Below are 41,732 nucleotides of genomic sequence, written 5' to 3'. Positions count from 1 at the left end.
TTGGGGGCGGGCGCCGGGGGGGGTGGGGGGGGGGGGGGGGGGGGGTCCGGCGTCCCCCGCCCGCCGCCGTTCACTGGCCCTGGACGGGCAGTTCCTTCAGCTGGATGTTGCGGAAGGAGACCTGGTCGTCGGCGCCGTGGTTCTGCAGGCCGATGTAGCCGTCGGTCAGGCTCCGCTCGGGGTCCTTGTTGGTGAAGTCGTTGATCTTGACTCCGTTGAGGAACACCTGGAGGCGTTCGCCCTGGACCTTGATCTCGTAGGAGTTCCACTGGCCGGGGGGCCGCAGGACCTGGTCACGGGCCTTGATGTTCGCCGACTTGAACGAGTAGACGGATCCCGTGGTGCGGTCGGGGGCGTCGGTGGCGTCGATCTGGATCTCGTAGCCCTTGTTCACGGCGGACCAGGGGTCGTCGGAGGCGGGGAAGCCCACGAAGATCCCGGAGTTGTCGTCGCCCCGCATCTTCCAGTCGAGCTTGAGGGAGTACGACTTCAGCTCCTTGGCCTGGTACCAGAGCAGGCCCATGCCGCCCTCGGTCTCCAGGGTGCCGTCCTTGACGTGGAACGTGCCGGGCCCGGCCTGCTTCCAGCCGTCCAGGGTCCGGCCGTTGAAGATCTTCCGGTAGTCCTTGCTCGGCTTGCAGTCCGCCTTGACCTGGCCGGTGGCGTACTGCAGGCCGCCGAGCAGGTGGGCGCGGAAGGCCTCGTCCGCGTAGGACTCCTTGGTGTGGCCGCCGCCGGTGTAGAAGGACCGGCCGCCGCCGTAGCTCTGGCACCAGGCGATCGGGTGGTCGCCCTTCATGGTGCCGCCCTGGTAGGTGGTCTCGTCCAGGGTGGCGAGGACCTTGGCCTTCTCCCGCGGGTTGGTGCGGTAGTTGTACCACTCGTCGGTGCGCTCCCAGGCGTCGTCCAGGTGCGCGGTCGAGGGGTGGTCGTGGTCCTCGACGCGGACGGTGGCCTTCTGGATGGCCGGGTGGGACTGGAAGTAGGCGCCGACGAGTCCGCCGTAGAACTCCCAGTCGTACTCGGTGTCGGCGGCCGCGTGGATGCCCATGTAGCCCCCGCCGCCGGCGACGTAGTCCTCGAAGGCCTTCTGCTGCTCGGCGTTCAGCACATCGCCGGTGGTGGACAGGAAGGCCACGGCGTCGTACTTGGCGAGGTTGGTCGTGGTGAACTGCCGTGCTTCCTCGGTGGCGTCGACGGTGATGCCGGCCGGGCCGCCGAGTTCCTTCAGGGCGGTGATGCCCGCCGGGATGGAGTCGTGCCGGAAGCCGGCGGTCTTGGAGAAGACCAGGACCTTCTTGCCGCCCTTGAACGGTTCCTTGGAGAACTCGAAGTCGTCGACGTCGTACAGCGCGCCGTCGCCGCCCTTGAACACCAGGTAGATGTCGGTGGTCTTCTTCGGCAGTGACCGCAGCGGTACGTCGACGTTCTGGAAGGTCTCCCAGCCGCCGGTGGGCGGGATGTACGCCGAGCCGTGCAGCGGTCCCTCGGGAGAGCCGGTGCGCAGTTCGACGAAGCCGCCCGCGCCGCCGGAGGAGGCCCGCACGGTCATCTTCCTCTCACCGTTGAACCGGTAGGGGGAGAAGGAGATCCAGTCGCCGTCGTTGATTTCGCCGACGGTCTTGCCGCCGTTGGCGCCGGTCTTGGTGATGACGGAGACGCCCGACTGGGTGGTGAAGTGCTCTCCCTGGCGGTGCAGCGGCTGGAGCACGGTGCGGGCGGTGCCGGTCAGGGCCTCCTGGCCGTTCGCCCCGCCGTCGGTGTAGCTCGCGCCGACGACGCCGTAGATGTTGGCGTTGGGGTCGTGGCCGCCGTCGCCGGGGGGCGGTGTCAGGGTGCCCTCGCAGCCCATCTCACTGGTCAGTTCGTGGGCGTGGGAGTCGTGGCCGAGGCTGTAGGTGACCTTGACCTTGGAGCAGTCGACGGTCTCCTCGGGGTCGGTGACCTTCACCTTGAACGGGACGGGCTTGCCGAATGCGGCCATGCTGCCGTTGCCCGGGGTCTCGATCGTCACCTTCGGCTCGGTGTTGCCGACGACGATCCGGACGCTGGCGTTGCCGGTGTTGCCCTCGGGGTCCTTGGCGGTGAAGGTGGCGCTGTAGGTGCCGACCTTCTTGTAGGTGTGGGTGGGGGTGAGGCCCTCGCCCTTGGTGCCGTCGCCGAAGTCCCAGCTGTAGGTGAGGCCCGTGGAGTCGGCGTCCTTGGCGGAGGCGGTGAACTTGACCTTCAGGCCGGCCGCCCCGGATGTCCGGTCGGCGCTGACCTCGGCGATCGGGGAGAAGCCGTCCTCGGCGTTCTCGATGCGGTACAGCGCGGAGTCCTTGTCGCCCTGGAACCAGGAGAGGCCGTAGTCGAGGACGTAGAGGGCGCCGTCGGGGCCGAACTCCATGTCCATGATCTGGGTGCCGGTCCAGGGGAAGTCGTTGATCTTCGCGACGGAGCCGTCCGCGTTCTGCTCGATCCGCTTGATCCAGCGGCGCCCGAACTCACCGGCGAAGAAGTCGCCGTCGTAGGCCTCGGGGAACTTCACGCTGGAGTTCAGCTCGGGGTCGTAGCGGTAGACCGGGCCGCCCATCGGGGACTCGGAGCCGCTGCCGAACTCGGGCACGGAGCCGCCGTCGTACGGGATCCAGGCGGCCTGCGCGGGCGGCAGGTCGGTGAGGCCCGTGTTGTGCGGCGAGGTGTTCTTCGGGGCGTCGCAGTCGAAGGTCTCGCCGGACTCCTTGGTGGCGAAGTCGTAGTCGACGTACGGGTCGTTGGCGCCGGTGCAGAAGGGCCAGCCGAAGTTGGCGGCCTTGGTGACCTTGGCGAACTCGACCTGACCGCCCGGGCCGCGCTTGGGGTCGGCGGCGCCGGCGTCGGGGCCGTAGTCGCCCACGTAGACGGTGCCGGTCTTGTCGTCGACGCTCATGCGGAACGGGTTGCGGAAGCCCATCGCGTAGATCTCGGGGCGGGTCTTCTCGGTGCCCGGCGCGAAGAGGTTGCCCTCCGGGACGGTGTAGGAGCCGTCCTCGGCGACCTTGATGCGCAGGATCTTGCCGCGCAGGTCGTTGGTGTTGCCGGCGCTGCGGCGGGCGTCGAAGGCCGGGTTGCGGTTCGGCCGGTCGTCGATCGGGGTGTAGCCGTCGGAGGCGAAGGGGTTGGTGTCGTCGCCGGTCGACAGGTAGAGGTTGCCGTCCGCGTCGAAGTCGATGTCGCCGCCGACGTGGCAGCAGGTGCCCCGGGAGGCCGCGACGTCCAGGACCTTCTTCTCGCTGGACAGGTTCAGTGTGCCGTTGGGGTTGAGGACGAAGCGCGAGAGGCGGTTGACGCCGTCGAACTTCTTGAAGTCGTCGGCGGTTCCGGTCTCCGGGGCGTCGCCCGCCGGGGTGTCGAGCGGCGGGGCGTAGTACAGGTAGATCGCCCGGTTGTTCTTGAAGTCCGGGTCGATGCCGACGCCCTGGAGGCCTTCCTCGTCGTGGCTGTACACGTCGAGCTTGCCGGCGACCTTGGTGACGCCGCCCTGGTCGGTGAGGCGCAGCGTGCCGTCGCGTGAGGTGTGCAGGACGCTGCGGTCCGGGAGGACGGCGAGCGACATGGGCTCGCCCGTCTCGGGTTCGCCCTTGGCGAGCGGCACCTGCTGGAACTGGCCCTCGGCGGCCGCCGGTTCGTCGTGCTCCGGGTGCCCGGGGTGGGCGCCGGCGACGGTGGCGGGGGTTCCGACGGCGAGAAGCAGGCCGGTGAACAGGGCGACAGTGGTGCGTAGTCCGGTACGCCTGGGGATGCGGGTGCTTCTGGATCCGGTTCTGTGCACGAAGTCCCTCCGGGAACGGGGTGGGGCCGTACGGGATGGGTGCGAAGCGTGCGGTGCGGGCGCCGGGGTGCGCCGTCACCCCGGAGGCGGGCGTGCCTCGAGCAGGTCAAGGCAGGTCGGAGTGGTGAACCCGTGGTTCAGCTGTTGAAGGCGGCGTCGAAGGACGCGCTGGGTGGTTCGAAGTCGAAGGCCTTGAGCCGGGTCAGGGCCTCGGGCGCCCCCTGGAGCCGGTCCATGCCGGCGTCCTCCCATTCGACGGAGACGGGGCCCGTGTAGTCGATGGAGCGCAGCATGCGGAAGACGTCCTCCCAGGGCACGTCTCCGTGTCCGGCGGAGACGAAGTCCCAGCCGCGCCGCGGGTCGCCCCAGGGCAGGTGGGAGCCGAGCCGGCCGTTGCGGCCGTCGAGGCGCTTGCGGGCCTCCTTGCAGTCGACGTGGTAGATCCGGTCGCGGAAGTCCCAGAGGAAGCCGACCGGGTCGAGGTCCTGCCAGACGAAGTGCGAGGGGTCGAAGTTGAGGCCGAAGGCGGGACGCCGGCCGACGGCTTCCAGGGCCCGCTGCGTGGTCCAGTAGTCGTAGGCGATCTCGCTGGGATGGACCTCGTGGGCGAACCGCACGCCCTCGGTGTCGAAGACGTCCAGGATCGGGTTCCAGCGGTCGGCGAAGTCCTGGTAGCCGCGTTCGATCATCGACTCGGGCGCGGGCGGGAACATGGCGACCAGGTGCCAGATGGCGGAGCCGGTGAACCCGATGACGGTGTTCACGCCGAAGGCGGCCGCGGCCCGGGCGGTGTCCTTCATGCGTTCGGCGGCCCGCTGCCGGACACCCTCCGGGTCTCCGTCGCCCCACACGTCGCCCGGCAGGATGGCCAGGTGGCGTTCGTCGATGATGGCGTCGCAGACGGCCTGCCCGACCAGGTGGTTGGAGACGGCCCAGCACGTGAGTCCGTACTTGTCGAGCAGGGCCCGGCGGCCGTCCAGGTACGACGGGTCGGCCAGTGCCTTGTCGACTTCGAAGTGGTCCCCCCAGCAGGCGAGTTCGAGGCCGTCGTAGCCGAAGTCGCGGGCCAGGCGGCAGACCTCCTCCAGGGGCAGGTCCGCCCACTGGCCGGTGAAGAGCGTGAAGGTGCGGGGCATCGGTACAGGCCCTCCTCAGACCGCGATCGGCGTGTAGACGGAGTTCTTCTCGGCGCTCTCCTCGACCGCCGCGAGCACGCGCTGCACCTGCAGCCCGTCGGCGAAGGAGGGTTCGGGGCGGCGTCCCTCGGCGATGGCGTGCACGAGGTCGCGGGCCTGGTGGACGAAGGTGTGCTCGTAGCCGAGGCCGTGGCCCGGCGGCCACCAGGCCTCCAGATAGGGGTGGTCGGGTTCGGTGACGAGGATCCGCCGGAACCCTGCCTCCGCACCGGGCTCGGTGGCGTCGTGGAAGGACAGTTCGTTGAGCCGCTCCAGGTCGAAGGCGAGCGAGCCGCGTTCCCCGTTGAGTTCGATGCGCAAGGCGTTCTTGCGGCCGGTGGCGTAGCGGGTGGCCTCGAAGGAGGCGAGGGCACCGGAGGGGAAGCGGGCCGTGAAGAGGGCGGCGTCGTCGACGGTGACCTGCCCGGTGCCGGCGGAGGTGACGGCGGACAGGCCGCTCGTGGCGCCGGTGGGCAGGGGCCGCTCCCGGACGAAGGTCTCCGTCAGCGCGGAGACACCGGCCAGCGGCTCCCCCACCAGATACTGCGCGAGGTCGACGATGTGCGCGCCCAGGTCGCCGAGCGAGCCGGAGCCGGCCTGCTCCTTGCGCAGCCGCCAGGTCAGCGGGAAGCGGGGGTCGACCAGCCAGTCCTGGAGGTACGTCACGCGCACGTGCCGCAGCCTGCCCAGCCGGCCCTCGGCGACCATGCGGCGGGCCTGGGCGGTGGCGGGCACCCGGCGGTAGTTGAAGCCGACCATCGCCACCTGGCCTCGTGTGTGGGCCTGCTCGGCCGCCAGCGCCATCGAGGTGGCCTCCTCGACGGTGTTGGCCAGCGGCTTCTCGCACAGGACGTGCTTGCCCGCGGCCAGGGCGGCCAGGGCGATCTCGGCGTGGCTGTCGCCGGGGGTGCAGATGTCGACGAGGTCGACGTCGTCCCGTTCGACGAGGGCCCGCCAGTCGGTCTCGGTGGACTCCCAGCCGTGCCGGTCGGCCGCGGCCCGGACGGCGGTGGCGTCCCGGCCGCAGATCACGGCCTGCACGGGGTTCAGCGGCAGGTCGAAGACGCGGCCCGCGGTGCGCCAGCCCTGGGAGTGGGCGGCGCCCATGAAGGCGTAGCCCACCATCCCCACACGCAGGGGTGGCTTGCCTTTCTCGGTCCCTTCCGACTGCTGCTGCGGCTGTCCCATACGGGTGTCCTCCTCGTCCTGGTCGGGGTGGCGCACGTGGGGGGTGCGGGGCGGCTCACTTGAAGCCGGTGGACATGTACTGGTCGACGTTGGTCTTGTCGACGACGGCCGAGTAGAGGGTGAGCGACGAGGGGATCTCGAACTCGGCGAGGCCCCCGATGCCCTTGCCCTGGCCGAGGGCGCGGGCCAGGTCGATCGCGGAGGCGGCCATGGTCGGCGGGTACAGCACGGTCGCCTTGAGCACGCCGTCGTCCTGCTTGATGGCCTGGAACGCGGAGAGCGCACCGGCGCCACCGACCATGAGGAAGTCGTCGCGCCCGGCCTGCTCGATGGCGCGCAGCGCACCCACGCCCTGGTCGTCGTCGTGGTTCCACAGCGCGTCGAACTTCGACTGGGCCTGGAGCAGCTGGGCCATCTTGGCCTGGCCGGACTCGACGGTGAACTCGGCGGCCTGCCGGGCGACCTTCTTGATGTTGGGGTAGTTCTTCAGGGCGTCGTCGAAGCCCTGGGTGCGCTGTTTGGTGAGCTCCAGGTTGTCCAGGCCCGCCAGTTCGATGACGCGGGCCCCGGACTTGCCCTTGAGTTTCTCGCCGATGTAGTGCCCGGCGTTGAGGCCCATGCCGTAGTTGTCGCCGCCGATCCAGCAGCGGTAGGCCTGCGGGGAGTTGAAGATGCGGTCGAGGTTGACGACCGGGATGCCGGCACGCATCGCCTTCAGGCCGACCTGGGTGAGGGCCTTGCCGTCGGCGGGCAGCACGACCAGGACGTCGACCTTCTTGTTGATGAGGGTCTCGATCTGGCCGATCTGCTGGGCGGTGTCGTTGGAGCCCTCGGTGATCTCCAGGGTGACGTCGGAGTACTTCTCGGCGCGGCTCTTGGCGTTGTCGTTGATGGCGTTGAGCCAGCCGTGGTCGGCCTGTGGTCCGGCGAAGCCGATGGTGACCTGCTTGCCGGGCTTGTCGTCGGCGGCCGGCCGGCCGTTGCCGGCCGGTTCGTCCTCGGATGCGGACGGCTCGTTGCTCGTGCACCCCGTGAGGAGGGCACCGGCGGAGACGGCGGCGGCTCCGAAGAGCAGCCCTCTGCGGCTCGCGAACGGTGTGTGCTCTGGCATGGCGGTGAACCCTTTCCCTCAGGTCGTGCTCGCGGTACGGCGCTGGACCAGCACGGCGGCGACGATGATCGCGCCCTTGGCGATCTGCTGGACGTCGCTCTGCAGGTTGTTCAGGGCGAAGATGTTGGTGATGGTGAAGAAGATCAGGACGCCGAGCACGGAGCCGGTGATGGTGCCCCGGCCGCCGGTGAGCAGGGTGCCGCCGATGATCGCGGCGGCGATGGCGTCGAGTTCGTAGAGGTTGCCGTTGGTGTTCTGGCCGGAGCCGGACAGGACGATGAGCAGGAAGGCGGCGATGCCGCAGCACAGCCCCGACAGCAGGTAGAGGTAGAGCCGCTGGCGGCGCACGTGGATGCCGGCGAGCCGGGCGGCCTCCGGGTTGCCTCCGACGGCGACCGTGCGGCGGCCGAAGGTGGTGCGGTTGAGCACCAGCCAGCCGATGACCGTCACGACGGCGAACACCAGGACCAGGGGCGGGATGCCGAGGACGTAGGCGTCGCGCTCCCCCAGGTCGAGGACGGACGGCACCGTGACGATCTGCGTCTTGCCGTCGGTGATCTGCAGGGCGAGGCCGCGGGCGGAGGCCAGCATGGCGAGGGTGGCGATGAACGGCACCATCGAGCCGTAGGCGATGAGCACGCCGTTGACCAGGCCGCAGCCGACGCCGACGACGATCGCCGTGAAGAGGATGCCGGCGAAGCCGTACTCCTGGGTGGCGACGGTGGTCGCCCACACCGAGGCGAGGGCGACGATCGCGCCGACCGACAGGTCGATGCCGCCGGAGACGATGACGAAGGTCATGCCGACGGTGACGACGCCGACCACGGAGGCCTGGGTGAGGACCAGTTGCAGGTTGCGGGTGTCGAGGAACTCGTCGGGCTTGGTGATGCCGCCGACGACGATCAGTGCGGCGAGCACGCCGAGCAGGGAGAGGGTGCGCAGGTCGGCGCGGGCCACGAGGCCGCGCCAGGCCGGGGGCCGGTCCTCGGGCACCTTCGCGGTGCTGTCCCGCGGCGGGGAGACGGGCTGCGTCATGACGCCGGGCTTCCTTCCATGACCAGGTCGAGTACGCGGTGTTCGTCGAGTTCGCGCGCGGGTGCCGTGTGGACGACACGGCCCTCGCGCAGCACCAGCACACGGTCGGCGAGGCCGAGCACCTCGGGCACCTCGCTGGAGACCAGCAGCACGGCGAGGCCCTCGTCGGCGAGCCGGCGGATGACCGCGTAGAGCTCGGCGCGGGCGCCCACGTCGACGCCGCGGGTGGGTTCGTCGAGCAGCAGTACCTTGCAGCCGCGCAGCAGCCAGCGGGCCAGGACGGCCTTCTGCTGGTTGCCGCCGGACAGGGTGCGCACGGGCACGGCCGGGTTGTCGGGCCGCAGCGACAGCTCACGGGTGGCGGCCCGGGCGGCTCCGAGTTCGGCGCCCCGGTCGATCCAGCCGCCGCGCGCGAAGCGGGACATGGAGGAGACCGACACGTTGCGGGTGACGGACTCCAGCATCAGCAGGGCCTGAGCCTTGCGTTCCTCGGGGGCGAGGCCGAGTCCGGCCCGGACGGCGGCCCGTACGCTGCCCGGCTTCAGGGCCCGGCCCCCGACCCGTACCTGACCGGCCGTCGGTTTGCGGGCGCCGTAGACGGTTTCGAGGATCTCGGAGCGGCCCGAGCCGACCAGTCCGGCGAGGCCGACGATCTCGCCCGGCCGGACCTCCAGGTCGAGCGGCTCGAACTCCCCTTGCCTGGACAGTCCCCGGACGGTCAGCACGGGTTCGCCGGGCGGCGGGGAGAGGGGGCGGTCGGGGAAGACGTACTCGACGTTGCGGCCGGTCATCAGGGCGACGACCTCGCGCGTCGGGGTCGATTTCGCCGGGAGTCCGTTCGCCACGGCCCGTCCGTCCTTCAGGACGGTCACCCGGTCGCCGATGCGGCGGATCTCCTCCAGGCGGTGGGAGATGTAGACGACGGCGACTCCGGCGGCGGTCAGGTCGCCGACGATGCGGAAGAGGTTGTCGACCTCGTCCGGGTCGAGGGCCGCGGACGGCTCGTCCATCACGATGAGCCGCACGTCGTGGGAGAGCGCCCGCGCCATGGACACGATCTGCTGCTGGGCCGCCGACAGCCGTCCCACGAGCCGTGCGGGATCGATCTCGGCATGACCGAGTCGCTTCAGCAGCGCGGCCGTCGACGCCCTGGCCGTCCTGCCGCGCACGACGAAGCCCGCGGTGGTCGGCTCGTGCCCGAGGTGGACGTTCTCGGCGACCGACAGGTGCTCCACCAGGTCGAGTTCCTGGTAGATGGTGGCGATGCCGAGCCGCATGGCGTTGATCGGCGAGCGGAGGGTGACCTCCTCGCCGCGCCAGCGGATGCTTCCGGTGTCGGGCTGGTGGGCACCGGCCAGCACCTTGATGAGGGTGGACTTGCCGGCGCCGTTCTGGCCGAGGAGGCAGTGCACCTCACCGGCCTGGACGTCGAGGTCGACGCCGTCGAGGGCCCGGACTCCGGGGAACGACTTGGTGATGCCGGACATGCTGAGCAGCGGTGGTTCTGGTGCCATGCGGATTCCCCTTGGCGGGCGTGCGGGCCGGTTTCAGGGCAGGGCAGAGCAGGGCGCTGTGCTGAGGGAGCCGTGCTGTCGGACGGACTACGCGGGTGAGAACAGGTGGTCGCTGATGAGCCGGACCGCGCCGATCACGCCGGCGGTGGGGCCCAACTCCCCGAGGACGATGGGGAGGTTGCCGGTCGCCAGGGGCAGCGACTGGCGGTAGACCTGGGTGCGGATCGCGGCGAGCAGGGTGTGGCCGAGGCCGGTCACCCCGCCGCCGATCACCACCAGGCCCGGGTTGAAGAAGCTGACCAGGCCGGCGATGACCTGGCCGGTGCGGTTGCCGCCCTCGCGGATCAGGTCGAGGGCGGTGGCGTCACCGGCCGCGGCCGCGGCGGCGACGTCCACGGCGGTGAGCGTGCCGTTGGTGTCCAGCCGCGAGGCCAGTTCGGCGGAGAGCCCCTGCTGGGCGGCCTCCCTGGCGTCGCGGGCCAGGGCGGCTCCACTGAAGTGGGCCTCCAGGCAGCCCCGGTTGCCGCAGGCGCAGGGGCGGCCGTCGGGGACGGCCTGGATGTGTCCGATGTCGCCTGCGCTGCCCGTCGTGCCGCGGTAGACCTCACCGCCGACGACGATGCCGCAGCCGATACCGGTGCCGATCTTGACGCAGAGGAAGTCGGCGACGGTGCGGGCGACGCCCGCGTGCTGCTCCCCCATCGCCATCAGGTTCACGTCGTTGTCGACCATGACCGGGCAGCCGAGTTCCTGGCTGAGCGCCTCCCGCACGGGGAAGCCGTCCCAGCCGGGCATGATCGGCGGTGCCACCGGGATGCCCTCGGGGAAGCGGACCGGGCCGGGGACGCCGATGCCGGCGCCGTCGAACCCCTCCGCGAGCCCGGAGGCTCTCAGCTTCGCGGCCATGGCCAGGACCTGCTCGAAGACCGCGACGGGCCCTTCGCGCACGTCCATGGGCTGGTTGAGGTGCCCGAGGGTCTCCAGCTCGGCGTTGGTGACGGCGACGTCGACCGAGGTCGCGCCGATGTCGACGCCGAGGAAGCGCAGTTCGGGGTTGAGGCGGATGTTGTGGGATCGGCGGCCACCGCGCGAGGCGGCGAGTCCGTCGGCCACGACCAGCCCGGTCTCCAGCAGCCGGTCCACCTCCACGGCCAGCTTGGACCGCGAGAGGTCGACCCGGTCGCCCAGCTGGGCACGGGAGTGGGGGCCGCCGTCGCGCAACAGCTTGAGCAGTCGGGCCTGGTGGGCGTTTCCGGGTCGTGCGGTCATACGTCTCACGAGCCCCTCCCCGCCTCGATCGGCCTGTGCGCGCCGGTTTTCCGCCACCTCGGTGGCTTGCTTTCGGAGGGAACGTAGCAGTGGCTGCCGGGAGTGGGAAGAAGTCGCGCAGGAATTGCCCCGCACTTTCTCCACTCAGTGGACAAAGCAGCGGCGACGCATGCCCTGCCCCACAGGACGGGGCAGGGCAGGGCGAGTTGCGGTACCACGGGCACGCAGGTGCGCCACGAACTCGCACGTGCGCCACGGACTCGCAGGTGCGCCACGGGCTTGCAGGGGCGCCACCTCGCAGTGCGCCACGAACTCGCAGGGGCACCACGGGCTCGCAGGTGCGCCAGGGCCCGCAGGGGCGCCACGGACTCGCAGGGGCGCCACCTCGCAGTGCGCCACGAACTCGCAGGGGCACCACGGGCTCGCAGGTGCGTCAGGGCCCGCAGGGGCGCTACGGGCTCGTAGGAGCGCTACCGGCTCGTTGGGGCGTGCGGCCCCTGGGGGCGCTACTGGCTGCCAGGTGCGCTACGCGCCCGAACGCGCGTGGTACGAGCGGCGCGTGTGCTCGGTGTGTTCGCGCATCAGCCGGGTCGCGCGCTGTTCGTCCCGGTCGGTGACCGCGGCGATCAGTTCGCGGTGCTCGATCCAGGACTGGTGACCGCGTCGGCGGGCCACGGGCGTGTAGTACCAGCGCACGCGCCGGTCGACCTGGGCGGCGAGTTCGGCCAGGACCGCGTTGCCGGCGAGCTCCATGATCTTGGCGTGGAAACGGGCGTTCATGGCGACGGCCCCGTCCACGTCGTCGGCGTCGACGGCCTTCTCGCCCTCCGCGCACAGCGCTTCCAGGGCGGCGATGCCCGCGCTGTCGGCGTTGGCCGCGGCGAGCCGGGCCGCCTCGGCCTCCAGGAGCGTACGGACCGTGAGGAGCTGGTCGGCCTCCTCCTCCGTCGGCTCGTGCACGAACGCGCCCTGGGCGGGCCGCAGATCGACCCACCCCTCGGTGTTGAGCCGCTGCAGCGCCTCGCGCACCGGCTGCCGGGAAACGCCGAGGTGCCCGGCGAGTTCGCTCTCGACGAGATGCTGGCCGGGCTGGAGCGCACGGGTGGTGATGAGTTCGAGCAGTGCCTCGTAGACACGGTCGCGCAGCGGACCCGGGCGTTCCAGCTTGGGTACCGCCCCCTGGGGCAGGCCTGTCGACAGCATCGCGGTCCCCCTCCTCGGCAGGGCCGTGCACAGCGCGGCCCGAGCCGGTGTCGCCGCAGAGTCAGTATTGATTGTCTTTCGTCTACAGTCTACGGCGCACAAGGGCCAGGCTTCGGGCGAGTTGAGCGCGTCACACCACCGGGGACCGGACCGGCTCAGGGGCAGCGGACGACCTGGCCCGCGTACGACAGGTTCCCGCCGAAGCCGAACAGCAGCACCGGGTCGCCCGTGGTGAGCGCGCCCTGCTCGACCAGCTTCGAGAACGCCAGCGGGATGCTCGCGGCCGAGGTGTTGCCGGACTCGGTGACATCGCGTGCGACGACCGCGTTGACGGCGCCGATCTTCTCCGCGAGGGGCTCGATGATGCGCAGGTTCGCCTGGTGCAGGACGACCCCGGCGAGGTCGGCCGGCTCCAGCCCGGCCCGTGCGCAGGCCCGGCGCGCGATGGGCGGGAGTTGCGTGGTGGCCCAGCGGTACACGCTCTGGCCCTCCTGGGCGAAGCGCGGCGGAGTGCCCTCGATGCGCACCGCGTTGCCCATCTCGGGCACCGAGCCCCACAGCACCGGCCCGATGGCCGGCTCGTCCGCGGCCTCCACCACCGCGGCGCCGGCTCCGTCACCGACGAGCACACACGTGGTGCGGTCGCTCCAGTCGGTCACCTCGGACATCTTGTCGGCCCCGATGACCAGCACCCGGCTCGCGCCCCCCGCGCGGACGGCGTGGTCGGCGGTGGCCAGGGCGTGGGTGAAGCCGGCGCACACGACGTTGAGGTCCATGGTCGCGGCCTGCGGGATGCCCAGGCGGGCCGCCACCCGGGCGGCCATGTTGGGCGAGCGGTCGACGGCGGTGGAGGTCGCGACCAGGATCAGGTCGATGTCCGCGGGAGCCAGCCCGGCCCCGGCGAGCGCCTTGGCGGCGGCGTGGCCGGCCAGCTCGTCGACCGGCTCGTCGGGTCCGGCGATGTGCCGCGTGCGGATGCCCACCCGGCTCCGGATCCACTCGTCACTGGTGTCGACCCGGCCCGCCAGGTCCTCGTTGGTGAGCACCTTGGCGGGCTGGTAGTGGCCGACGGCGGCGATGCGCGAGCCGTTCATTGGGTGGATCCCCCTCGTTGCCTTGGGTAGCGGATCCACCAGTCTGATCAGTGACTCACGGGTACGACGGCAGCCAAGGCGACAGGAAACCGGCGCTCGGGTTGTCAGCTTCGGTCAGGAGCTCGGACGCCCGGACACCTGTCGAACGCCCACCCGGCGCACCGGCGCCCCGCCGGGCGGGCAGCTCCGGCCCTACCCGGTGAACAGCTGTGTCGCCTTGCGGACGAGCTCGTACAGCCCGTAGGCGAGCGGTAGGCCCACCCACGCCCAGGCGAGGGCGATCAGCCACCGCCGGTCCGGGCTAGGCGGACTCTGACTGCTGTCGCTCGACATGGGCTGCCTCCTTCGGGGCGGGGACGTGGTGGCGGGGGTCGACGGGACGGACCAGTTCGTTGGCGACGAAGCCGACGACGAGCAGGCCGATCATGATGGCGAACGACAGCCCGTACAGGGACGCGCCGTGCCGGCCCGCCTCCTCCTGCCGGTCGGCGATCCAGTTCACGATCAGCGGGCCGAGCACCCCGGCCGTGGACCAGGCGGTGAGCAGCCGCCCGTGGATGGCACCCACCTGGTACGTACCGAACAAATCCTTCAGATAGGCGGGAACCGTGGCGAATCCACCGCCGTAGAAGGAGAGGATGACCAGGGCGCACAGGACGAACAGCGGGGTGGAGGAGTCGCCGAACAGGGCGAGGAGGGCGTACATCAGGGCGCCGACGCCCAGGTAGACGCGGTAGATGTTCTTGCGGCCGATGAGGTCGGACGTCGAGGACCAGCCGATGCGATCCGCCATGTTCGCCGCCGACAGCAGCGCGACGAATCCGGCGGCGGCCGTCACCGACACCGGTGTGGAGGTGTCCGCGAAGAAGTCCGTGATCATCGGCGCGGCCTTCTCCAGGATGCCGATGCCCGCGGTGACGTTCATGCAGAGCACGATCCACAGCAGCCAGAACTGCGGTGTACGGAGGGCCTGTTTCGCTGAGACCTGCGGGCCGGCCAGGACACCGGGACCGCTCTCGGCGGGCTTGTCGCTGCGGGGCACCCGCACCAGCAGCACGCCCAGCAGCATGAACACGGCGTACGACAGCCCGTGCACCAGGAAGGCGAGGGCGATGCCGGAGCTGTCGCCGCCGAAGGCCTCCAGCATCCGGGCCGACCAGGGTGAGGCGATGAGCGCGCCGCCGCCGAAGCCCATGATGGCGATGCCGGTGGCCATGCCGGGCCGGTCCGGGAACCACTTGATCAGGGTGGAGACGGGCGAGATGTAGCCGATGCCGAGACCGATGCCGCCGACGAAGCCGTAGCCGAGGACGATCAGCCAGTACTGCTCCACGAACGCGCCCAGCGCGGAGAGCAGGAAGCCGGAGGAGAAGCAGAGCAGGGCGACGGTCATCGCCCAGCGGGGACCGTTGCGCTCCACGAGGGTGCCGCCGAACGCGGCGGACAGGCCCAGCATGACGATGCCCAGCTGGAAGGGCAGCGCGCTCTGCGTGCCACTGAGGCCGAGGGCGGACTCCAGGGGCGGCTTGAACACGCTCCAGGCGTAGGCCTGGCCGATGGAGAGATGTACGGAGAGAGCGGCGGGCGGAACGAGCCATCGGCTCCAGCCCGGGGGCGCGACGGGGGGACTCATGAACCCCGGACGGTAGGGATCTGCACGGGAGTTGGAAAGACGGGCCGTCGACCGAATGCGGTGAACGGTATCCGGCCTGCGCCGAACGGTCGGCGCGCGCACCCTTGCCCACCCAACCTCCATACTGTAGACAATATTTCGTCGACACGTTCCGGTCAGAGCCGGTCCCACTCCCCCCACCTCCGCGGTATCCCTCAAACCGAACGGAGTGTTCCCGTGAAAGTCGCAGTTCTCGGCGCCGGTGCCATCGGTGCCTACGTCGGCGCCGCGCTCCACCGCGCGGGTGCCGAGGTGCATCTCATCGCCCGTGGACCGCATCTGGCGGCCATGAGGCGGCACGGAGTCCGGGTGCGCAGTCCACGCGGTGACTTCACCGCGCACCCCCACGCCACCGACGATCCGGCCGAAGTCGGCCCGGTCGACCATGTGTTCCTGGGCCTGAAGGCCCACGCGTACGCGGCGTGCGGGCCGCTGATCGCGCCCTTGCTGCACGAGACGACGTCGGTCGTCGCGGCCCAGAACGGCATCCCCTGGTGGTACTTCCACCGGCACGGCGGCCCGTACGACGGCCGTCGTGTCGAGAGTGTCGACCCGGGCGGCGCGGTCAGTGCGGTGCTCGCGCCGGAACGGGCTGTCGGCTGTGTCGTCTACGCGGCGACCGAACTCGAAGGGCCGGGCGTCGTACGTCACTTGGAGGGCACACGGTTCTCCATCGGCGAGCCGGACCGCAGCCGCTCCGCGCGCTGCCTCGCGTTCAGCGAGGCCATGCAGGCGGGCGGGCTGAAGTGCCCGGTCGAGCCGGACCTGCGCGGCGACATCTGGGTCAAGCTGCTGGGCAACATCTCCTTCAACCCGATCAGCGCCCTGGCCCGCGCGACCATGCGGCAGATGTGCCTGCACGGCGGCACCCGCAGGGTCATCGAGATCATGATGACCGAGACACTGGCGGTGGCCGAGGCCCTCGGCTGCGAGGTCGGAGTCTCCGTCGAGCGCCGGCTCGCGGGCGCCGAGCGGGTCGGCGACCACCGCACCTCCACCCTCCAGGACCTGGAGCGCGGCAAGCCGCTCGAACTCGACGTGCTGCTCGCGGCGGTCGTCGAACTGGCGGAGATCACCGGCGTGGAGGTGCCCACCCTGCGCACCGTGCACGCCATCTCGGACCTGCTCGCGCTGAGGAGCGCCGCATGAGGAAACGCGACCGGACCCCCACGACCTACACCCGGCTCACCCACCCGCTCGTCCGGGACTCCCGCGACGAGCCGTTCCGGCAGGCCACCTGGGAGGAGGCCCTGGACCGGGCCGCCCGCGGCCTCGGGCGCAACCGCGGCGCCTTCGGGATGTTCAGCTGCGCCCGTGCCACCAACGAGATGAACTACGTGGCGCAGAAGTTCGCCCGGGTCGTCATGGGCACCAACAACGTCGACTCCTGCAACCGCACCTGCCACGCCCCGAGCGTGGCGGGGCTGTCGGCGGCGTTCGGCTCGGGCGGCGGGACGTCGTCGTACGAGGAGATCGAGCACACCGACGTCATCGTGATGTGGGGCTCCAACGCCCGGTTCGCGCACCCGATCTTCTTCCAGCACGTGCTGAAGGGGATCAGGAACGGCGCCCGGATGTACGCGGTCGATCCGCGCCGGACGTCGACCGCCGAGTGGGCGGAGAGCTGGATGGGGCTCAACGTCGGCACGGACATCCCGATGGCGCACGCGATCGGCCGCGAGATCATTCACGCGGGACTCGCCAACCAGGCGTTCATCGAGCGGGCCACCACCGGCTTCGAGGAGTACCGGGCCCTGGTCGAGCCGTGGACGCTGTCGCTCGCCGAGAAGGTGACGGGCGTACCGGCCGCGGCGATCCGGGAGCTGGCGCACGCCTACGCCCGCGCCGAGCGCGCCCAGTTGTGCTGGACCCTCGGCATTACCGAGCACCACAACGGCACCGACAACGTCCGCGCCCTGATCAACCTCTCGCTGCTCACCGGGCACGTCGGCCGCTACGGCTCGGGCCTGCAGCCGCTGCGCGGGCAGAACAATGTGCAGGGCGGCGGCGACATGGGCGCGATCCCCAACCGGCTGCCCGGCTTCCAGGACATCCTCGACCCGGACACCCGGCTGAAGTTCGAGTCGGCCTGGGACACCGTCATCCAGCCGCACTACGGCCTGAACCTCACCGAGATGTTCGAGGCCATGGAGGACGGCACGCTGAGGGCCGTCTACTGCATCGGCGAGAACCCGGCGCAGTCCGAGGCGGACAGCGAGCAGGCCGTGCGGCGGCTGGGGGCCCTGGACTTCCTGGTCGTGCAGGACATCTTCCTGACGAAGACGGCCCAGCTCGCGGACGTCGTCCTGCCGGCCACCGCCGGCTGGGCGGAGACGGACGGCACGACCACCAACAGCGAGCGGCGGGTCCAACGCGTCCGCAAGGCCGTCACCCCGCCCGGCGAGGCCCGCGAGGACATCGACATCCTCTGCGACCTCGCGGCCCGGCTCGGGCACGACTGGAAGTACGCCGACGCCGAGACGGTGTGGAACGAACTGCGGTCCGTCTCGCCCGACCACCACGGCATGACCTACGAGCGCCTGGAGGAGCACCAGGGCATCCAGTGGCCCTGCCCGAGCACGGACGGGCTCGAATCGACCTATCTGCACGGCCGGTTGTGGGAGACCGACCCCGCCCGGCGGGGCCCGCTCGCGCCGTTCGGGATCGTGCAGCACGACCCGCCCGTGGACATCACCGACGAGCACTACCCGATCCGGCTCACCACCGGGCGGCGGCTCGACTCGTACAACACCGGTGTGCAGAGCGGTGGTTACGCCTCGCCGCTGCGGCGCGGCGAGTTCGTCGAGCTGTCCCCGGAGGACGCCGAGCGCTACGGGGTCGTGGTCGGCGAGCACGTCCAGGTGACGTCGCGGCGCGGGTCGGTGACCGCGCCCGTGTGGGTGGACACCGCGCTGCGGCCGGGGCTCGCCTTCATGACCATGCACTTCCCCGACGAGGTGGACACCAACGCCCTGACGATCGAGGCGAACTGCCCGATCGCGGGGACGGCGGAGTTCAAGGCGTCGGCGATCCGGATCGAGAAGCTGCCCATCGCGACCATCGTGGGGTGAGAGCACGTGGACCTGCACTTCGGTGACAGCAAACCGACGGACGAGGAACGGGCGGCCGTCGACGCCCTGCTCGGGCCCGCGGAGTCCTCCTGGGAGGGGGCCGACCGCGACGAGATGCGAGCCGCCGATCTGCGGTGGGCGCGGGGCGGACGCGAGGCCCGGGACCGCCGTGACCTGTTGCTGCCGGGGCTGCACGCGATCAACGACCGGATCGGCTGGATCAGCGAGGGCGCCCTCGGCTACCTGTGCCGGCGGCTGACGGTGCCGCCGGCGGAGGCCTACGGGGTCGCCACCTTCTACGCCATGTTCTCGGTCGAGCCGCGTCCGGCGACCGTGCTCCACGTGTGCACGGACCTGGCGTGCGCGGCGGCCGGGGCGCCGGAGCTGTGCGCCGGGATCGAGGCGCGACTGGGTCTCGGCAGCGGGGTGAGCGTCGAGCGCAGCCCGTGCCTCGGCCTGTGCGAACGGGCCCCGGCCGCGCTCGCCATCAGGGCCGGAGATCCGGTGCGTACAGCGGTCTCGGCGCCGGCGACCGTCGGGGAGGCCGTGCTCGCCGCGAGCGCGCCGGACTCCGCACCGCAGGAGCCACCGGCCGCGTCGGCGGTGCCCCAGGCAGGGCAGGACGGCCTGATGCTGCTGCGCCGCGTGGGAGTGGTCGACCCGTCGTCCCTCGACGACTACCGCGCCCACGGCGGCTACACCGCCCTGCGCCGGGCCTTCGAGTTGGGTCCCGCCGGGGTCATCCGCGAGGTCACCGACTCGGGCCTGCTCGGGCGCGGCGGCGCCGCCTTCCCCACCGGCCGCAAATGGCAGGCCCCGGCGTCGCAGCCCGACCATCCGCATTACCTCGTCTGCAACGCCGACGAGTCGGAGCCGGGCACCTTCAAGGACCGGGTGCTGATGGAGGGCGACCCGTACGCGCTCGTCGAGGCGATGACGATCGCCGGGTACGCGACCGGCGCGCACCAGGGCTATCTGTATCTGCGCGGCGAGTACCCGCGCGCCCTGCACCGGCTGGAGCACGCGATCACGCAGACCCGGGCGCGCGGACTGCTCGGCGACGACGTCCTCGGGCAGGGCTACGCCTTCGACATCGCGATCCGGCGCGGCGCGGGCGCCTACATCTGCGGTGAGGAGACGGCCCTGTTCAACTCCATCGAGGGCTACCGGGGCGAGCCGCGCTCCAAGCCGCCGTTCCCGGTGGAGAAGGGCCTGTTCGGCAAGCCTACGGTCGAGAACAACGTCGAGACGCTGGTCAACGTGTTGCCGATCCTGACCATGGGCGCCCCGGCGTACGCGGCGATCGGCACCGGGCGGTCCACCGGTCCGAAGCTGTTCTGCGTCTCCGGGAGCGTGGACCGGCCCGGCGTCTACGAGGTGCCGTTCGGCGCGACGCTGGGCGAGGTGCTCATGCTCGCCGGGGTGCGCGAGCGACTGCGCGCCGTGCTGCTGGGCGGGGCCGCGGGCGGCTTCGTCCGGGCCGACGAGACGGACGTCCCGCTCACCTTCGAAGGCACCCGGGAGGCGGGCACGACGCTCGGCTCGGGTGTCGTCATGGCGTTCGACGACAGCGTGCCCCTGCCCCGGCTGCTGCTGCGCATCGCGGAGTTCTTCCGCGACGAGTCGTGCGGGCAGTGCGTGCCCTGCCGGGTCGGGACGGTGCGGCAGGAGGAGGCGCTGCACCGGATCGTGGAGCGCACGGGCGCCGACGCCGCCGGGGACATCGCGCTGCTGCGGGAGGTCGGCCGCACCCTGCGGGACGCCTCGATCTGCGGTCTGGGACAGACCGCGTGGAACGCCGTGGAATCCGCCATCGACCGTCTGGGGGCGTACGAATGACCGTCACACCGCTGGGGACCCCGCGCCGCATGCTGGAGTTCACCCTCGACGGCGAGGAGGCCAGGGTCCCCGAGGGCTCGACGATCCTGGACGCGTGCCGGGCCGCGGGGAAGGACGTCCCGACCCTGTGCGAGGGCGACACCCTGCGCCCGAAGAACGCCTGCCGGGTCTGTGTCGTCGAGGTCGAGGGGGCGAGGACGCTCGTCCCGGCCTGCTCCCGCAAGGCGGAGCCGGGCATGGAGGTCCGCACGGACACCGAGCGCACCCGGCACAGCCGCAAGGTCGTCCTGGAACTGCTCGCGTCCTCGGTCGATCTGTCGACGACCCCGAAGGTCGCCGGGTGGCTCAAGGAGTACGAAGCGAAGCCGGACCGCTTCGGCCCGGACGCGGCCCGCCTCGGCGAGGAGCCGAGGATCGACAACGACCTGTACGTCCGCGACTACGACAAGTGCATCCTCTGCTACAAGTGCGTCGACGCGTGCGGCGAGCAGTGGCAGAACTCCTTCGCGATCTCGGTCGCCGGGCGCGGTTTCGACGCCCGGATCGCCGTGGAGCACGACGCGCCGCTGACCGACTCGGCATGCGTGTACTGCGGGAACTGCATCGAGGTGTGTCCCACGGGCGCGCTGTCCTTCAAGTCCGAGTTCGACATGCGTGCGGCGGGTACCTGGGACGAGGCACGGCAGAAGGAGACGACCACGGTGTGCGCGTACTGCGGAGTGGGCTGCAACCTGACGCTGCACGTGCAGGACAATGAGATCGTGAAGGTCACCTCACCGCACGACAACCCGGTGACCCACGGCAATCTCTGCATCAAGGGCCGCTTCGGCTACCAGCACGTACAGAACCGGGACTGATCAGGACATGGGACGAGTCACGGAACGACGCAAGGTGCTCCGCATCCGGGACGGGGTGGTCTCCAGCCGCCCGGACACGCTCGTCGCCGAGGAGCCGATGGAGATCCGGCTGAACGGCAGGCCCCTGGCGATCACCATGCGCACCCCGGGCGACGACTTCGCGCTGGCGGCGGGCTTCCTGGTGAGCGAGGGGGTGCTGGGCGGGCAGGACGACCTGCAGAACATCGTCTACTGCGCCGGGGCGACGGCCGACGGTTCGAACACCTACAACGTGGTCGACGTGAAGACGGCCCCGGGCGTGGTGGTCCCCGACATCACGCTGGAGCGCAACGTCTACACCACGTCCTCCTGCGGGCTGTGCGGCAAGGCGTCGCTGGACGCGGTGCGCACCACGACCCGGTGGCCCGTCGCCGACACTCCCCCGGTCCGGATCTCCCCCGAGTTGCTCGCGAGCCTCCCCGACCGGCTGCGCGCGGCCCAGCGGGTCTTCGACCGGACCGGGGGCCTGCACGCGGCGGCCCTGTTCTCGGAAGAGGGCGAGCTGCTGGACGTCCGGGAGGACGTGGGCCGGCACAACGCGGTCGACAAGCTGGTCGGCCGCGCCCTGCAGAACGGGGAGCTGCCGCTGTCGCGGACGGTCCTGCTCGTGTCGGGCCGGGCCTCCTTCGAGCTGGCGCAGAAGGCCGTGATGGCGGGGATTCCGGTCCTGGCGGCCGTGTCGGCGCCGTCCTCGCTGGCGGTGGACCTGGCCACCGAGTCGGGCCTGACGCTGGTGGGCTTCCTGCGGGGCAGTTCCATGAACGTGTACGCGGGTGAGGACCGGATCGCTGTGCGGGCCGCGGCCGCCCAGGGCTGAGCAGGTCCCTCCCGCGACACGGCGGCGGGGCCCCGGCCGGCGGGGAGCGCCCCCTGCGCCGCAGGGGCCCCGTCTCGGCCTGCCCAGGCCATGTTGTTCGGGTGAGTCGGTCGCTGGTCGCTGCCCGCGCGGTGCGTCACCGGTGCAGGGACTCGGCGACTGCCGGGTCCTCGAGCACGGTGACGCACCAGGCGAAGTGCTCGTCACCGCCGCCCGGCGCGAAGGCGTCGCTCGTGGCCATCGCGTAGGCGGCCCGGTACAGCAGGAGGTCGTCGACCGCGTAGCCGAACTCCTCGGCGAACCGCGTGGTGAGCTGCCGGGTGATCTCCGTCGCGTGCTCGGTGCCCGCCGGGAAGATGGCCGCGGCCACGGCGGCGTCGAACCGGGGGTCCCCGGCCGTGGACAGGAAGCCGTAGTCCACGAGGGCGAGCGGCCGCAGGTCGTCGTCCACCAGCACGGTCTCCGGGAAGACGTCACCGTGGACGACCGCCTCGTCTGTTCGGGGCAGCGCGCGCAGCTTGCGAAGCACCCGGGCGCGCGTGTCGTCGAAGTCGCGGACCTGCGCGGAGAGCCGGTCCGCGTACCGGCCGGCTCGCCGGTCCACCAGATCCGCCAGGGCGGATCCGAACGTGGCGTGGTCTTCCCACAGCGGGCGTTCCTCGTCCAGCACGGGAAGGCGCTTGACCTCGTCGACGTCATGGGCGTCCGCGAGGGCGCGCAGCACGCCGACCAGGCAGTCGACCGCTTCGGGCAGCACCTCGTCCGGGTCGTCGGTGCGGACCCTGCCCGCCAAGGGCTCGCCCGTCAGCTCCCGCTCCACGGTCATCGGGACACCGTCGATGTCCTCGACGGCGAGGATCTCCGGGGCGCGGAACGGCAGGCGGGTGGCGGCATCGGCGTAGAAACGCTGCATCCGCCGCAGTTCGGATCCACGTCGGCGCTCCCACACCTTGGCCACCGTTCCGTCCCCGAGCCGGTAGACGGCTCCCTCCACCGCCGCCTCGACGGGCGCGGCGTCGGGGTATCCGGCGTCGACGAAATGTCGTACGCGCCGGGCCGTGGTGTCCCGTATCGCATCGGACATCTCGTGCCTCCTTCCGCCCCCGGCGTGAACGACCGGCCGGTCGACGGGGCCGACGTCGGGGCCATCTCCCACGGTAGGCCCGTCGCTCGCACGACACCCGGTGACGCAGGGCTGCCGGGCGCCGTGCGGTCCGCCGGTGGTACGCGGCGGAACAGTGCCGACGGCGGGCGCGCCTCACGGGTCAGGACTCCGTGCCGGACTCCTTGGGGAAGAAGGTGATCAGCGTGGCGGTGCCGTCCTTGTCGACCGTCCGGACCGCCGGCTCGGGAATGTCCCGCGTGGCGACGTCGATCTCCCTGGGGTGCCACACCAGGTGCCGCAGGACGACGGGGTAGCGCGGCGACCCTCCGCCGACGGAGACGACCACTGCGTCGTCCTTCGGGTCGTACACGATGCCGGCGAAGGGCAGCCGGTTGGCTTCGTACTGGTGCCCGACCTCGGGGTCCAGTACCTCGAGGGTGACGAACTCACCCTGGTGTTCTGCGGTCATCTGGTTGAGGGCGGTCTCCCAGGTGCTTCGGTCGAGCGTTTCTGTACCGGCCATCGTCGTTCCTCCTCCGCTGGCGATCTGCTCCCCACGACGGTAGGCACGGCCCTGAGCGACTGCCTCGGCCTGACAGGTCGAGCCGTACGGCCCCGCTGGACCTGCCTGGACGAGTCCGGGCCGAAGCACCACGGGGCGGACGTCGAGACGTCGATACGGGCGGAGCGGGACTCCCCGACGACCGAGCGGGCGCCTCCGCCTGCAGGATCAAGTGGCGACTTCGCCTCTCGTACCGGACGGACGAAGAGGGATGCCGGCAGCGGAATGTCTACTGAAAGCTGCCACAACCGCGCTCGCAGCGCCGGCGCAGGGTGGCGCCCTCGCCGGCCGTGTCCCGAGGCGGAAGGGGCGGCGGCAGCGAGCCGCGAAAGTGGTGGGGCGGTCGCACGGATCCGAGCCGGAGCGGGGCGTTCGGCCGCTCCGGACGAGCCGGGAGGCCGGGAGGCTGGGAGGAACAATGCGGAACCCGACATTGAGCAAGATCGGCACGCAGCTGTTGCGTCTGCGCCACGACTCGTCGCAGAGCTCACAGGACCGGGCGGCGCCGACCGACTACGGACTCGACCGCAGGCAGGTCGCCGATTTCGTCACCGGCACGCTGGACGCGGAGGGCGAGGCGGCGCTCGCCCATCAGGTGGCGCGGCTGCTGCCCTTCCACTGGACCTGGCCCACCCGGATCGCGGAGGCGATGTCACAGATCATGGACCGCTTCGGTGATCAGCGTGAGCTGATGGCCTGGCTGGATCGGCACCCCGGCCTGCCACGGCTGGTGGCCCGCTTGTACGTCTTCATGGGCCTCCTCGACCGGTACAGCGCGATGCCCGCGGTCGTGACCGCGATGCGCGAGTACCGGGAGCGGACACCGTATCCCCCGGGCCTGGAGTCCTACCTGGTGCCTGCCACCGATGACGACACGCTGGCGAGCATTGCGTTCAAGGTCGAGAAACTGCTCGGCGAGGAGCGGACCCGGGAGGCCGCCGAACTGGGCGTGGCCACCGCGACATGGCTGCAGCAGATCGCGCCGCGCGCGCGGGAACTCGATCCGGAGGTCGGCGACTTGGACGAGCTGATGGGGCAAGCACGGCAGGACATCCGGTCTGCGGCGGCCGGCATCTGAACACGACAGTCGATACGGCGGTGAACGGCATGACGGTGAAATTGAACGCGGCGGCGTACGACCACGCGAAGAAACTGGCCGAGGAGGGCCGGATCGTCCTGGACGACCGGGACGAGTGGAGCGAGCACCGGCCTTCGGCGGCGGACGAGAACGCCTACCTCGAGGAGCACGGATTCGCCGAGTACGCCAGGTGGTACCTGGGCTAGGCCGTTTCGGATATCCGGAGCAGCATGGCCGTGAACTGCTCCCGCTCGTCCGCCGACAGCGGTGCGAGCAGTTCGTCGTTGGCGGCGCGGGCCGCCTTCTCGCAGCGCTCCAGCAGCCGGGCTCCGCGCGGGGTGAGGGAGACCGCGTTCTTGCGGCGGTCCCTGGGGTCCGGTTCCCGTACGACCAGGCCCGCCGTCTGAAGGTCGTTCAGGATCCCGACCAGGTCTTTGGGATCGAGGCGGATCCCGCGGCCGAGGTCGGCCTGGGCGACGGGGGCGAGGTCGCGGACGGCGGACAGCACCACGTGGTGCCACATCCTCATGTCCTGCGCGGCCAGCGCCTCCGCCACCAGGGCCCGGCCGCGGGCCGCGGCACGGCCGAGCAGCCAGCTGGGCAGGGAGCGGATCGCGGGGAGGGGAGTTTCCGGCATGGACGCAGCCTATCCAAGAAATCGTTGGTTCTCCCTATGATCCTCCTATACCGTTGGCCCTCCCAACGATCTCGTCGGGAATCCCGGCGACCCCGGAGGTGCGATGCGCCGCGTCCGCTACGAAACCCCAGGCGGCCCCCTGTTCCTGGAGGAGGCACCACTCCCCCGGCCCGGCCCCGGCGAGCTGCTCGTGCGCACGGAGGCGATCGGTGTCACGCTCCCGGTCGTACGCAAGGTCACCGAGGCGGCCGAACCGATCCCGCTCGGCGGCGAGATCGCCGGGCAGGTCACGGCCGTGGGAGAGGGCGTCACCCGCTTCGGCACCGGCGACCGGGTGACCGGGCTCTGCTTCGGCCACGGCTACGCGGACTTCGCCGTGCTGCACGAGGCCATGGCCTCCCCGGTCCCCGCTGAGGCGAGCGCCGTCGACGCGGTCGCCCTGGTCCGCAGCGGCCTGGTCGCCCTCGGCGCCCTGGAGGCGGCCCGCCCCGAACCGGGTGAGGCGGCCCTGATCACCGCGGCCGCGAGCGGCGTCGGCCACCTGGCGGTCCAGCTGGCCAGGACACGCGGCGCGGGGCGTGTCCTGGGCGCCGTGTCCGACCCGGGCAAGGCCGGCTTCGTGCGCGGTCTCGGCGCCGACCACGTCATCGCGTACGGCGACTCAAGCTGGGGCACCCCCGTCGACTACGTGCTGGACGCGGTCGGCGGCGAGCTGCTCACCCGCGCCCTGCACGCGCTCGTCCCCGAAGGGCGGCTGGTGGCGTACAGCTCGGGCGGCGGCGCCATCCAGGCCTACGACCTGCTCGTGGACGCCAAGTCGGTGAGCGGGTTCCAGATGGCCCGGATCGCCCGCGGGAAGCCGGAGTTGTACGAGCAGTGGCGCGAGGAGCTGTGGCGGCTGTTCGGCGCCGGAGAACTCAGGCCCGCCGTCCACGGGGAGTTCGCCCTGGAGGACGCGGCGAAGGCGCATGCGGAGATCGAGGGCCGGTCCAACCTCGGCAAGGTCGTCCTGATCCCCTGACGCGGGTCCTTGTGGGGGGTCTGTGAGCCAAGTACCGTCTGTGACCCACACATGGGACGTGGAATGTCCGGATGACCGGATGTCTGTTCCATGGCCAGGTGGTCCAGCCGACAGACGCATGAAGGGCAGGTCGCACCATGCCGTCAAGTCTTCGCGCACGTCTGAGATCCACCCTGACAGCCGCCGTCACCGCCGGGGCGCTGCTCGTGCCGGCGGTCCCGGCCCACGGCCGACCCGCCGCACCGTTACCGGAGTTCGAGCAGCAGGTGCTGTTCAAGGCGTCCCAGGACCCCGGCTACGCCTGCTTCCGGATCCCGGCGATGGTGCGCACCACCCGCGGCACCCTGCTCGCCTTCGCCGAGGGCCGGGTCCTCAACTGCGGTGACGCGGCCGACATCGACATCGTCGTCAAACGCTCCACCGACGGCGGCCGTACCTGGGGGCCGCTCCAGGTCGTCACCGAGGGCGCGGGCGACACGCACGGCAACCCGGCGCCCGTCGTGGACCGCGAGACGGGCCGGATCCTGCTGGCCGAGACGTACAACACCGGCCGTACGGACAGCGGCAACTGCGCCGTGCCCTGCGACCGCACCCCCCACCTGCAGTACAGCGACGACGACGGCCGGACCTGGTCGAAGCCGCGCGACCTGAGCGACGAGATCCTGCCCGAGGACTGGAACTCCTGGTACGCGACGGGCCCCGTGCACGGCATCCAGCTCACCCGCGGCAGGCACGCCGGGCGGCTGGTGTTCGGCGTCAACACCGAGACGTGGAACGGCAGCCGGGTCTCCGCCAACCACGCCGCACTCGTGACCAGCGACGACGGCGGCGACTCGTGGCAGATCGGGGCCACGGACACCTGGCCCATAGCGCTGGACGGCACGTTCCGGCAGAAGCCGTCGGAGGTGACGCTCACCGAACGCGCCGACGGCGCCCTGCTCGTCAGCGGCCGGGAACAGGACGGCACCGACCTCGGCCACCGCTCCCAGACCCTCAGCCTGGACGGCGGGGACAGCTTCGCCGCGCCCTTCCGCGACCTGCCGGACCTGTACACCCCGCAGGTCCAGGGCGCGACCCTGCGCCGCGGCGACCGGATGCTGCTGTCCGCTCCGGCCGACCCCGACCGGCGCCGCACGATGATGGTCCGCTCCTCCTACGACGGCGGGCGCACCTGGGAGAGCGTGGACCGGGGCACGGTCGTCACCACGGACTGGTCCGGTTACTCCGACATGGCACCCGTCGACGGCAGCACGATCGGGCTGCTGTACGAGGGTGGCGCCGTCGACGCGCGCGACGAGATCCGCTTCGCCCGCTTCACCGAGGACTGGTTGAAGCCGCGCCGGGGCGCCGACCCGACCACGCGGGACGCGGCGGTGGGCGCCAGGCCCGCGGCCGTGCTCGGCGGTGCCACGCGCACGGCCGGTGTCCGCGGCGGCGCCCTGTCCTTCGACGGCACGGACGACGCCGTACGGCTGCCGTACCGGTCCCGGCTGCCGCTCGGAGACGGGGACTTCACGGCGTCACTGCACTTCCGCTACACGGCCACGGCCGGCGAGCAGCCCTTCCTGTGGATGGGCGGCATCGGCACCACCCAGCCGCAGATCTGGCTGCGCGGGGAACCGGCGAGCGACCGGGTCAGGGGGCTGATCACCACCCGGTCGGGCGCGACGACCGTCAGGTCCGCCTCGGTGTCCACCGACGGCGCCCACAACGACGGCCGCTGGCACCATCTCGCGCTGCGCCGCGGTGGCGGGCGGCTGACGCTCTTCCTCGACGGTGAGGCGCTCGACACCGCCGACGTGCCGGGCTCGGTCAGCCGCAACTCCCCGTTCGGCGTGCACATCGGGCAGCGCATGGACAGCCGGGCGTTCCTCACCGGGGCGATCGACGAGGTCCGGGTGTGGAAGCGGGCCCTGAGCGACGAGGAGCTGGCCTCCGGCGCCTCCGACGCGGCCTCCCGGGGCACGGTGCTGTGGCTGCCCATGGACCGGGTGAGCGGCGGCAGCTAACGTCACGGGGCGTGCCCGACGCCTCAGGAGCATTACGCGCCCGACAGCGCACGGGAACCTGGACCGGCCTGCTGCTGGTCCTGGTTCTCGGCGCGGCGCTGCTCATCGCCCTGCCCGACGACGACGGCCGTCCGGACGACGCCTGCCGGGCGCTCACGGTCGACTCCTGGACGGCGGACGACGGTCTCGACGCGGAGTTCGCCCGCTACGGTGACGACGCGAGCCGCACGGACGACTGGACCGGCGGCGACGGCACCCACTCGGTGCGGTTGCCGGACGGCCGGGTGCTGTGGCTGTTCTCGGACACCTATCTGGGCCGCGTGTACGGCCCGCCCAACCCGCACGGCGAGTCCTACGCCTGGCGGGACGCCGGCACGCCGCTCGTGCGCAACTCCGCCGTGCTGATGCGCGACGGCCGCCTCGAAACAACCCTGCCCGCCCCGCTGTTCGCCGACCCCGCTCCCGGCCGGTGGCGCTGGCCGGTCGCCGCCCGCGTCGAACCCCGCTCCCCCGGCTCCCCGGAGCAGGTCGTGCGGGTGCTGCTGTGGGTGCGCGCGGCGGGCCGGGCGCCCTGGATCTACGGGGTGCCCACCGCGACCGAGGTCGCCACGCTGTCGTTGCCGGACCTGCGCCTGGAGTCGATCGTCGAGGTGCTCGGCCAGCATCGGGTCCCCGACGCGTCCCGGCGGGTGCTGTTCGGCACGACGCTGGTCGAGGAGGACGGCTGGACCTATGTGTTCGGCGGCGACGACGGCCGGGCCGCCTCCCGCCCCGCCTCGTACGCCTACGCGGCCCGCGTGCCGGAGGGCGCGCTCGGCGATCCGTCGGCCTGGCAGTACTGGAGCGGTTCGGCGTGGGTGCCCGGCGCCCGCCCCCGGCCGGTGCTCGGGGACGGGCGGCGCACGGGCGTCGGCAGCGCGTTCTCGGTCGTCCGGCACGGCGGCACGTACGTGCTGTTCACGATGGCCGCCGGCCCGAAGGGTCTGACCACCATCGCGTCCTACTGGGCCTGTTCGCCCGCCGGGCCGTGGCACGGTCCGGCGGACGAGTTCAGCCCCCCGCTGCCCGAAGGGCAGGTCGCCGCCTACAACCCGCAGGCGCATCCGGTGCTGAGCGGGGACGGGCGGCTCGTGCTGAGCTATGACGTCAACTGGCTGGAGACGACGGGCGCCGCCGAGCGGCTCAGCCGGAACGTGTCCCTGTACCGACCACGGTTCGTGTCGTTGCGACTGGCTCCGCCGCGGTGACCGCCGCCGCCTCCCGCGCGCGCCGTTTGGCGATCACCGCGCAGACGATGAGCTGCATCTGGTGGAAGAGCATCAGCGGCAGCACGGCGAGCGCCGCCTGCGCGCCGAACAGGACGCTCGCCATGGGCAGTCCGGCGGCCAGGGACTTCTTCGAGCCGGCGAACTGGATCGCGACCCGGTCCCCCCGGCCGAACCGCAGCGCCTTGCCGCCGTACCAGGTCAGCAGCAGCATCACGGTGAGGATCACGGCCTCGACGACGACCAGACCGCCCAGCCGTGCCGGGCTGACCTGGTGCCAGATGCCCTGGACCATGCCCGCGCTGAACGCGGTGTAGACGACGAGCAGGATCGAGCCGCGGTCCACCAGGCCGAGGACCTTCTTGTGGCGGGTGACGAAACCGCCGATCCAGCGGCGCAGCAGCTGCCCGGCGAGGAACGGCACCAGGAGTTGCAGCACGATCTTCAGCAGCGACCCGGCGGAGAATCCGCCGCCGCTGCCGCCGAGCAGACAGGCCGCGAGCAGCGGGGTGGCGACGATGCCGACGAGCGAGGAGAAGGAGCCCGCGCAGATCGCGGCCGGCACGTTGCCGCGGGCCATCGAGGTGAAGGCGATCGACGACTGCACGGTCGAGGGGACCAGCGTGAGGAAGAGCAGGCCCTGGTGGAGCGGGTGTGTCAGGATCACCGGCACCAGCCCGCGGGCCGCGAGCCCGAGCAGTGGGAAGACCAGGAAGGTGCAGGCCAGGACCGTCACGTGCAGCCGCCAGTGCCGCAGGCCGTCGAGCGCCTCACGCGTGGAGAGCCGCGTGCCGTACAGGAAGAAGAGGAGGGCGACCGCCGCCGTGGAGGCGCCTGAGGCGACATCGGCGGCCGACCCGCGGGCCGGGAGGAGTGCGGCGAGGCCCACCGTCCCGAGCAGCGACAGGATGTAGGGGTCGATCGGCATCCGGTTCGGCCGGCGCAGGCGTTTCACGGTGCTCCACTTGCTCGGTGCTTCGGTCGGTCGTGGGCCGCGGGCGGCCCCGCTCCATCCTGCTCCCCCGGCCGGCGATCGGGAATCCCGTACACCGCTCTCACTGTCATCGCGTTCCGCGATAGCCTGGTGCTGTGTACGAGCCGTCCCATCTGCGCACGTTCCTGTCGGTGGCGCAGACACTGAGCTTCACGCAGGCCGCGCGGCGGCTCGGACTGCGGCAGTCGACGGTCAGCCAGCACGTGCGGCGACTGGAGGACGCGGCCGGGCGGACGCTGTTCACCCGGGACACGCACTCGGTGGAGCTGACCGAGGACGGCGAGGCCATGCTGGGCTTCGCGCGCCGCATCCTGGAGGTCCAGGAGCAGGCCGTGGCGTTCTTCACCGGCACCCGGCTGCGCGGCCGGTTGCGCTTCGGCGCCTCGGAGGACTTCGTGCTGACGCGGCTGCCCGAGATCCTGGAGGGCTTCCGGCACGAGCACCCGGAGGTCGACCTGGAGCTGACGGTCGAGCTGTCGGGCACGCTGCACGAGCAGCTGGCCGCCGGGAAGCTGGATCTGGTCCTGGCCAAGCGGCGCCCCGAGGATCCGCGGGGCGAGCTGGTCCGGCACGACCGGCTGGTGTGGATCGGCGCCGAACGCCTCCGGCTCGACCCGGAGCGTCCGGTGCCGCTCATCGTCTACCCCCCGCCGGGCATCACCCGCGCGCTCGCCCTGGAGGCGCTGGAGCGGCAGGGCCGGCCATGGCGGGTCGTGTGCACCAGCGGCAGCCTGAACGGCCTCGTCGCGGCGGCCCGGGCCGGCCTCGGGGTGATGGCCCACTCCCGCGGCCTGATCCCGCCGGGTCTGGTCCGGGTCCCGGACCGGGCGGGGCTGCCGGAACTGGGGCAGGTCGACTTCGTCCTGGTCCACGGCAGGCGCCGGCCGTCCGCACAGGGTGCGGCCAACGCGCTGGCGGCGGCGATCCTGGCGGGCGGGGACCGGTTGCACCGCGAGCGCAAGGGCCTCTGATCTGCGCGGTCCGTCACCCGCGACGGAAGCAGAGTGACAGAATCCGCCGCCGCTCCGCTGACAGAAGAGCCCCCGCCACGAGGCTCGTCGCGCCGCGGCCGGACTCGTACAGATTCGGTGGAGATTACGGCACCGAAACTTACTCAACCGTCAGTTTTGTGTCCGACCCTTCCCCATGTGAGCGCTTTTTCCCTGGCTGACCAGCGCAGACAAGAGCGCTGCTCGCCTTCGCACCCCCTCCCGCCCCCTGGCCGGTTGGGGTAGCTTTCACCGCGCTGTGCGGGGCGTCACTCGACAGGAGCGCTGAGGAGCGGGGAGCGGGGTTTGCGCGAGTTCACCAACCCTCCGTTGGCGTCGGCACCTCCGGTGGGTGGCCTGGCCGACGTGGTCTTCGAGCATGCCCAGGAAGACCCGCTGCGCATCGCGCTGGGCCGCAAGGACGACACGGGCCAATGGCGGGACGTGACCGCCGCCGAGTTCCGCGACGAGGTGCTCGCGCTGGCCAAGGGCCTGCTCGCGAGCGGCATCCGGTTCGGCGACCGCGTCGCGATCATGTCCCGCACGCGCTACGAGTGGACCCTCTTCGACTACGCGCTGTGGACGATCGGCGCCCAGGTGGTGCCGGTCTACCCGACGTCCTCGGCCGAGCAGTGCTTCTGGATGCTCTACGACGCCGAGGTGACGGCCGCGGTCGTGGAGCACGAGGACCACGCGATGACCATCGCCACCGTCATCGACCGGCTCCCCCAGCTGCGCCGCCTGTGGCAGCTGGACTCCGGCGCCGTGCACGAGCTGTACGACGCGGGCGCGCACCTGGACGACGAGGTGGTGCACCGCCACCGGCAGGCCGTCACACCCGACTCGGTCGCCACGATCATCTACACCTCGGGCACCACCGGCCGCCCCAAGGGCTGCGTCATCACCCACGGCAACTTCATGTACGAGGCGGACACCGTCATCGAGCGCTGGGAGCCGGTGTTCCACTCCAGGCGCGGCGACGAGGCGTCGACCCTGCTGTTCCTGCCGCTCGCGCACGTCTTCGGGCGGATGGTCCAGGTCGCCGGGATCCGCGGCAAGGTGAAGTTCGGCCACCAGCCGCAGCTGAACGCGGCGGCCCTGCTGCCGGACCTGGCGGCGTTCAAGCCGACGTTCTTCCTGGCCGTGCCGTACATCTTCGAGAAGGTGTTCAACGCGGCCCGCCGCAAGGCCGAGAAGGAGGGCCGCTCCGGTCCCTTCGAGAAGGCCGTCGACATCGCGATCAAGTACGCCGACGCGATGGAGGCCAAGGCCTGGGGCATCGGCCCCGGTCCGTCGGCGGGCCTGCGCATGCAGCACCAGCTGTTCGACAAGCTCGTCTACAGCAAGATCCGCGCCGCGATGGGCGGCCGCATCAAGCACGCCATGTCCGGCGGCTCGGCGATGGACCGCCGGCTCGGACTGTTCTTCGCCGGGGCGGGCGTGCACATCTACGAGGGCTACGGCCTGACGGAGTCCACGGCGGCCGCCACCGCCAACCCGCCCGGACGCACCCGGTTCGGCACGGTGGGGCAGCCCATCCCGGGCATGACCGTGCACATCGCGGACGACGGCGAGATCTGGCTGCACGGGGAGAACGTCTTCCAGGGGTACCTCAACAACCAGAAGGCCACCGACGCGACCCTGCACGACGGCTGGCTCGCCACCGGCGACCTCGGCACGCTGGACGAGGACGGCTTCCTCACCATCACCGGCCGCAAGAAGGAGATCCTGGTCACGTCCGGCGGCAAGAGCGTCTCCCCCGGTGTGCTGGAGGAACGCGTCCGGGACCACCCGCTGGTCAACCAGTGCATCGTCGTCGGCAACGACCGCCCGTACATCGCCGCCCTGGTCACCCTCGACCAGGAGGCCGTGGAGCACTGGCTGGCCATGCGGGCCAAGCCGCAGATGTCCCCGGCGGAGCTGGTGCGCGACGCGGATCTGGAGACGGAGGTGCGCCGCGCGGTGGTCGCCGCCAACACCCTCGTCTCGCAGGCCGAGTCGATCCGCACCTTCCGCATACTCGCCCAGCCGTTCACCGAGGAGCACGGGCTGCTGACCCCGTCCCTGAAGCTGAAGCGCAAGGCGATCGAGAAGGCGTACGAGAACGAGGTCGAGGCGCTCTACCGGGCGTGACGTCCGCCTCACGGGGCAGGTGTGGCTTCGGAATTCTCCCGTCAGGAATGCATCACCGCCCGTGATCGTTGACGATGGGAGCACACCTGACCACTTACCGAAGGATCGAGAGCTCGTGAGCAAGGTCCCCCCGATCATCCTGAACAACGGCGTCGAGATGCCCCAGCTGGGCTACGGCGTCTGGCAGGTGCCGGACGACGAGGCCGAGACGGCCGTCGCGACGGCACTGGAGGCCGGGTACCGCAGCATCGACACCGCGGCGATCTACGGCAACGAGGAGGGCACCGGCAAGGCCATCGCCGCCTCCGGGGTGCCCCGCGAGGAGCTCTTCGTCACCACGAAGCTCTGGAACGCCGACCAGGGATACGACTCCACGCTGCGCGCCTTCGACACGTCGCTGGAGAAGCTCGGCCTGGACTTCGTCGACCTGTACCTGATCCACTGGCCGACGCCGGAGCGGGGTCTGTACGTCGACACCTACAAGGCGTTCGAGAAGCTGCACGCCGACGGCCGCATCCGGGCCATCGGTGTCTCCAACTTCCTTCCCGAGCACCTGCGGAAGCTGATCGGTGAGACGTCGGTCGTCCCGGCGGTGAACCAGATCGAGCTGCACCCGCACCTGCAGCAGGGTGCTTCCCGCGAGTTCCACGCGCAGCACGGCATCGCCACCGAGGCCTGGTCGCCGCTCGGCCAGGGCAAGGGCCTGCTGGAGGTCCCGGCGATCGTCGCCATCGCCCGCAAGCACGAGCGCACCCCCGCGCAGGTGGTGCTCCGCTGGCACCTCCAGCTGGGCAACGTGGTGATCCCGAAGTCCGTGACCCCGTCGCGGATCAAGGAGAACATCGACGTCTTCGACTTCAGCCTCGACGACGAGGACCTGGCGGCCATCAGCGCCCTGAACGAGGACCGGCGCATCGGCCCGGACCCGGCGGAGTTCAACGGCGCCTGAGCGGCACCGCGGCGCGCGGTCCGGATTCCCCCGCAGGGCCGGACCGACGGCGGTGCCCCCGGTGTTTCCCCCACAGGGCCGGACCCGACGGCGGTGGCCCGTCCCGGAGGCCCTTCGCAGGTCCGGGCCGGGTCACCGCCGTTCCCTCGTCTCAGACCGGCTGTCCCACCGGCCGTATGACGACCGTGTTGACGTCGACGCCGGCCGGCTGACGGATCGCCCACACCACCGAGTCGGCGATCTGCCCGGCCGTGAGGAGATGACCGGGCGGGAGACTGCCGTAGGAGTCCCAGAAGGGCGTCTCCGTGCGGCCCGGCGCGACCAGGGTGACGCCCACGCCCCACTCGGTGACCTGCCGCCGGGTGTTCTCCGCGAGCCCGGTCACGGCCCACTTGGTGGCCCCGTACAGATTGCCCGGCCCGTGGACGAACCCGGCGACGCTCCCCACCAGCACGATCCGCCCGTGCGTCTCCTTCAGGGCGTCGATGGACGCCCTGATCAGCAGAGCGGGTCCGAGGACGTTGGTCAGCACCATGTCCCGCCAGCCCTCGGGGTCCCCCTCCGCGACCGTGTCGTGGGTCGCGGAACCGGCGTTGGCGACCACGGTGTCCAGCCGTCCGAACGCCTTGACCGTGGTGTCGACCGCCGCCCGGACGTCGTCGTACACGGCGGTGTCACCGGCGATCGTCAGCAGCCCCTCGGGACGTCCCAGCCCCTCGGCGAAGTCACGCAGCCGCTGCTCCCCGCGGCCGGTGACCGCCACCCGGTGCCCGGCGTCCAGCAACGTGCGGGCGACAGCGGCGCCGATGCCGCTGCCACCACCGGTGATGAGCGCGACCTGGGAGTCGGACATGGATTCCCCCTCGTGATGTGGTCCGGAGCGCGATGTGGTCCGGATGCGATGCCGGGGAGTCCATCAGTTGAAGCGCCCTCGAAGTCAAGGGCCGCCGCTACCCGGGCCGGACCGCCGTGTGCACCGTGTGGGCCTCCAGGACGAACACGTCCGGGCGGCGGTGCAGGCTCGCCTCGTCGTCGGGGTCGAGCAGCCGGTCGACGGTCGCGAGGTCCTCGGCGTCGAGCCCCTCGGCGAGTTTGTCGCGCATGTGCGACAAGGACGCCACGACATAGGCGCGTGCCCGCTCGGAGGCGGGGGCCGGCAGGTCGAGCAGGAAGCTGTGCGTCCTGGTCGGCTTGAGCCCCGCGGCGGTCAGCAGGGCCGGCCAGTCCTCGGTCTCGGCCACGTGCCCGGGCAGGTCGGTGCGCATCCGGGTGAACCAGTCCGCCTCCACCGCGTCGATCCGCGCCTGGAGTCCGGGACGGCCCATGCCGATGTCACGCGGCAGGAACCGCAGAGGCAGGCCGCCCTCCATGAGGGCCAGCGTGCCACCCGGTGCGAGGTGCCGGGCGAAGGCGGCCAGCGCGGCCCGCTGGTCGCCCAGGTGGTGCAGGCTGCGGCTCGCCCACAGCAGGTCGGCGGGGTAGTCCAGCTCGGCGAGCACCTCGGGCAGCTCGCCGGCGAGCGTGCCGAAGCGGTCGGCGACGCCAAGTCGCCCGGCGCGCGCCCGGGCCCGCTCCAGCAGCGCCTCGGAGCCGTCCACCGCCATGATCCGGGCGCCCGGGAACTCTTCCGCGAACAGGCACGACACGACACCCGGACCACTGCCCGCGTCGACGATCAGACCCGGTTCGGTCACCTCCTGCGCCAGCCAGGCGAACGCCCGCTCGTACAGGGGCGCGAACAGCTCCGCCGAGGACTCCAGCACCGGGCCCATCTCGGCCCAGTCGAGGTCCGTGTGGCCGTGGTGAGCGCCGTGGCCGTGCCGGCCGTGCTCGCGGCCGGGCTGGTGGTCGTCGTGGTGGGGGTGCGCCATGGTGGTCAGCCTCTCGCTCGGATGCGGTCAGCGTGCGCCGACGCACCGGGCGCAGGCCAGTGCTGTTGCCGGTCCCGCAAAATCCGCCGGGGCCGGGGCCCCGGCGGATCAGCGGTTCACCGGGAACCGGTCAGGACAGCGGCGGGTACGCGTTCTGCATCAGCTGCCGGAACTGGGCGGAGAACCACTTGCCGGACAACGGTGCGTCCGGCAGGGCACCGGACATGTTGTTGTTGTTGCGCGGGTTGCCCGTGTAGGTCGGGTCGCACATGCGGTCGAAGCCCTTGCCCTCGTCGTTCGGGATCTGCTTGCTCGCCCCGTCGGACTCGCCCGGCGGCTTCATCCACACATACGCGTCGATCCCCGCGGCCGGCGCGGCCTTCGGGCGCTCGCCGAGGCCGGCCCCGGCCTGGTTGCACCAGTTGCCGGCGTTGAGACGACGGTCGTACCGCCCACCGTCGACATAGGTGTCGACGCTGGTGCTCGCGCCCGGTCCGGTGGGCCGGGCGGCGCCGCCCCAGCCGTTGCGGGACGTGTCGATCAGCATGCCGATGTTCGCGTCGAAGCCCGCCGAGACCAGCTGGTTGCGGAAGCCCTGGGCGTAGGACAGCTCGTCGACGTAGCGGTTCCAGTCGACCCACTTCGACTCGCGGACGGACTTGCCGGCCACGGTGTCGTTGATGGTGAAGTTGTCCTCCTTCAGGGCGCTGTAGTTCGCCGTGTTGGTGATGAAGCCGTGGACGTCGTTGACCGTGGCCCCCTCGGCGGTCGCCGCCTCCTTCATGATGGCGGCGGTGGGGCCGAAGTTGTCGTCCCAGCCGATCCAGCCGTGGTGCCCGGCGTCGACGTAGTTGTAGACGTTGGGCACGTCGCCCAGCTTGTTCAGCGCGTAGCCGACGCCCTTGACGTAGTTGCCGTTGGCCTTCATCACGTCGCACTGCGGGACGGCCGTCGGGCGGCTGCCGGTGTTGGTGACGAGGTTCGGCAGCGAGTCGATCTCGACCGTGGTGACGATCCGCAGCGAGGCGTACTTCGGGTCGGCGAGGATCGCCTTGATCGGGTCGATGTACTCCGTCTTGTAGCGGCCGATCTCGTCGGCCTTGAGCTCGCCGTTGGAGGCGAGGGCGGAGCAGTCCCGGCCGGGCAGGTTGTAGATGACGAACTGGACGACGAGTTCGCCGGATCCCTTCTGGCGCAGCGCCTCGTCGAGGTGGTCGCGCAGGCCCATCTTCCCGCCGGCGCCGTTGATCGCGGCGATGCGGTCCAGCCAGACACCGGTCGGCTGGCCGGAGACCCGGCTGCCGCCCGGCTCGGCGGCGGCGTTGGCGGACCACTCCGGGTTCACGTACACCTTCGCGCCCTCGTAGGGGTTGTTCACGCGGGTGGACGGTCCCCCCGGGTCCGGCGGGTCCGTGGGGCCGCCACCGCCGTCGACGTTGCAGGTCACGCCGTCGAGGGTGAAGGTCGCCGGGATGGCGTTGCTGCCGCTGTAGCTGCCCTGGAAGCCGAAGCTGACCGAGCCGCCGGTCGCCAGCTGTCCGTTGTACGTCTCGTTGGCGGCGGTGACGGCGGCGCCGCTCTGGCTGATCTTGGCGTTCCAGCCGCTGGTCACCTTCTGGTTCCCGGCGTAGGACCACTTCAGCGACCACGAGGACTTGGCCGCACTGTTGTTGGTGAGGGTCACGGCGGCGGTGAAGCCGGTGCTCCACTGGTTCTGGATCTTGTAGTCGACGGTGCAGGGGACGGCGGCGATGCCGGCGCCGCCCGGGTCGACGGCGAAGGCGGTGCCGGTCGCGCCTGCGACCAGGGCCATGGCGGCCAGTAACGCGGTTCTCGTACGGCTCATGAGTGGGGGTCCCTCTTGTCGTTGGGTTCCTTGCGATGTCCGCGGTTCTCGTGGGGGGTCGCAGGTGCGGTGAGGTCTTCGCGGGCATGCCGGGGCCGAGGCGGCGCCGTAGGCGGCTCACGAAAGGCGGCGGCTGTCCGCCGCGCGCGACCGACTCAGGTCGGCGGCGGCTCAAAGTACTGAACGCGGGGGTGTCGCATGAGCGACTCCTTGCAGGTCGGACGCGTCGTGACGGAGGCGTCGACTGATGGAACCGCTCCCACTGGTGTCAAGGAAGGTAGCGGCAAGTGACGGTAAAGAACAGGGGAGTTGCTCACTTTTACTCAACTCGCGAGGTCGAACCTATTCGACTCTTCAAGGGACTTGACCGACCCGGGCACCGTCCTCACTATGGGAGCGCTCCCACTGGTTCAGGACTTGACTTATCCGAGTCGCAAGGAGGAACCAGCACCATGCATCCCCCACCCCGGAGGCGGAGAGCCACGCGGCGTCTGTGGACCGCCGCGCTCGCCGCTCTCGCTCTTCCGTTGACGATGCTCTCCTCAGGATCGAATCCCGCGCAGGCGGCGGCACTCCAGTGCAGTGTCGACTACAAGACGAACGACTGGGGCTCAGGTTTCACGGTGGACCTGACCCTCACCAACCGCGGCACGGACGCCATCGACGGCTGGACGCTGGCCTACGCCTACTCCGGCAACCAGAAGCTGGGCAACGGCTGGAACGGCACCTGGTCGCAGTCGGGGCAGAACATCACCGTGAAGAACGCCTCCCACAACGCGCGGGTCGCGGCGGGCGCCGCCGTCTCCACCGGCGCCCAGTTCTCCTACAGCGGCTCCAACACCGCGCCCACCTCCTTCTCGGTCAACGGCACGCCCTGCACCGGCGCGCACCAGCCGCCGATCACCGTGCTGACCAGCCCGAGCGCGGGCGCCGTCTACACCCAGGGCCAGGCGGTGCCACTGGCGGCCACCGCGGCCGCCGCGGACAACGCCACCATCAGCAAGGTGGAGTTCTACGACGACACCAAGCTCCTGGGCACGGACACGAGCGCGCCCTACGCGCTGTCCGTCTCCGACCTGGCCGCGGGCAGTCACTCGCTGGTGGCGAAGGCCTACGACAGCATGGGTGCCTCCGCCGACTCCACCCCGGTCGGCATCACCGTCTCCTCGGGCCCGACGGTCGTCGCCTCGCCGCTCCAGCTGGGCGTGCAGTCGGGCAAGTCGGGCACCTACGAGGTGAAGCTGTCCAAGCAGCCGGCCTCCGACGTGACGGTGACTTCGGCCCGCGCGAGCGGCAACTCGGGGCTGTCGGTCGCGGCCGGCGCCTCGCTCACGTTCACGCCGCAGAACTGGAACACCGCGCAGAAGGTGACCGTCTCGGCCGCGAACTCGGGCACCGGCTCGGCCGTGTTCGAGTCGACGGCCCCGGGCCACGCCAAGGCCTCGGTCACCGTGACCCAGCTGGCGGCGGCGAAGGTCTACGACGCCCGCTTCCTGGAGCTCTACGGGAAGATCACCAACCCGGCGAACGGCTACTTCTCCCCCGAGGGCATCCCCTACCACTCGGTGGAGACGCTGATCGTCGAGGCGCCGGACCACGGCCACGAGACCACCTCGGAGGCGTACAGCTACCTCCTGTGGCTCCAGGCCATGTACGGCAAGGTGACGGGTGACTGGTCGAAGTTCAACGGCGCGTGGGACATCATGGAGAAGTACATGATCCCCACCCACGCCGACCAGCCGACCAACTCGTTCTACAACGCCTCCAAGCCGGCCACCTACGCCCCCGAGCTGGACACACCCGAGGAGTACCCGGCCAAGCTCGACCCGTCCGTCGCGGCCGGGCGGGACCCGATCGCCGCCGAGCTGAAGAGCGCGTACGGCACGGACGACGTCTACGGCATGCACTGGCTGCAGGACGTGGACAACGTGTACGGCTTCGGCAATTCCCCCGGCAAGTGCGAGGCGGGCCCGTCGGACACCGGCCCGTCCTACATCAACACCTTCCAGCGCGGCGCGCAGGAGTCGGTGTGGGAGACGGTGCCGCAGCCGACCTGTGACGCCTTCAAGTACGGCGGCAAGAACGGCTATCTGGACCTGTTCACCGGTGACGCCTCCTACGCCAAGCAGTGGAAGTTCACCAACGCCCCGGACGCCGACGCGCGGGCCGTGCAGGCCGCCTACTGGGCGGACCTGTGGGCGAAGGAGCAGGGCAAGGGCTCCGCGGTGGCCGCGACGGTCGGCAAGGCCGCCAAGATGGGCGACTACCTGCGCTACTCCATGTACGACAAGTACTTCAAGAAGATCGGCAACTGCGTCGGACCCGCCACCTGCCCCGCGGGCACCGGCAAGGACGCCTCGATGTACCTGCTGTCCTGGTATTACGCCTGGGGCGGCGCCACCGACACGAACGCCGGCTGGGCCTGGCGCATCGGCTCCAGTCACGCCCACGGCGGCTACCAGAACCCCCTGGCCGCCTACGCGCTCGCCAACTACGCGCCGCTGAAGCCGAAGTCGGCGACGGGCGCGGCGGACTGGGCCAAGTCCATGGACCGGCAGCTGGAGTTCTACCGCTGGCTGCAGTCGGACGAGGGCGCGATCGCGGGCGGCGCGACCAACAGCTGGGCGGGCCGCTACGCGACCCCGCCGTCGGGCAAGTCCACGTTCTACGGCATGTACTACGACGAGAAGCCCGTGTACCACGACCCGCCGTCCAACCAGTGGTTCGGCTTCCAGGCCTGGTCCATGGAGCGGGTCGCCGAGCTCTACCAGCAGACGGGGAACGCGCAGGCAAAAACGGTCCTCGACAAGTGGGTCGACTGGGCGCTGTCCAAGACCACGTTCAACCCGGACGGCACCTACCGCATCCCCTCGACGCTGCAGTGGTCGGGCCAGCCCGACACCTGGAACGCCTCCAGCCCCGGCTCCAACAGCGGCCTGCACGTCACCGTCGCCGACTACACCAACGACGTCGGGGTGGCGGCCGCGTACGCCAAGACCCTGACGTACTACGCGGACCGCTCCGGTGACACGGAGGCCGCGGCGGCGGCGAAGAAGCTGCTGGACGGTATGTGGGCCAACCATCAGGACGCCCTCGGTGTGGCGGTCCCGGAGAACCGGGCCGACTACAACCGCTTCGACGACCGGGTGACCGTCCCCAGTGGCTGGACCGGCACGATGCCGAACGGTGACGCGATCAACTCGTCGTCGACGTTCGAGTCGATCCGCTCCTTCTACGAGGACGACCCGGCCTGGTCGAAGATCGAGGCATACCTCAAGGGTGGCGCGGTGCCGTCGTTCACGTACCACCGGTTCTGGGCTCAGGCGGACATCGCGCTGGCCATGGGCTCGTACGCGGAGCTTCTCGAATAGCCCCCGCCGGGCGCTGGCCGGGTGGGGCCGTGGCCGGCCGCGGGTCCGTCGTGGCTGGTCGCGCGGTTCCCCGCGCCCCTGAACAGCGTCCGAGGCTCCGCGTTCGTGGTCTCGCCACCTGACGGCGAGGCCGACCCGGCCGGGGGGGGGCGGGGCCCCCGCCGGCGGCCCCCGCCCCCCCCCCCCCCCCCCCCCCCCCAGGGGCCCCCCCCCGCGCCGGACCCC

General features: G+C 71.2%; 32 protein-coding genes. 14 read left to right on the top strand and 18 right to left on the bottom strand.

From position 1 onward, the window contains the following. Positions 1-70: 70 nt before the first annotated feature. The 11 genes from ACFV20_RS09670 to ACFV20_RS09620 form a co-directional block, all read right to left on the bottom strand. On the bottom strand, positions 71-3,793 hold the full coding sequence (locus tag ACFV20_RS09670) for a ThuA domain-containing protein (RefSeq protein ID WP_385654445.1): 3,723 nt from the start codon (positions 3,791-3,793) through the stop codon (positions 71-73). A gap of 137 nt (positions 3,794-3,930) precedes the next feature. Next, positions 3,931-4,929 carry a sugar phosphate isomerase/epimerase family protein gene (locus ACFV20_RS09665; protein ID WP_385654441.1) on the bottom strand — a complete coding sequence of 333 codons (999 nt, stop codon included), beginning with the start codon at positions 4,927-4,929 and terminating at the stop codon, positions 3,931-3,933. Between the two features lie 15 nt (positions 4,930-4,944). Further along, complete coding sequence (locus ACFV20_RS09660; RefSeq protein WP_385654439.1) at positions 4,945-6,156, bottom strand: Gfo/Idh/MocA family protein; 1,212 nt, start codon at positions 6,154-6,156, stop codon at positions 4,945-4,947. Positions 6,157-6,211: 55 nt separating this feature from the next. Then, entirely contained in the window at positions 6,212-7,267 is a 1,056-nt protein-coding gene (locus ACFV20_RS09655; protein ID WP_385654436.1) for a substrate-binding domain-containing protein, read from the bottom strand. A gap of 18 nt (positions 7,268-7,285) precedes the next feature. Beyond that, on the bottom strand, positions 7,286-8,302 hold the full coding sequence (locus ACFV20_RS09650; RefSeq protein WP_385654434.1) for an ABC transporter permease: 1,017 nt from the start codon (positions 8,300-8,302) through the stop codon (positions 7,286-7,288). Beyond that, positions 8,299-9,816 (bottom strand): sugar ABC transporter ATP-binding protein, encoded by a 1,518-nt coding sequence (locus ACFV20_RS09645; RefSeq protein ID WP_385654432.1) that lies wholly within the window; start codon positions 9,814-9,816, stop codon positions 8,299-8,301. Before ACFV20_RS09645 ends, ACFV20_RS09650 begins: the two co-directional genes overlap by 4 nt. A gap of 87 nt (positions 9,817-9,903) precedes the next feature. Further along, a complete protein-coding gene (locus tag ACFV20_RS09640) occupies positions 9,904-11,085 on the bottom strand; it encodes an ROK family protein (protein WP_385654429.1) in 1,182 nt (393 codons plus the stop codon). Between the two features lie 525 nt (positions 11,086-11,610). After that, complete coding sequence (locus tag ACFV20_RS09635; RefSeq protein WP_385654425.1) at positions 11,611-12,288, bottom strand: GntR family transcriptional regulator; 678 nt, start codon at positions 12,286-12,288, stop codon at positions 11,611-11,613. Between the two features lie 155 nt (positions 12,289-12,443). Further along, positions 12,444-13,382 carry a beta-ketoacyl-ACP synthase III gene (locus tag ACFV20_RS09630; RefSeq protein ID WP_385654423.1) on the bottom strand — a complete coding sequence of 313 codons (939 nt, stop codon included), beginning with the start codon at positions 13,380-13,382 and terminating at the stop codon, positions 12,444-12,446. Positions 13,383-13,574: 192 nt separating this feature from the next. Beyond that, positions 13,575-13,715, bottom strand: a complete 141-nt coding sequence (locus tag ACFV20_RS09625; RefSeq protein WP_385654421.1) for a hypothetical protein — start codon at positions 13,713-13,715, stop codon at positions 13,575-13,577. After that, positions 13,684-15,015 carry an OFA family MFS transporter gene (locus ACFV20_RS09620; RefSeq protein ID WP_385654418.1) on the bottom strand — a complete coding sequence of 444 codons (1,332 nt, stop codon included), beginning with the start codon at positions 15,013-15,015 and terminating at the stop codon, positions 13,684-13,686. Before ACFV20_RS09620 ends, ACFV20_RS09625 begins: the two co-directional genes overlap by 32 nt. A 216-nt stretch (positions 15,016-15,231) precedes the next feature. Here ACFV20_RS09620 and ACFV20_RS09615 point away from each other — a divergent pair, with 216 nt between their 5' ends. Genes ACFV20_RS09615 through fdhD form a run of 5 tightly spaced genes read left to right on the top strand, consistent with a single transcriptional unit; the run spans position 15,232 to position 21,677 of the window. After that, entirely contained in the window at positions 15,232-16,203 is a 972-nt protein-coding gene (locus ACFV20_RS09615; protein ID WP_385654415.1) for a 2-dehydropantoate 2-reductase, read from the top strand. After that, positions 16,200-18,125 (top strand): molybdopterin oxidoreductase family protein, encoded by a 1,926-nt coding sequence (locus ACFV20_RS09610; protein WP_385654413.1) that lies wholly within the window; start codon positions 16,200-16,202, stop codon positions 18,123-18,125. The genes ACFV20_RS09615 and ACFV20_RS09610 overlap by 4 nt, the downstream gene beginning before the upstream one ends. Positions 18,126-18,131: 6 nt before the next feature. Further along, complete coding sequence (locus tag ACFV20_RS09605; RefSeq protein ID WP_385654410.1) at positions 18,132-19,964, top strand: NAD(P)H-dependent oxidoreductase subunit E; 1,833 nt, start codon at positions 18,132-18,134, stop codon at positions 19,962-19,964. Next, positions 19,961-20,821 carry a 2Fe-2S iron-sulfur cluster-binding protein gene (locus ACFV20_RS09600; protein WP_385654406.1) on the top strand — a complete coding sequence of 287 codons (861 nt, stop codon included), beginning with the start codon at positions 19,961-19,963 and terminating at the stop codon, positions 20,819-20,821. Before ACFV20_RS09605 ends, ACFV20_RS09600 begins: the two co-directional genes overlap by 4 nt. 7 nt (positions 20,822-20,828) lie before the next feature. After that, positions 20,829-21,677, top strand: a complete 849-nt coding sequence (gene fdhD / locus ACFV20_RS09595) for a formate dehydrogenase accessory sulfurtransferase FdhD (RefSeq protein ID WP_385654403.1) — start codon at positions 20,829-20,831, stop codon at positions 21,675-21,677. A 136-nt stretch (positions 21,678-21,813) separates the two neighbouring features. Here the strand turns inward: fdhD and ACFV20_RS09590 are convergent, their stop codons facing one another. Both ACFV20_RS09590 and ACFV20_RS09585 read right to left on the bottom strand, forming a co-directional pair. Next, entirely contained in the window at positions 21,814-22,761 is a 948-nt protein-coding gene (locus ACFV20_RS09590) for a phosphotransferase family protein (protein ID WP_385654399.1), read from the bottom strand. Positions 22,762-22,942: 181 nt separating this feature from the next. Further along, a complete protein-coding gene (locus tag ACFV20_RS09585) occupies positions 22,943-23,305 on the bottom strand; it encodes a DUF5335 family protein (protein ID WP_385654396.1) in 363 nt (120 codons plus the stop codon). 457 nt (positions 23,306-23,762) lie between these two features. On the opposite strand from ACFV20_RS09585, the gene ACFV20_RS09580 reads away from it, so the two are divergent. Both ACFV20_RS09580 and ACFV20_RS09575 read left to right on the top strand, forming a co-directional pair. Next, entirely contained in the window at positions 23,763-24,422 is a 660-nt protein-coding gene (locus tag ACFV20_RS09580; protein WP_385654394.1) for a hypothetical protein, read from the top strand. Positions 24,423-24,451: 29 nt separating this feature from the next. After that, positions 24,452-24,628 (top strand): hypothetical protein, encoded by a 177-nt coding sequence (locus tag ACFV20_RS09575; protein ID WP_385654391.1) that lies wholly within the window; start codon positions 24,452-24,454, stop codon positions 24,626-24,628. Here the strand turns inward: ACFV20_RS09575 and ACFV20_RS09570 are convergent. Next, the gene (locus ACFV20_RS09570; RefSeq protein ID WP_385654388.1) at positions 24,625-25,059 is read right to left on the bottom strand and encodes a MarR family winged helix-turn-helix transcriptional regulator; all 435 of its coding nucleotides are present in this window, start codon (positions 25,057-25,059) and stop codon (positions 24,625-24,627) included. The genes ACFV20_RS09575 and ACFV20_RS09570 overlap by 4 nt on opposite strands. 103 nt (positions 25,060-25,162) lie before the next feature. Between ACFV20_RS09570 and ACFV20_RS09565 the strand changes: the two genes are divergently transcribed. The 3 genes from ACFV20_RS09565 (at position 25,163) to ACFV20_RS09555 (ending at position 29,336) form a co-directional block, all read left to right on the top strand. Next, positions 25,163-26,080, top strand: a complete 918-nt coding sequence (locus tag ACFV20_RS09565) for a zinc-binding alcohol dehydrogenase family protein (RefSeq protein WP_385654384.1) — start codon at positions 25,163-25,165, stop codon at positions 26,078-26,080. Positions 26,081-26,217: 137 nt separating this feature from the next. Then, positions 26,218-28,089 carry an exo-alpha-sialidase gene (locus ACFV20_RS09560; protein ID WP_385654382.1) on the top strand — a complete coding sequence of 624 codons (1,872 nt, stop codon included), beginning with the start codon at positions 26,218-26,220 and terminating at the stop codon, positions 28,087-28,089. A gap of 11 nt (positions 28,090-28,100) precedes the next feature. Further along, a complete protein-coding gene (locus ACFV20_RS09555; RefSeq protein ID WP_385654379.1) occupies positions 28,101-29,336 on the top strand; it encodes a DUF4185 domain-containing protein in 1,236 nt (411 codons plus the stop codon). Here ACFV20_RS09555 and ACFV20_RS09550 read toward each other — a convergent pair. After that, a complete protein-coding gene (locus tag ACFV20_RS09550) occupies positions 29,272-30,282 on the bottom strand; it encodes a bile acid:sodium symporter family protein (protein ID WP_385654882.1) in 1,011 nt (336 codons plus the stop codon). The genes ACFV20_RS09555 and ACFV20_RS09550 overlap by 65 nt on opposite strands. A 161-nt stretch (positions 30,283-30,443) precedes the next feature. Here ACFV20_RS09550 and ACFV20_RS09545 point away from each other — a divergent pair, with 161 nt between their 5' ends. From ACFV20_RS09545 to ACFV20_RS09535, 3 genes are all read left to right on the top strand, one after another. Then, positions 30,444-31,319 carry a LysR substrate-binding domain-containing protein gene (locus tag ACFV20_RS09545; protein ID WP_385654377.1) on the top strand — a complete coding sequence of 292 codons (876 nt, stop codon included), beginning with the start codon at positions 30,444-30,446 and terminating at the stop codon, positions 31,317-31,319. A gap of 324 nt (positions 31,320-31,643) precedes the next feature. After that, complete coding sequence (locus ACFV20_RS09540; protein WP_385654374.1) at positions 31,644-33,470, top strand: AMP-dependent synthetase/ligase; 1,827 nt, start codon at positions 31,644-31,646, stop codon at positions 33,468-33,470. A gap of 157 nt (positions 33,471-33,627) precedes the next feature. Beyond that, a complete protein-coding gene (locus ACFV20_RS09535) occupies positions 33,628-34,419 on the top strand; it encodes an aldo/keto reductase (protein ID WP_385654878.1) in 792 nt (263 codons plus the stop codon). Between the two features lie 151 nt (positions 34,420-34,570). Here ACFV20_RS09535 and ACFV20_RS09530 read toward each other — a convergent pair whose 3' ends face one another. The 3 genes from ACFV20_RS09530 to ACFV20_RS09520 all read right to left on the bottom strand — a co-directional run bounded on the left by ACFV20_RS09530 (position 34,571) and on the right by ACFV20_RS09520 (position 38,136). Further along, the gene (locus ACFV20_RS09530; RefSeq protein ID WP_385654372.1) at positions 34,571-35,272 is read right to left on the bottom strand and encodes an SDR family oxidoreductase; all 702 of its coding nucleotides are present in this window, start codon (positions 35,270-35,272) and stop codon (positions 34,571-34,573) included. A 97-nt stretch (positions 35,273-35,369) separates the two neighbouring features. After that, positions 35,370-36,290, bottom strand: a complete 921-nt coding sequence (locus tag ACFV20_RS09525; protein ID WP_385654370.1) for a class I SAM-dependent methyltransferase — start codon at positions 36,288-36,290, stop codon at positions 35,370-35,372. A 130-nt stretch (positions 36,291-36,420) separates the two neighbouring features. Next, the gene (locus ACFV20_RS09520; RefSeq protein WP_385654367.1) at positions 36,421-38,136 is read right to left on the bottom strand and encodes a glycoside hydrolase family 6 protein; all 1,716 of its coding nucleotides are present in this window, start codon (positions 38,134-38,136) and stop codon (positions 36,421-36,423) included. A 452-nt stretch (positions 38,137-38,588) separates the two neighbouring features. On the opposite strand from ACFV20_RS09520, the gene ACFV20_RS09515 reads away from it, so the two are divergent. After that, positions 38,589-41,507, top strand: coding sequence for a glycoside hydrolase family 48 protein (locus tag ACFV20_RS09515; protein ID WP_385654364.1), 2,919 nt, complete (start codon positions 38,589-38,591; stop codon positions 41,505-41,507). Positions 41,508-41,732: the final 225 nt, after the last annotated feature.

This window comes from Streptomyces sp. NPDC059696, assembly GCF_042733745.1.
Taxonomy (GTDB): Bacteria; Actinomycetota; Actinomycetes; order Streptomycetales; family Streptomycetaceae; genus Streptomyces.
Note: the sequence above shows the minus strand (reverse complement) of the source record. Positions and strands in the feature narration are given on the sequence as shown.

Bases quoted from the DNA above. Each gene is read 5' to 3' on its own strand.
- ACFV20_RS09665 (WP_385654441.1), bottom strand. From the start codon at position 4,929: ATGCCCCGCACCTTCACGCTCTTCACCGGCCAGTGGGCGGACCTGCCC.
- ACFV20_RS09660 (WP_385654439.1), bottom strand. From the start codon at position 6,156: ATGGGACAGCCGCAGCAGCAGTCGGAAGGGACCGAGAAAGGCAAGCCA.
- ACFV20_RS09655 (WP_385654436.1), bottom strand. From the start codon at position 7,267: ATGCCAGAGCACACACCGTTCGCGAGCCGCAGAGGGCTGCTCTTCGGA.
- ACFV20_RS09650 (WP_385654434.1), bottom strand. From the start codon at position 8,302: ATGACGCAGCCCGTCTCCCCGCCGCGGGACAGCACCGCGAAGGTGCCC.
- ACFV20_RS09645 (WP_385654432.1), bottom strand. From the start codon at position 9,816: ATGGCACCAGAACCACCGCTGCTCAGCATGTCCGGCATCACCAAGTCG.
- ACFV20_RS09640 (WP_385654429.1), bottom strand. From the start codon at position 11,085: ATGACCGCACGACCCGGAAACGCCCACCAGGCCCGACTGCTCAAGCTG.
- ACFV20_RS09635 (WP_385654425.1), bottom strand. From the start codon at position 12,288: ATGCTGTCGACAGGCCTGCCCCAGGGGGCGGTACCCAAGCTGGAACGC.
- ACFV20_RS09630 (WP_385654423.1), bottom strand. From the start codon at position 13,382: ATGAACGGCTCGCGCATCGCCGCCGTCGGCCACTACCAGCCCGCCAAG.
- ACFV20_RS09625 (WP_385654421.1), bottom strand. From the start codon at position 13,715: ATGTCGAGCGACAGCAGTCAGAGTCCGCCTAGCCCGGACCGGCGGTGG.
- ACFV20_RS09620 (WP_385654418.1), bottom strand. From the start codon at position 15,015: ATGAGTCCCCCCGTCGCGCCCCCGGGCTGGAGCCGATGGCTCGTTCCG.
- ACFV20_RS09610 (WP_385654413.1), top strand. From the start codon at position 16,200: ATGAGGAAACGCGACCGGACCCCCACGACCTACACCCGGCTCACCCAC.
- ACFV20_RS09600 (WP_385654406.1), top strand. From the start codon at position 19,961: ATGACCGTCACACCGCTGGGGACCCCGCGCCGCATGCTGGAGTTCACC.
- fdhD (WP_385654403.1), top strand. From the start codon at position 20,829: ATGGGACGAGTCACGGAACGACGCAAGGTGCTCCGCATCCGGGACGGG.
- ACFV20_RS09590 (WP_385654399.1), bottom strand. From the start codon at position 22,761: ATGTCCGATGCGATACGGGACACCACGGCCCGGCGCGTACGACATTTC.
- ACFV20_RS09585 (WP_385654396.1), bottom strand. From the start codon at position 23,305: ATGGCCGGTACAGAAACGCTCGACCGAAGCACCTGGGAGACCGCCCTC.
- ACFV20_RS09580 (WP_385654394.1), top strand. From the start codon at position 23,763: ATGCGGAACCCGACATTGAGCAAGATCGGCACGCAGCTGTTGCGTCTG.
- ACFV20_RS09575 (WP_385654391.1), top strand. From the start codon at position 24,452: ATGACGGTGAAATTGAACGCGGCGGCGTACGACCACGCGAAGAAACTG.
- ACFV20_RS09570 (WP_385654388.1), bottom strand. From the start codon at position 25,059: ATGCCGGAAACTCCCCTCCCCGCGATCCGCTCCCTGCCCAGCTGGCTG.
- ACFV20_RS09565 (WP_385654384.1), top strand. From the start codon at position 25,163: ATGCGCCGCGTCCGCTACGAAACCCCAGGCGGCCCCCTGTTCCTGGAG.
- ACFV20_RS09560 (WP_385654382.1), top strand. From the start codon at position 26,218: ATGCCGTCAAGTCTTCGCGCACGTCTGAGATCCACCCTGACAGCCGCC.
- ACFV20_RS09550 (WP_385654882.1), bottom strand. From the start codon at position 30,282: ATGCCGATCGACCCCTACATCCTGTCGCTGCTCGGGACGGTGGGCCTC.
- ACFV20_RS09535 (WP_385654878.1), top strand. From the start codon at position 33,628: ATGCCCCAGCTGGGCTACGGCGTCTGGCAGGTGCCGGACGACGAGGCC.
- ACFV20_RS09530 (WP_385654372.1), bottom strand. From the start codon at position 35,272: ATGTCCGACTCCCAGGTCGCGCTCATCACCGGTGGTGGCAGCGGCATC.
- ACFV20_RS09525 (WP_385654370.1), bottom strand. From the start codon at position 36,290: ATGGCGCACCCCCACCACGACGACCACCAGCCCGGCCGCGAGCACGGC.
- ACFV20_RS09520 (WP_385654367.1), bottom strand. From the start codon at position 38,136: ATGAGCCGTACGAGAACCGCGTTACTGGCCGCCATGGCCCTGGTCGCA.
- ACFV20_RS09515 (WP_385654364.1), top strand. From the start codon at position 38,589: ATGCATCCCCCACCCCGGAGGCGGAGAGCCACGCGGCGTCTGTGGACC.